The organism is Nocardioides lianchengensis, assembly GCF_900101465.1.
GTDB lineage: Bacteria > Actinomycetota > Actinomycetes > Propionibacteriales > Nocardioidaceae > Nocardioides > Nocardioides lianchengensis.
The window spans coordinates 264655-321343 of record NZ_FMZM01000006.1 but is presented as its reverse complement, the minus strand read 5'-3'; the positions used below and the strand labels follow the sequence as shown (position 1 = coordinate 321343).

General features: G+C 71.3%; 55 protein-coding genes and 1 tRNA gene (2 of these 56 running past the window's edge). 24 read left to right on the top strand and 32 right to left on the bottom strand.

All coding sequences use genetic code 11. The features are described from left to right. The 6 genes from BLT76_RS13220 to BLT76_RS13195 all read left to right on the top strand — a co-directional run. On the top strand, window positions 1-746 hold the 3' portion of the coding sequence (locus BLT76_RS13220) for an enoyl-CoA hydratase/isomerase family protein (protein ID WP_090856527.1). 1 nt of this gene lie to the left of the window's left edge; 746 of the gene's 747 nt are visible here — the last part of the coding sequence; the start codon is cut by the window's left edge — 2 of its three bases fall inside, at window positions 1-2; its stop codon occupies window positions 744-746. Beyond that, window positions 739-2157, top strand: coding sequence for an AMP-binding protein (locus tag BLT76_RS13215; RefSeq protein WP_090856524.1), 1419 nt, complete (start codon window positions 739-741; stop codon window positions 2155-2157). Before BLT76_RS13220 ends, BLT76_RS13215 begins: the two co-directional genes overlap by 8 nt. Then, entirely contained in the window at window positions 2154-3767 is a 1614-nt protein-coding gene (locus BLT76_RS13210; protein WP_090856521.1) for an amidohydrolase, read from the top strand. The genes BLT76_RS13215 and BLT76_RS13210 overlap by 4 nt, the downstream gene beginning before the upstream one ends. After that, window positions 3764-4369 carry a GNAT family N-acetyltransferase gene (locus BLT76_RS13205; RefSeq protein ID WP_090856518.1) on the top strand — a complete coding sequence of 202 codons (606 nt, stop codon included), beginning with the start codon at window positions 3764-3766 and terminating at the stop codon, window positions 4367-4369. The genes BLT76_RS13210 and BLT76_RS13205 overlap by 4 nt, the downstream gene beginning before the upstream one ends. A 59-nt stretch (window positions 4370-4428) precedes the next feature. Further along, a complete protein-coding gene (locus BLT76_RS13200; protein WP_090856515.1) occupies window positions 4429-5895 on the top strand; it encodes a KamA family radical SAM protein in 1467 nt (488 codons plus the stop codon). An 83-nt stretch (window positions 5896-5978) separates the two neighbouring features. Beyond that, on the top strand, window positions 5979-6635 hold the full coding sequence (locus tag BLT76_RS13195; RefSeq protein WP_090856512.1) for a hypothetical protein: 657 nt from the start codon (window positions 5979-5981) through the stop codon (window positions 6633-6635). Here BLT76_RS13195 and BLT76_RS13190 read toward each other — a convergent pair. After that, a complete protein-coding gene (locus BLT76_RS13190; protein WP_280139642.1) occupies window positions 6625-7080 on the bottom strand; it encodes an Lrp/AsnC family transcriptional regulator in 456 nt (151 codons plus the stop codon). The genes BLT76_RS13195 and BLT76_RS13190 overlap by 11 nt on opposite strands. A 40-nt stretch (window positions 7081-7120) precedes the next feature. On the opposite strand from BLT76_RS13190, the gene BLT76_RS13185 reads away from it, so the two are divergent. Together BLT76_RS13185 and BLT76_RS13180 are read left to right on the top strand one after the other, a co-directional pair. Beyond that, window positions 7121-8050: a 5'-3' exonuclease gene (locus tag BLT76_RS13185; protein ID WP_308632300.1), complete on the top strand. Its 930-nt coding sequence runs from the start codon at window positions 7121-7123 to the stop codon at window positions 8048-8050. Between the two features lie 28 nt (window positions 8051-8078). After that, window positions 8079-8738, top strand: a complete 660-nt coding sequence (locus tag BLT76_RS13180) for an NAD(P)H-binding protein (RefSeq protein WP_090856507.1) — start codon at window positions 8079-8081, stop codon at window positions 8736-8738. A gap of 82 nt (window positions 8739-8820) precedes the next feature. On the opposite strand, the gene BLT76_RS13175 is transcribed toward BLT76_RS13180, so the two are convergent. From BLT76_RS13175 to dop, 14 genes are all read right to left on the bottom strand, one after another. Next, entirely contained in the window at window positions 8821-11619 is a 2799-nt protein-coding gene (locus BLT76_RS13175; protein WP_090856504.1) for a DEAD/DEAH box helicase, read from the bottom strand. 10 nt (window positions 11620-11629) lie between these two features. Continuing rightward, window positions 11630-12502 carry a diacylglycerol kinase gene (locus tag BLT76_RS13170; protein ID WP_090856501.1) on the bottom strand — a complete coding sequence of 291 codons (873 nt, stop codon included), beginning with the start codon at window positions 12500-12502 and terminating at the stop codon, window positions 11630-11632. Window positions 12503-12532: 30 nt separating this feature from the next. Continuing rightward, window positions 12533-12934, bottom strand: coding sequence for a hypothetical protein (locus BLT76_RS13165; protein ID WP_090856498.1), 402 nt, complete (start codon window positions 12932-12934; stop codon window positions 12533-12535). Then, window positions 12934-13707, bottom strand: coding sequence for a twin-arginine translocase subunit TatC (tatC, locus tag BLT76_RS13160; RefSeq protein WP_090856495.1), 774 nt, complete (start codon window positions 13705-13707; stop codon window positions 12934-12936). Before tatC ends, BLT76_RS13165 begins: the two co-directional genes overlap by 1 nt. Before the next feature lie 89 nt (window positions 13708-13796). Next, window positions 13797-14075 (bottom strand): Sec-independent protein translocase subunit TatA, encoded by a 279-nt coding sequence (tatA, locus tag BLT76_RS13155; protein ID WP_090856492.1) that lies wholly within the window; start codon window positions 14073-14075, stop codon window positions 13797-13799. 45 nt (window positions 14076-14120) lie between these two features. Next, a complete protein-coding gene (locus BLT76_RS13150) occupies window positions 14121-15101 on the bottom strand; it encodes a helix-turn-helix transcriptional regulator (RefSeq protein ID WP_090856489.1) in 981 nt (326 codons plus the stop codon). Further along, a complete protein-coding gene (locus BLT76_RS13145; RefSeq protein ID WP_090856487.1) occupies window positions 15098-16072 on the bottom strand; it encodes a helix-turn-helix transcriptional regulator in 975 nt (324 codons plus the stop codon). Before BLT76_RS13145 ends, BLT76_RS13150 begins: the two co-directional genes overlap by 4 nt. Window positions 16073-16082: 10 nt before the next feature. Then, window positions 16083-17030 carry an FKBP-type peptidyl-prolyl cis-trans isomerase gene (locus tag BLT76_RS13140; RefSeq protein ID WP_211752919.1) on the bottom strand — a complete coding sequence of 316 codons (948 nt, stop codon included), beginning with the start codon at window positions 17028-17030 and terminating at the stop codon, window positions 16083-16085. Window positions 17031-17200: 170 nt separating this feature from the next. Continuing rightward, window positions 17201-18562, bottom strand: coding sequence for a Pup--protein ligase (gene pafA / locus BLT76_RS13135; protein ID WP_090856484.1), 1362 nt, complete (start codon window positions 18560-18562; stop codon window positions 17201-17203). 123 nt (window positions 18563-18685) lie between these two features. Beyond that, window positions 18686-19666, bottom strand: a complete 981-nt coding sequence (locus BLT76_RS13130; RefSeq protein WP_139175519.1) for a hypothetical protein — start codon at window positions 19664-19666, stop codon at window positions 18686-18688. Window positions 19667-19864: 198 nt separating this feature from the next. Next, window positions 19865-20755, bottom strand: coding sequence for a proteasome subunit alpha (gene prcA / locus BLT76_RS13125; protein WP_090856477.1), 891 nt, complete (start codon window positions 20753-20755; stop codon window positions 19865-19867). A gap of 5 nt (window positions 20756-20760) precedes the next feature. Beyond that, window positions 20761-21624: a proteasome subunit beta gene (gene prcB, locus BLT76_RS13120; protein ID WP_090856474.1), complete on the bottom strand. Its 864-nt coding sequence runs from the start codon at window positions 21622-21624 to the stop codon at window positions 20761-20763. Beyond that, complete coding sequence (locus BLT76_RS13115) at window positions 21621-21818, bottom strand: ubiquitin-like protein Pup (protein ID WP_090856471.1); 198 nt, start codon at window positions 21816-21818, stop codon at window positions 21621-21623. The genes prcB and BLT76_RS13115 overlap by 4 nt, the downstream gene beginning before the upstream one ends. Window positions 21819-21835: 17 nt before the next feature. Then, entirely contained in the window at window positions 21836-23344 is a 1509-nt protein-coding gene (dop, locus tag BLT76_RS13110) for a depupylase/deamidase Dop (protein WP_090856468.1), read from the bottom strand. Between the two features lie 62 nt (window positions 23345-23406). Here dop and BLT76_RS13105 point away from each other — a divergent pair, with 62 nt between their 5' ends. Beyond that, the gene (locus tag BLT76_RS13105) at window positions 23407-23892 is read left to right on the top strand and encodes a hypothetical protein (protein WP_090856464.1); all 486 of its coding nucleotides are present in this window, start codon (window positions 23407-23409) and stop codon (window positions 23890-23892) included. A 37-nt stretch (window positions 23893-23929) separates the two neighbouring features. Further along, on the top strand, window positions 23930-24409 hold the full coding sequence (locus BLT76_RS13100; RefSeq protein ID WP_090856461.1) for an aminoacyl-tRNA deacylase: 480 nt from the start codon (window positions 23930-23932) through the stop codon (window positions 24407-24409). A gap of 43 nt (window positions 24410-24452) precedes the next feature. Here BLT76_RS13100 and arc read toward each other — a convergent pair whose 3' ends face one another. The 3 genes from arc to BLT76_RS13085 form a co-directional block, all read right to left on the bottom strand. Then, the gene (arc, locus tag BLT76_RS13095) at window positions 24453-26216 is read right to left on the bottom strand and encodes a proteasome ATPase (protein ID WP_090856459.1); all 1764 of its coding nucleotides are present in this window, start codon (window positions 26214-26216) and stop codon (window positions 24453-24455) included. A 191-nt stretch (window positions 26217-26407) separates the two neighbouring features. After that, on the bottom strand, window positions 26408-27358 hold the full coding sequence (locus tag BLT76_RS13090; RefSeq protein WP_090856456.1) for a tRNA (adenine-N1)-methyltransferase: 951 nt from the start codon (window positions 27356-27358) through the stop codon (window positions 26408-26410). 11 nt (window positions 27359-27369) lie between these two features. Beyond that, window positions 27370-28500, bottom strand: coding sequence for a site-2 protease family protein (locus BLT76_RS13085; protein WP_244509389.1), 1131 nt, complete (start codon window positions 28498-28500; stop codon window positions 27370-27372). A 61-nt stretch (window positions 28501-28561) separates the two neighbouring features. Between BLT76_RS13085 and BLT76_RS13080 the strand changes: the two genes are divergently transcribed. Then, the gene (locus BLT76_RS13080; protein ID WP_090856453.1) at window positions 28562-29428 is read left to right on the top strand and encodes a RecB family exonuclease; all 867 of its coding nucleotides are present in this window, start codon (window positions 28562-28564) and stop codon (window positions 29426-29428) included. Here BLT76_RS13080 and BLT76_RS13075 read toward each other — a convergent pair. Continuing rightward, window positions 29419-29673 (bottom strand): hypothetical protein, encoded by a 255-nt coding sequence (locus BLT76_RS13075; RefSeq protein WP_090856448.1) that lies wholly within the window; start codon window positions 29671-29673, stop codon window positions 29419-29421. The genes BLT76_RS13080 and BLT76_RS13075 overlap by 10 nt on opposite strands. A gap of 67 nt (window positions 29674-29740) precedes the next feature. Here BLT76_RS13075 and BLT76_RS13070 point away from each other — a divergent pair, with 67 nt between their 5' ends. Genes BLT76_RS13070 through BLT76_RS13060 form a run of 3 tightly spaced genes read left to right on the top strand, consistent with a single transcriptional unit; the run spans window position 29741 to window position 31629 of the window. Then, window positions 29741-30169, top strand: a complete 429-nt coding sequence (locus tag BLT76_RS13070; RefSeq protein ID WP_090856443.1) for a MerR family transcriptional regulator — start codon at window positions 29741-29743, stop codon at window positions 30167-30169. After that, entirely contained in the window at window positions 30166-31077 is a 912-nt protein-coding gene (locus BLT76_RS13065) for an NAD-dependent epimerase/dehydratase family protein (RefSeq protein WP_211752918.1), read from the top strand. Before BLT76_RS13070 ends, BLT76_RS13065 begins: the two co-directional genes overlap by 4 nt. A gap of 12 nt (window positions 31078-31089) precedes the next feature. After that, window positions 31090-31629 (top strand): hypothetical protein, encoded by a 540-nt coding sequence (locus tag BLT76_RS13060; protein WP_090856440.1) that lies wholly within the window; start codon window positions 31090-31092, stop codon window positions 31627-31629. Here BLT76_RS13060 and BLT76_RS13055 read toward each other — a convergent pair. Both BLT76_RS13055 and metH read right to left on the bottom strand, forming a co-directional pair. Then, window positions 31591-32307: an HAD family hydrolase gene (locus tag BLT76_RS13055; protein WP_257024364.1), complete on the bottom strand. Its 717-nt coding sequence runs from the start codon at window positions 32305-32307 to the stop codon at window positions 31591-31593. The genes BLT76_RS13060 and BLT76_RS13055 overlap by 39 nt on opposite strands. 37 nt (window positions 32308-32344) lie before the next feature. Continuing rightward, on the bottom strand, window positions 32345-36079 hold the full coding sequence (gene metH / locus BLT76_RS13050; protein ID WP_090856435.1) for a methionine synthase: 3735 nt from the start codon (window positions 36077-36079) through the stop codon (window positions 32345-32347). Window positions 36080-36219: 140 nt separating this feature from the next. Between metH and BLT76_RS13045 the strand changes: the two genes are divergently transcribed. Further along, window positions 36220-37068: a PAC2 family protein gene (locus BLT76_RS13045; RefSeq protein ID WP_090856432.1), complete on the top strand. Its 849-nt coding sequence runs from the start codon at window positions 36220-36222 to the stop codon at window positions 37066-37068. Between the two features lie 26 nt (window positions 37069-37094). Here the strand turns inward: BLT76_RS13045 and BLT76_RS13040 are convergent, their stop codons facing one another. Genes BLT76_RS13040 through BLT76_RS13020 form a run of 5 tightly spaced genes read right to left on the bottom strand, consistent with a single transcriptional unit; the run spans window position 37095 to window position 40963 of the window. Next, window positions 37095-37613, bottom strand: coding sequence for a hypothetical protein (locus tag BLT76_RS13040; protein WP_090856428.1), 519 nt, complete (start codon window positions 37611-37613; stop codon window positions 37095-37097). A 2-nt stretch (window positions 37614-37615) separates the two neighbouring features. Next, window positions 37616-38854, bottom strand: a complete 1239-nt coding sequence (gene mshC, locus BLT76_RS13035; RefSeq protein WP_090856425.1) for a cysteine--1-D-myo-inosityl 2-amino-2-deoxy-alpha-D-glucopyranoside ligase — start codon at window positions 38852-38854, stop codon at window positions 37616-37618. 24 nt (window positions 38855-38878) lie between these two features. After that, window positions 38879-39649, bottom strand: a complete 771-nt coding sequence (locus BLT76_RS13030; RefSeq protein ID WP_090856422.1) for an SCO1664 family protein — start codon at window positions 39647-39649, stop codon at window positions 38879-38881. After that, window positions 39646-40221: a DUF3090 domain-containing protein gene (locus tag BLT76_RS13025; protein WP_090856419.1), complete on the bottom strand. Its 576-nt coding sequence runs from the start codon at window positions 40219-40221 to the stop codon at window positions 39646-39648. The genes BLT76_RS13030 and BLT76_RS13025 overlap by 4 nt, the downstream gene beginning before the upstream one ends. A gap of 10 nt (window positions 40222-40231) precedes the next feature. Further along, window positions 40232-40963: a histidine phosphatase family protein gene (locus tag BLT76_RS13020; RefSeq protein WP_090856416.1), complete on the bottom strand. Its 732-nt coding sequence runs from the start codon at window positions 40961-40963 to the stop codon at window positions 40232-40234. A 43-nt stretch (window positions 40964-41006) separates the two neighbouring features. Between BLT76_RS13020 and corA the strand changes: the two genes are divergently transcribed. Next, window positions 41007-41987: a magnesium/cobalt transporter CorA gene (gene corA, locus BLT76_RS13015; protein WP_090856413.1), complete on the top strand. Its 981-nt coding sequence runs from the start codon at window positions 41007-41009 to the stop codon at window positions 41985-41987. A 1-nt stretch (window position 41988) separates the two neighbouring features. Here corA and BLT76_RS13010 read toward each other — a convergent pair whose 3' ends face one another. Together BLT76_RS13010 and BLT76_RS13005 are read right to left on the bottom strand one after the other, a co-directional pair. Further along, the gene (locus tag BLT76_RS13010; protein ID WP_090856410.1) at window positions 41989-43629 is read right to left on the bottom strand and encodes a methyl-accepting chemotaxis protein; all 1641 of its coding nucleotides are present in this window, start codon (window positions 43627-43629) and stop codon (window positions 41989-41991) included. A 40-nt stretch (window positions 43630-43669) separates the two neighbouring features. Beyond that, on the bottom strand, window positions 43670-44494 hold the full coding sequence (locus BLT76_RS13005) for an undecaprenyl-diphosphate phosphatase (protein ID WP_090856407.1): 825 nt from the start codon (window positions 44492-44494) through the stop codon (window positions 43670-43672). 84 nt (window positions 44495-44578) lie between these two features. Between BLT76_RS13005 and BLT76_RS13000 the strand changes: the two genes are divergently transcribed. Continuing rightward, window positions 44579-45538, top strand: a complete 960-nt coding sequence (locus BLT76_RS13000) for an aldo/keto reductase (RefSeq protein ID WP_090856404.1) — start codon at window positions 44579-44581, stop codon at window positions 45536-45538. Between the two features lie 24 nt (window positions 45539-45562). Then, entirely contained in the window at window positions 45563-45781 is a 219-nt protein-coding gene (locus BLT76_RS12995; protein ID WP_090856401.1) for a DUF5703 family protein, read from the top strand. Window positions 45782-45875: 94 nt separating this feature from the next. Here BLT76_RS12995 and BLT76_RS12990 read toward each other — a convergent pair whose 3' ends face one another. Beyond that, window positions 45876-47204, bottom strand: a complete 1329-nt coding sequence (locus tag BLT76_RS12990; protein ID WP_090856398.1) for a M20/M25/M40 family metallo-hydrolase — start codon at window positions 47202-47204, stop codon at window positions 45876-45878. Window positions 47205-47283: 79 nt separating this feature from the next. Between BLT76_RS12990 and BLT76_RS12985 the strand changes: the two genes are divergently transcribed. Beyond that, a tRNA-Leu gene (locus BLT76_RS12985) sits at window positions 47284-47369 on the top strand. Window positions 47370-47497: 128 nt separating this feature from the next. Here the strand turns inward: BLT76_RS12985 and BLT76_RS12980 are convergent. After that, entirely contained in the window at window positions 47498-48895 is a 1398-nt protein-coding gene (locus BLT76_RS12980) for a phospholipase D-like domain-containing protein (RefSeq protein WP_170867045.1), read from the bottom strand. A gap of 36 nt (window positions 48896-48931) precedes the next feature. On the opposite strand from BLT76_RS12980, the gene BLT76_RS12975 reads away from it, so the two are divergent. From BLT76_RS12975 to BLT76_RS12960, 4 genes are all read left to right on the top strand, one after another. Then, the gene (locus BLT76_RS12975) at window positions 48932-51256 is read left to right on the top strand and encodes a glycoside hydrolase family 3 C-terminal domain-containing protein (protein ID WP_090856653.1); all 2325 of its coding nucleotides are present in this window, start codon (window positions 48932-48934) and stop codon (window positions 51254-51256) included. Between the two features lie 222 nt (window positions 51257-51478). After that, on the top strand, window positions 51479-52063 hold the full coding sequence (locus BLT76_RS12970; RefSeq protein WP_090856391.1) for a LysR family substrate-binding domain-containing protein: 585 nt from the start codon (window positions 51479-51481) through the stop codon (window positions 52061-52063). 83 nt (window positions 52064-52146) lie between these two features. Further along, on the top strand, window positions 52147-53016 hold the full coding sequence (locus BLT76_RS12965) for a DICT sensory domain-containing protein (protein WP_170867044.1): 870 nt from the start codon (window positions 52147-52149) through the stop codon (window positions 53014-53016). Window positions 53017-53085: 69 nt separating this feature from the next. Further along, window positions 53086-54843 carry a BCCT family transporter gene (locus tag BLT76_RS12960; RefSeq protein ID WP_090856386.1) on the top strand — a complete coding sequence of 586 codons (1758 nt, stop codon included), beginning with the start codon at window positions 53086-53088 and terminating at the stop codon, window positions 54841-54843. On the opposite strand, the gene BLT76_RS12955 is transcribed toward BLT76_RS12960, so the two are convergent. Both BLT76_RS12955 and BLT76_RS12950 read right to left on the bottom strand, forming a co-directional pair. Then, complete coding sequence (locus BLT76_RS12955; RefSeq protein WP_090856383.1) at window positions 54809-56245, bottom strand: GuaB1 family IMP dehydrogenase-related protein; 1437 nt, start codon at window positions 56243-56245, stop codon at window positions 54809-54811. The genes BLT76_RS12960 and BLT76_RS12955 overlap by 35 nt on opposite strands. A 19-nt stretch (window positions 56246-56264) precedes the next feature. Beyond that, window positions 56265-56645, bottom strand: a complete 381-nt coding sequence (locus BLT76_RS12950) for an ankyrin repeat domain-containing protein (protein WP_090856380.1) — start codon at window positions 56643-56645, stop codon at window positions 56265-56267. A 27-nt stretch (window positions 56646-56672) separates the two neighbouring features. Between BLT76_RS12950 and galK the strand changes: the two genes are divergently transcribed. Next, window positions 56673-56689 carry the 5' portion of a galactokinase gene (gene galK / locus BLT76_RS12945; RefSeq protein ID WP_090856377.1) on the top strand. It continues 1129 nt past the right edge of the window, so 17 of the gene's 1146 nt are visible here — the first part of the coding sequence; the start codon lies at window positions 56673-56675; the stop codon falls past the right edge of the window.

Sequence of the window (56689 nt, the reverse complement as noted above, 5' to 3'; positions counted from 1 at the left end):
TGGCGGTCGACTACACCCGCGACGGCGAGGTGGCCCTGATCCACCTGGACCGGCCCGAGCGGCTGAACGCGGTGGTGCCCGCCCTGACCGACGGCCTGGCCGCGGGGCTGCGCCGGGCCGCCGCGGAGGGGGCCCGCGCCGTGGTGCTCGCCGGCCGCGGCCGGTCGTTCTGCGCCGGACACGACCTGAAGGAGCCCGAGCCGGTCGAGTCTCCGCTGGAGACGCGGGCCCGCCTCGAGGCCATCCAGGACGTCACGCGGCTGATCCGCTCGTTCCCCGGCCCGGTCGTCGCGGCCGTGCACGGTCACGCGCTCGGGGCCGGCTGCGAGTTCGCGCTGGCCTGCGACGTGGTCGTCGCGACCGCGGACGCCCAGTTCGGGTTCCCCGAGGTCGAGGTCGGGCTCAGCGTCACCGGGGGGATCTCCCGACTGCTGCCGGCCCTGGTCGGGTGGGCCCGCGCGAAGGAGCTGATGCTGCTCGGCGAGCGGATCACCGGCGCGCGGGCGGGCGAGATCGGGATGGTCGCGCGCGTCGTACCGCCCGGAGAGCACGAGACGGCCGCCCTCGAGATCGCGCACCGGGTGGCCGCACGCCCGGCGCTCTCGGTCTCCCTGGCGAAGCGGGTGCTCGACGAGGGGCTCGACGCGAGCTTCGAGGAGGCACTCGGCCGGGAGGTCGACCACGCGCTGCTGACGTCGCTCTCCGGGGAGGGCGACGCGCCCCGGGAGGCCTTCGGTCGTGGCTGAGAAGGACCTCGTCTCCGTCCTGGAAGCGGCGGCGCGCTACCGCGCCGACCGGGTCGCCTGGACCTTCGACCTCGGCGACGGGCCGGCCGAGCGACTCACGTACGCCGACGTCGGGGCGCGCTCCGCGTCGTACGCCGAGGCGCTGCGGGAGCGCGGGATCGGCCCGGGCGACCGGGTGGCGGTGCTGCTCGGCAACCGAGCGGAGATGCCGCTGGTCTGGTTCGCGCTGATGCGGCTCGGGGCCGCGATGGTGCCGCTGAACGTGCGCTACGGCCCGGTCGACACCGAGCACGTGCTGCGTGACTCCGGTGCCCGGCTGGTGGTGACGACGGCGGAGCACGCCCGGGTGCTCGAGGCGGTCGGCGACCTGCCGGACGTCGTACGGGTCGAGGAGCTGGTCGCCGACGGCACCTGGGAGCAGGGGCCGGTCGACCCCGACGCGGTCGTCAACGTGCAGTACACGTCGGGCACGACCGGGCGTCCGAAGGGCTGCCTGCTCACCCATCGCTACTGGACGACCCTCGCCGGGTCGATGGTCGCGGAGTTCCCGCACGTGTCCGCCGAGGACGTGATGCTGACCGCCCAGCCGTTCCACTACGTCGACCCGCAGTGGAACGTCGTCACGGCGCTCGTCGCCGGCGCCCAGCTGGTCGCGCTCGACGGGTTCCACCCGTCGACGTTCTGGGCCAAGGTGCGCGAGCACGAGGTCACCTACTTCTACTGCCTGGCCGCGATGCCGACCCTGCTGCTGCGGATGCCGCCGGACCCGCTGGACCGGGTGCACCGCGTGCGCGCCGTCCAGTGCTCGGCGATCCCCACGGCGCTGCACGCCGAGCTCGAGGACCGGTGGGGCGTGCCGTGGTTCGAGGCCTTCGGGATGACCGAGACCGGCGCCGACATCCGGGTCGGGTCCGACGACCACGACGTGCTGGTCGGGTCCGGCTGCCTGGGCCGGCCGGCAGCGCACCGTGAGGTGCGGCTGGTCGACGGCGAGCTGTGGCTGCGTGGACCGGGCATGATGCTGGGCTACCTCGGTCACGAGTCGCCCTTCCGCGAGGACGGCTGGTTCCCGACCGGTGACCTGGCCCGGCTCGACGACGCGGGTCGCGTCTACCTCACCGGGCGGCTCAAGGACATGATCCGGCGCAGCGGCGAGAACATCGCCGCCCGCGAGGTCGAGGACGTGCTGCTGACCCACCCGTCGGTGCGGCTGGCCGCGGTCGTCGGCGTACCCGACGAGATCCGTGGCGAGGAGGTCAAGGCGTACGTCGTGGCGCCCGGCTCGTCGTCCGACGAGCTCGACGCGTGGTGCCGCGACCGGCTCGCCGGCTTCAAGGTGCCCCGGTTCTGGGAGTTCCGCGACGACCTCCCGCTGACCGCGTCGCACCGCGTGGAGAAGGCCAAGCTGTGAGCCTCCAGGCCGACCTGCTGCTCACGAACGCGCGGGTGCGCACGCTCGAGGGCGCGGGGCGGGCCGACGTGGCCGGCGCCGTGGCCGTCCTGAACGGCCGCGTCGTGGCGCTCGAGGACGTGCCCGCCCGACGGGTGATCGACCTGGACGGCGCGGTGGTCGCGCCGGGCTTCCACGACGCCCACAACCACATGGCGTGGTACGGCCTGTCCCTGGCCGAGGTCGACCTGCGCGTCCCCTCCCTCGAGGCCCTGTACGACGCCGTCGCGGCCCGGGCGGCCACCACCGCGCCGGGCGCGTGGGTGGTCGGGGCCGGCTACGACGAGAACAAGCTCGGAGCGCATCCGAGCCGGGAGGCCCTCGACCGGGCCGCCGGGGGCCTCCCGGTCTGGCTCAAGCACACCTCCGGGCACATGTGCACCGTCAACAGCGCGGTGCTGACCGAGCTTGGCCTGGCCGACGCCCCCGTCGACGTGCCCGGCGGGCTGGTCGTCGTGGACGGCGAGGGGCGCCCCACGGGGTTGCTCCAGGAGCAGGCCCAGGGCCTGCTGTCGCGGCTGGTCCTCCCCTACCCCGTGGCCACCCTCGTGGACGCCATCGAGTGCGCGGGACGGGCCTACCTCGCCCAGGGGATCACCAGCGTGGTCGAGGCCGGGATCGGGGGCGGCTGGATCGGCAAGAGCCCGGTCGAGGTGGCGGCCTACCAGCAGGCCCGCGACACCGGCCGACTCCCGGTGCGTGTCGAGCTCATGGTGGCCGCTGACGCGCTGCGCACGTTGAGCGCCCACGAGGACGACGGGATCGTGCGCGGCCTCGACCTCGGGATCCGCACCGGCCTCGGCGACGACCGGCTGCGGATCGGGCCGGTGAAGGTCTTCTCCGACGGCTCGCTGATCGGTCACACGTGTGCGCTGACCGAGGACTTCGCCGACACCCCCGGGTCCCGCGGCTACCTCCAGGACGACGCGGCCGCGCTGACCCGGACCATTCTCGACGCGCACCGCTCCGGCTGGCGGGTCGCCGCCCACGCGATCGGCGACGCCGCGATCGACCTCGTCCTCGACGCGTACGACGAGGCGCAGCGCCGTTGGCCGCGACCCGACGTCCGGCACCGGGTGGAGCACTTCGGCGTCTCGCGACCCGACCAGGTGCTCCGCGCGGCGGCGCTGGGCGTCGTCCCGGTCCCCCAGGGCCGCTTCGTGGGCGAGATCGGCGACGGGATGCTCCGGGCGCTCGGTCCTGACCGCGCCGGCTGGGCCTACCGCTACCGGTCGCTGCTCGACGCCGGCATCACCCCACCCGGCAGCTCGGACCGGCCGGTGGTCGACGGGGCGCCGCTGCTCGGCCTCCACGACATGGTGAACCGGCGGACCGACTCAGGGGCCGCCTGCGGGCCCCAGGAGGCGATCACCGGGCTCGAGGCGCTGACGGCGTACACCCGGGGCTCGGCGTACGCCTCGCACCAGGAGCATGACCGGGGCACCGTGGCGCTCGGCAAGCGCGCCGACCTGGTGGTCCTCTCCGACGACCCGGCGACGGTCGACCCCACGACCATCCGCGAGATCGAGGTGCTCGGCACGGTGCTGGGCGGAGAGGTGGTGCACGGATGAGCGCTCTCCCCGGCCTGGTCTCCGCCGCGACCCTGCCCGACGCCGAGCTCGAGGCCGTCCGCGCGATCTACGAGTCGGCGTTCCCCGAGGAGCTGACCGTCCCGTTCGCCGACCTGCTGGCCGACCGGCTGCTGGTGCGGGTCGAGCACGACGGGCCCAGCGGCTTCGCGCTGGTCCGCGACCTCGGCCCGACCGGGTGGACGTTCCTGCGCTACTACGCCGTCGGCCGGCGCGGCCGCGGCATCGGCTCGTCGATGTGGGCCGACCTGACCGGGCTGCTCGCCGCGGAGGGCCGCACCCGGCTGGTCTGGGACGTCGAGGACCCCGACGAGCCCGGCCTCCCCGACCACGCGGTCGACGAGCACCGCAGACGGATCGCCTTCTACGAGCGGCTCGGCGGCCGGCTGCTGCCCGTGCGCGAGTACCTCCCGCCGCACGACGACGGCCACGCACCCGCTCTGCGGCTGATGGACCAGCCGCTGCGGCCCGACCTCCCCGAGGTCGAGCTTCGGGCGCTGGTGGAGGGCGTCTACGAGCGGCGGTACGGCCTGCCCGCAGACTCCCCCGCCGTACGGCGGACGCTGCGCGCGAGCGGTCTCTGACAGGAGATCCTGCGGCGTTGCGTTCGTCTCGGCGCAAGATTTGTGTCACCCTGGGCGGCATGAGCATCGAGACGTCGATCGCGTCCCTCGTGGAGGACGAGACCGGGCAGCCCTACCCGTACCGCCGGGTGGAGCTCGTCGAGCCGGACTGGACCCGCTTCCCGGGCTGGCGGGACGTCACCGCGGCCGAGTGGGACTCGGTGCAGTGGCAGCGGGCGCACTGCGTGAAGAACGTCAAGCAGCTGCGCGAGCTGACCGGCGACCTGCTCGACGAGCGGTTCTTCGCCGACCTCGAGCGCGACCAGACCGAGCGCGCCACGATGTCGATGCTGGTGCCGCCGCAGATGCTCAACACGATGGTGCCGTCGTTCGAGCCCGCCGGGCCCGGCTCGATGACCGAGGCGTTCTACGCGGACCCGGTCCGGCACTACATGATCCCGGTGTTCAGCGACCGCCGCACCGACTGGCCCTCGCACCCGCACGCCACCCGCGACTCGCTGCACGAGCACGACATGTGGGCGACCGAGGGTCTCACCCACCGCTACCCCACCAAGGTGCTCGCCGAGCTGCTGCCGACCTGCCCGCAGTACTGCGGCCACTGCACCCGGATGGACCTGGTCGGCAACTCGACGCCGGTGATCGACAAGCTGAAGTTCGCCGGCAAGCCGAACGACCGGATCGGCGACATGCTCGACTACCTGCGCCGTACGCCGTCGGTGCGCGACGTCGTGGTCTCCGGCGGCGACGTGGCCAACATGCCGTGGCCCCGCCTCGAGGCGTTCCTGACCTCCCTGCTGGAGATCGAGAACATCCGCGACATCCGGCTCGCGACCAAGGCGCTGATCGGCCTCCCCCAGCACTGGCTGCAGCCGGACGTCGTCGAGGGCGTGTCCCGGGTCGCCGGCCTGGCCAACTCCCGGGGCGTCTCGCTGGCCATGCACACCCACGCCAACCACGCCCAGTCGATCACGCCGATCGTGGCGAAGGCATCGGCCGCGATGCTCGACGCCGGACTGCGTGACGTGCGCAACCAGGGGGTGCTGCTCAACGGGGTGAACGCCGACCCGCACGCGCTGCTCGACCTGTGCTTCCGGCTCCTCGACGGCGCCCGGATCATGCCCTACTACTTCTACATGTGCGACCTGATCCCCTACTCGGAGCACTGGCGGGTCTCGGTCGCCGACGCGCAGCGGCTGCAGCACCACATCATGGGCTACCTGCCGGGCTTCGCGACGCCGCGCATCGTCTGCGACGTGCCCTTCGTCGGCAAGAGGTGGGTGCACCAGCTCGCGTCGTACGACACCGAGCGCGGCATCTCGTACTGGACCAAGAACTACCGCACGTCGATCGAGGCCGCCGACCCCGAGGCACTGTCGCGTACCTACGAGTACTACGACCCGATCCACACCCTCCCGGCCGCCGGCCGCGCGTGGTGGGAGGAGCACGGACGGCTCGACGAGTCCGCGCTCAAGGCCGCCGAGGCCGCCGAGGCGTCCCGTCGTACGGCGGCGCTGCAGGCCTGGTGACCTGACGACATGGCCCGTTCGGGTCATGTCGCGCCCGGGGGCGGTGATCCAGTCTGGCGAGACCACCGACCCTGGGAGTCTCCGTGCGCCGCTATCTCGCCCCCGCCGCCCTCACCCTCGCCCTCTCGTTCCTGCTGGTGACCAACCCCGTGGTCGCCGACGCGGCGCGCAGCATCACCGGCGCCGACATCAAGAACGGTTCCCTCACCGGCAAGGACGTGAAGGACCACTCGCTGAAGCGCAAGGACTTCGCCCGCGGCCAGGTGCCGGCCGGGCCGCGCGGAGCGACCGGGGACGACGGCGTCCTCGCCGTGGCATGGTCGAACTACCGCTACGGCCGCGACACTGCCTACAGCCCGGTCTCGCTGCCCGCTGACGGCAGCCTGGGTGACGTCACCACCCTGAGCTCCGGACCGGGTCAGCGCTCGGGTCGGCTCCGCCTCACCGAGCCCGCTCGCCTCATCGTCGCCGCGGACGCCTATCTGCACAATGGCAACGTGTCCGGCCGGTCGTTCAACTGTCAGGTCGACCTGCGACCGGTGGGCGGCACGGCCCGCAGCATCACCTTCCCCTCCCACGACAGCTTCGGTCAGTACGAGAACAAGACGTGGGCGCAGACGGCGAGCGAGGCGGCCACGCCCGGGACGTACGACGTCGCGCTGCGCTGCTCGACCGGTCTGGCCAACAATGGTGGACGGGTCTACTACGCCGACCTGACGGTGACGGCCGTCAGGACGTGACCGGCCGGTTCTCGTAGAAGGTCGACAACACGATGGTGGTGCGGGTCGACACGTTGGCGGCGGCCCGGATCCGGGCGAGCAGCTCCTCGAGGTGGCGCGGCGTGGCGACCCGGACCTTCAGGACGTACGACTCCTCCCCCGCGACCGACCAGCACGACTCGAGCTCGGGGATGTCGCGCAACCGCTCGGGTGAGTCGTCGGGCTGGGAGGGGTCGATCGGGCGGATCGAGATGAAGGCGGTCAGCGGCATGCCGACCTCCTCGTGGTTGATCGTGGCGCCGTAGCCCAGGATCAGCCCACGCTGCTCCAGCCGCTTGACGCGCTGGTGCACCGCCGAGGTCGACAGGCCGGTGGCCTTGCCGAGGTCGGTGAAGGACATCCGGCCGTCGGCGGCGAGGAGGTCGAGGATCTTGCGGTCGGTGGCTTCCACCTCGGACAAGTTCACGGCCGACAGGCTAATCCACGACTCGTGGCAGGATTCCCGGGTGACCAGCCCGCAGACAGGCCGCCTGATGCTCCTCGACACCGCCTCGATGTACTTCCGGGCCTACTTCGGGGTCCCCTCGATCAGCGGGCCCGACGGCACGCCGGTCAACGCCGTCCGGGGGCTGATGGACTTCATCACCCGGCTGGTCGACCAGTACGAGCCGACCGACCTGGTCTGCTGCTGGGACAACGACTGGCGTCCGCAGTGGCGCGTCGACCTGGTCCCGTCGTACAAGGGGCACCGGGTGGTCGAGGAGGTCGAGACGGCCCCCGACGTCGAGGTGGTCGAGGACGACCTCCAGGTCCAGGTCCCGATCATCCGCGAGGTGCTGGCGGCGTACGGCATCACCGTGATCGGCCACGACGGCTACGAGGCCGACGACGTGATCGGCACCCTGGCCACCGGGGCCGGGCAGCCCGTCGACATCGTGACCGGCGACCGTGACCTGTTCCAGCTCGTCGACGACGACGCCGACGTCCGCGTCCTCTACATCGCCCGCGGCGTGGGCAACCACGAGCGGGTCACCAACCAGTGGGTGGTCGACAAGTACGGCATCGACGCCCGCCAGTACGCCGACTTCGCCACCCTCCGGGGGGACGCCTCGGACGGCCTGCCCGGGGTCAAGGGGGTCGGCGAGAAGACGGCCGCCACCCTGCTGCAGCGCTTCGGCGACATGGCCGGCATCGTCGCCGCCGCCGAGGACCCGGCGTCCGACCTCGCCCCCGGGCCGCGGAGCAAGATCAAAGCCGCCGCCGACTACCTCGCGGTCGCCCCGCAGGTCGTGGCGGTGGCCCGCGAGCTCCCGCTCGACCGCTCCGAGCTAGCCCTGCCGTCGGTGCCCCGCGACCCCGCCCTCGTGCGCGAGCTCGCCGAGCGGTGGGGGCTGGAGTCGCCCGCCGAGCGCCTGACCGCGGTGCTCTCGGGCTGATCACCGGTCCCGTCCTACGGTGGAGGACATGGACAAGATCGCGATCGTCGGAGGCCACGGACAGGTGGCCAAGCACCTCCTGGTGGAGTTGCGCCGTACCGAGCACACGCCGGTGGCGCTGGTGCGTAAGGAGGAGTACCGCGACGAGCTCGAGAAGCGGGGCGCCGAAGTCCGCCTGCTCGACATCGAGCGGGCCGACGCAGCGGCCTTCGCCGCCGCCTTCGAGGGGTGCGGCGCCGTCGTCTTCGCGGCGGGTGGTGGAGCCGACGGGAACGTCGAGCGCAAGCGCACCGTCGACCTCGAGGGATCGCTGAAATCGATCGAGGGCGCCCGGCTCGCCGGCATCGACCGGTTCGTCCAGGTCTCCGCCATCGGCGTCGACCGTCCCCTCCCCGACGACACCGGCGACGTCTGGCGCGCCTACGTCGAGGCCAAGCGCGACGCCGACGCCGCCCTCCGTGACAGCGGCCTCGCCTGGACCATCCTCCGCCCGGGCCGCCTCACCGACGACCCCGCCACCGGCCAGGTCGCCCTAGGCCCCGACCTCGAGCCCGGCGACGTCACCCGCGCCGACGTGGCCGCCGTGCTCGCCGCCGTCCTCGACGAGCCGGCCTCCGTCGGGCGGCAGTGGGACCTGGTCGGTGGGTCCGCCGGGGTGCGGGACGCGATCGCGGCCGCGGTCGATTGATCGTGCTGATTGGTCACAAACGGCGGAGCCGATTCGCCCGGTGATGCTGATTGGTCACAATCAGCATCGCTGAGGAGCCCTCTCAGTCCTCAGCGAGCCCGGAGTACGCGACCACACCCCGCCGCAGCCGCCGTACGACCTCCCGCGCGGTTGCGCGGACCGGCCCGTCACCAGCGGCGTCGGCGACCTGGCCGGCGAGGTCCAGCAGCTGCTTCATCCAGCGCACGAAGTCGCCGGCGGCCAGCTCGCTGGCGCCGAGCAGGTCGTCGAGCTCGTCGCCCTCGGCCCAGCGGTAGGCGAGCCAGGCGAAGCCCAGGTCGGGCTGGCGCAGGTAGTCGAGCTTGTGGTCCTTCTCGAGCCGGTCGAGGTCGCCCCAGAGGCGCACCATCTCGGCGATCGTGTCCTTGACCGGACCGCCCGGCACCCGGGGTGAGGAGGCGTCGTCGGGGCGACGGGCCTCGAAGACCAGGACCGAGAGGACCGCGGCCAGCTCCGAGGCGTCCAGGCCCTCCCACAGCCGGAGGCGCAGGCACTCGGCGGCGACCAGGTCGAGCTCGGAGTAGAGCCGCATCAGGTGCCGGCCGCGCGGGGTGATCTCGTCGCCGTCGAGGTAGTCCAGCGCCGTCAACACGTCGCACACCCGGTCGAACTGCCGGGCGACGGTGTTGGTGCGCGACTCGACGCGGCGCTTCAGGGTCTGGGTGTCGCGGTCGAGCTTGAACCAGCGCTCGGCCCAGCGGGCGTGGTCCTCCCGGTCCGGGCAGGCGTGGCACGGGTGCGCCTTCAGCTCCGCGCGCAGCCGGGCCACCTCCTCGTCGGCGCCCGAGCGGGCCAGCGTCGAGCGCGCGTCCGGGGTACGGCGGCCCGGCGGCGGCGGTGCCAGGTCGTGCGTGCGGGAGCGCAGGGCAGAGGCGAGGTCGCGACGCATCTGTGGATTGCGTCCGTTGAAGCTCTTCGGGATCTTCAGCCGGGTCAGCGCCACGACCGGGGTCGGGAAGTCGATCATCGCCAGCCGGCGGGCCTGCCGGTCAGCGGTCACGACGTACGGCCGCGGGCCCTCCTCGGACCAGCCGGGGTCGATCACGACGGCATACCCGGCGAACTTGCCGGTCGGCACCTGGATCACGTCGCCGGGTCGGAGGTTCTTCAGCGACGCGATGGCCTCGTCGCGGCGGTCGGACTTCCGGGCGCGGTTGGCGTCCTTCTCGACGTCGGAGATCCGGCGGCGGAGGCCGGCGTACTCCATGAAGTCGCCGAGGTGGCAGGACGCCGACTCGCGGTAGCCGTCGAGCGCTTCCTCGGCCTTGCGGACCTGGCGGGCCAGCCCGACGACGGCCTTATCGGCCTGGAACTGGGCGAAGGACTGCTCGAGCAGCTGTCGCGACGTGTCCCGGCCGAACTGGTTCACCAGGTTCACGGCCATGTTGTACGACGGCCGGAACGACGACCTCAGCGGGTAGGTGCGCGTGGAGGCGAGGCCCGCCACCTCGCGCGGGTTCATCCCCGGCTGCCAGAGGACGACGCCGTGGCCCTCGGTGTCGAGTCCGCGGCGACCGGCGCGACCGGTCAGCTGGGTGTACTCCCCCGGCGTGATGTCGGCGTGCGTCTCGCCGTTCCACTTGGACAGCTTCTCGATGACCACGGTGCGGGCCGGCATGTTGATGCCGAGCGCGAGCGTCTCGGTCGCGAAGACCACCTTGCAGAGCCCACGCAGGAACATCTCCTCGACGCACTGCTTGAACGCCGGCAGCATTCCGGCGTGGTGGGCGGCGACGCCTCGGGTCAGACCGTCGAGGAAGTCGTGGTACCCGAGGACGTGGAGATCCTCCTCGGGCAGGTGACGGCACGCGGCTTCGACGTAGGCGAAGATCGTGTCCCGTTCCTCGGCGCTGGTCAGCCGGATGCCGGCGTTCAGGGCCTGGGTCACCGCCGCGTCGCAGCCGACCCGGCTGAAGATGAACACGATCGCCGGGAGCAGCCCCTCACGGTCGAGCCGTTCGACGACGTCGGCGCGACTGGGGATCCAGACCCGCCGTCCGTTGCCGACCTGCCGTGGTCCGCCGCGGCCCTTCGCCCCACGTGGGGAGCGGCGGTCCTTGAGCTTGCTGGCGGCCCAGTCGTCGCGGGCCACCTTCATCAGCTCGTTGTTGACCGGAGCGCCCTCCTTGACGAAGCCCGCGGCGGCGTCGACGTCGGAGTCCGCGAAGAGGTCGAGGAGCCGCCTGCCGACCATGACGTGCTGGTAGAGCGGCACCGGACGCCGCTCCTCCAGGATCGTGGCGGTCTCGCCGCGCACGGTGGCCAGCCACTCGCCGAACTCCTCCGCGTTCGAGACCGTCGCCGAGAGCGAGACCAGGGTGACCGACTCGGGGAGGTGGATGATCACCTCCTCCCACACCGCCCCGCGCGAACGGTCGGCGAGGTAGTGGACCTCGTCCATGATCACGAAGCCGAGACCGACCAGGGTCCGCGACCCGGCGTACAGCATGTTGCGCAGCACCTCGGTCGTCATCACCACGATCGGCGCCTCGCCGTTCACGGTGTTGTCGCCGGTCAGCAGGCCGACCTGGTCGGCGCCGTAGCGGGCGACGAGGTCCTGGTACTTCTGGTTCGAGAGCGCCTTGATCGGGGTCGTGTAGAAGGCCTTGCGCCCGCCCTGCAGCGCGAGGTGGATGGCGAACTCGCCGACGATGGTCTTGCCGGACCCGGTCGGTGCGGCGACCAGCACGCCGCGACCGTCCTCGATCTCCCGGCAGGCGCGGAGCTGGAAGTCGTCGAGCGGGAACTCGTGCAGCGCCTGGAAGTCCTTCAGGACCGGGTGGCCGCGGTTCTCGCGGTACGAGGCGTACCGCTCCGACGGGGACAGCTCGTCGGTGCTCATGTCCTCCAACCTACGCGAGCACCGTGAGGGCTCCGGGCACGCACTCCACCGTGAGCGGCAGCGGACCGAACCGCTCGCCGTCGGCGTAGGTCACGATGCCGGGGGCGGCGATGGTGACGGTGCGCGCGAGGTGGTGCTCGTACGCTGGGTGGGTGGTGTGGGTGCCGTTGAAGAGCTTGGGGTAGGTCCGGATCAGCGCGGGCTTGCTCATCGGCTTGATGATGACCACATCGAGCAGCCCGTCGTCGAGCTTCGCGCCCTCGGTGATCCGGAGCCCGCCGCCGAACGACGGCCCGTTCCCGACGGCCACGAGCATCGCCTCGGTGCGGAGCGCGACGCCGTCCAGCTCGAGGGTGTACGGCAGTGGCTCGAAGGTGCGCAGCTCGGCGACCGTGGCCAGGTTGTAGCGCATCTGACCCCGGGGCCAGGTCATCCGGTTGGCCCGCTCGTTGACGACGGCGTCGAAGCCGGCGCACAGCACCGTCGCGTAGTACGACGACCCGCTGCGGGCCAGGTCGACCGTTCGGGTGCGACCCGCGACGACCCGGCCGGCGGCGGCGACCGGGTCCTTGCGCGGCAGGTCGAAGTAGCGCGCGACGTCGTTGCCGGTGCCGGCCGGGATCACCCCGAGCGCCGTACCCGTGGTGGCGACGGCCTGGACACCCAGGTGCGCCATGCCGTCCCCGCCGACGACCACCAGCGCCTCGACGCCGTCGGCGACGGTGGCCCGGGCCAGGTCGAGTGCCTCGTCCGCGTCCCGGCCCACCAGGTCGCGGACGACGACCCCGGCCTCACGCAGGCGGGTCAGTGCGGCGACGCGGGCCCTGGCCCCCTTGCCCTTGCCGGCGGTGGGGTTGGTCAGGAGGGCGATCTCGCGGGGCACACCCGGAGGGTAGTGGCCCGGGCGCGTCGCTCAGCGACGACGCTCGGTGCCGATGCGCAGCAGCGCGGTGTAGTGGTCGGGCGAGGCCCCGACCGCCTTGGCCAGCCGGCTCAGCGCGTCCAGCACCAGGTCGGCGCTGAACCCGGAGCCCGGGACGGCCAACGTGAGCCGGCCACCGTGGCTGACGAGGTGCACCTGGCCCCGGTGCCAGGCCTGGTGGGCCCGGACCCGGGTGCCGGCGTCCGCGACCGGCTCGGGCCACGCGTCATCGACCGCGAGCAGGTCGCACGGCAGCTCGGCGCCCCCGGTCGTCAGCACACCCCGTACGTCGTGCCCGCTGCGCACCCCCGACTCGGCCGACCAGGTCACGTCGCCCACGCCCAGCCACTCGGGCAGGTCGAACGGGTCGACGTCGGCCAGGTCGGGTGTCATCAGATCGGCGAGACCTCGTCGTCGTCCCACTGGTCCGTAGTCTCCCGGCCCCGACCGCGGGCCCGGTCGACCAGTCGGGCGACGATCTCGGCGATGACGAAGAGCACCAGCATCGGGATCGCGAGCATGAGCATCGAGAACGGGTCGGTCGAGGGCGTCGCGACGGCCGCGAAGACGAAGGTGCCGATGATGATCCAAGGCCGGTACCGCCCGATCGCCTTGCCGGAGACCACCCCGGCCAGGTTGAGCATGATGACGAAGAGCGGGATCTCCATCGCGATGCCGAAGACGAGGAGCATGCGCGTGATGAAGGAGAAGAACTCCCCGAAGTCGACCAGGTTCGTCACATCGACCGGGGTGAACCCGATCAGCACCTCGATGCCCTTGGGGAGCACGTAGTAGCCGAGCGCGACCCCGGTGAAGAACAGCGGGCCGGCCACCGCGGCGAACAGCCGGGTCCACCGCTTCTCGTGCTGGTGGAGACCGGGCACGATGAAGCCCCAGATCTGCATCAGCCAGTAGGGGCTCGACACCACGATCGCCGCGACGCCGCAAAGCTTCAGCTGCAGCAGCAGGGCCGACGTGACCCCGCTGAGCACGAGCTCGCTCGGCACCTTGCCTCCGAGCTGCTCGACGGCGTCGACGTACGGACGCTTGATGAGCTCCAGCAGCTCCTCGTAGAAGAAGAGCGCGACGACGAAGGTGACGACCAGGACCAGGGTGCACCGCAGCAGCCGCGCCCGCAGCTCTCGGAGATGGTCGGAGAGGGCCATCCGGCCGTCGTCACCGACAGGGTGCTGAGGCTTGGCGCTGAAGAGCCCGAGGATGCCAGCGAACGGGAGTGAGGACGCCACGGACCGTCTCAGGTCGTGGTGTCGCCGCGGCGCTGCCGCTCGACCTCGGTGTCGAGGTCGACCTGCTGGGCCTCGATCTGACGCTGCTCAGGCGTCTTCTTGGCCGGGGAGACGTCGTCATCGTCGTCGTCCATCAGGCCCTTGGTCTCGGCCTTGAAGATACGCAGCGCCCGCCCGCTGCCCCGAGCAAGCTCCGGGAGCTTGCTGGCGCCGAACAGGAGGACCAGGACGGCCAGGATGATCAACAGCTCGGTCGTGCCGAGACCTGCGACGAAGGGGGAGATCATGATGTCCTCACAGACGATTCGGAGTCATGACCAGCGTACTCCGGGTCATGAGTAGAGCCGCAGCGTGGCCTGTGCCGCGGATGTGAACGAGCCGGTCAGGTCGTCCGGTCGGACGATCGACGCGTGCGGGGCCAACCTGAGCAGCAGCCGATCGAGCCAACGTCGATCGGCCACGAGCAGGTCGACCTCGGTGGTCCCGTCGTCCCGCGGGCGGGCGTCCTCGACCGGGTAGTACTCGACCACCCAGCGGGCGGGCGGATCGAGCAGCAGGGTCACCCGGGTGGTCTCGTCGGACCTGGCGAACAGGCCGTCCGCCAGGTCCCGCGGAGCCTCCGGCTCGGTGCGGATCGGCTCCTCCAGCACCTCCGCCCGGTGGATCCGGTCGAGCCGGAACAGCCGAGGTGCCTCGGCGCTGTGGCACCAGGCGTCGAGGTAGGTGAATCCGCTGTTTGTGACCAAACCGCGCGGATCGACCCGGCGCTCGGACTCCTCGTCGCGAGACGGCACGTAGTAGGTGAGCAGCACCTGCCGCTGCCGATCGGCGGCGTCCTGCAGCCGCGTGGCGAGCAGGGCGAGGTCGGCGTCGACCTCCGCGCCGGGATCGATGCGGGGTGCCTCGCTGCCCTCGGCTGCAGCGGTCTCCAGCTTGGCCAGGGCCCGGTCCACGACCTCCCGGGTCTCGGGGCCCGAGCCGTTGCGGAGGGCCCGGAGCGCCACGATCACCGCAGTCGCCTCCGTCGGCGTGAGGCGCAACGGGCGGGCGAGGTAGTCGGCGTTCGACACCCGGATGACGCCGTCGCCGTCAGGGTCCTGGAGTGCGTCGAGGTCGACGTCGATCAGGTCATCGGGGTAGCCGCCCGGCAGCCCGCACATCAGCAGCACCTTCAGGTCCGACAGGAGCTGGCGGGGAGTGACACCGAGGTCGCGTGCCGCATCCTGCAGGGGTACGGCGCCCCGGGCGTTGAGGTAGGGCACCAGGGTCAGCAGCCGGCCGACCTGGTCCTTCGCTCCCTGGGACGCGCTCACGAGGCGACCCGCTCGAGCGCGCTCCGCAGCCGGGACACCACGGTCTCGCGCAGCTCGGGAGGGCCCTCGACGTAGACGTCGGCGCCGTACCCCAGAACCTCGTCGGCGAGGCCCAGCCGGCTGCGGGTCACCACGACCCGGTCCCAGCCGGTGCGCTCGTCCGGCCCCGGGACCCCCGCCTCGACGCTGTCCGCGCCGCGCCGCAGGGTCAGCCCCGCCCCGGTGCGCACCAGAAGGGTCGCTCGCTCGATCGTGGGCGCGGGCGCCAGCCGTCGGGCGACCTCACGGACGTCGGTGCCGGGCGGAACGTCGTACGAGCCGGGCTCGCCTGCGCGGCGAGCATCCCCCTGGACCCGCGAGAGACGGAAGACCCGCTCGGCGCCGCGGTCGGTGTCGAAGCCGACGACGTACCAGCGGCCGGCGTACCGGGCGACGCCCCACGGTTGGAGGTGGCGGGTGGTACCGGTCTCCTGGCCGGGGCGGGCGTACTCGAAGTCGACGGGTACGCGCTCCTGGGTCGCCTCCCAGAACACGTCGAAGGACGGCTCGTCGGCGCTCAGCCGCGGTTCGACGATGTCGAGCGCGCTGGTGTCGACATCGACCCCGAGAGCAGTGAGCTTGCGGACCGCCTCGGTCGTGGCCTCCGCAAGCTTCGCGTGCTGCCAGACCCGTGTGGCCAGCCCGATCACGGCCGCCTCGTCGGCCAGGAGGTCGATCGCCGGGAGGGCGAACTGGTCCGCGCTGATCCGGTAGCCCGGCTCGTCGTCGAAGTAGGCGTCCATGTGGCCCACCTCGATCGGGACGCCCAGGCTGCGCAGCTCCTCCTTGTCGCGCTCGAACATCTTCTCGAAGGCCTCGTCCGAGGAGCCCGGGTAGAGGATCGAGCGGATGCGGTCCTTGGCCACGAAGTGCCGCTGGACGAGCAACATGATCAGCAGGTTGAGCAGGCGCTCGCTCTTGCGGACCGTCACGGGAAGGAGGTCACTCGGCCGAGATGATGTCGACGACGAAGTAGAGGGTGCTGTTCGCCGGGATGTTCTCCTGCTCCTGCGCGCCGTACCCGAGGTCCGGCGGGATCTGCAGCAGCACCCGGGTCCCGACCTTCAGACCCGACAGGCCGTAGGTCCACCCCTTGACGACCTGCTGCAGGGAGAACGGCACCGGCTCCTTCGAGTAGCTCTCATCGAAGGGCTTCTTGGCGCCGTAGACCTGGCCGAGGTAGTTGGCCGTGACCGTCATGTCCTCGGTGACGACCGCGCCGTCACCCTGCTTGACGATCGCACGGAGCAGCTCGCCGTCGGCGGCCGGCTTCTTCAGGTCACCGAACCGCAGGCGGGTGACCTTGCCATCCTTCTCCACGACCGACGGCAGCTCCGACTGCTTGACCCGCTTCGGCTTCACCGGCTCCGGGTCGGGCATCAGGTCGGCGATCAGCAGGACCGTGTCACCGTCTCCAATGCCGAGCGCGACCTGGCCCTCCGGCCCGAACGCCTTCTCGGCCGAACCGACCACCGCGACCCGCGAGCCCTTGGTCTGGCCCTCGAGCGCCTTCAGGAAGATCGGCGCCACCTGGTCCTTCGCGACCGTGATCTCCTGCGCGCCGCCGCCCTCGTCGCCGTACGTCGTGTAGACCTCAGCCTTGCTGAAGCCGTTGCCGACCCACAGGTTCGTCGACACCGAGTCGCCCTCGGCAACCGGCTCACCCTCCCCCTTGACGAGGGTCTCGACCTCCAGCTTGTCGGCCTCCATCTGACCCTTCCAGGTCACCTCGGGCACCACACCCTGCTCTCCCGAGATCTCGACCGCGTCGAAGCCCGAGGGGCCCTCGATGTCGGTGGGGCGCACTCCGTCGTCGCTGCCGCAAGCGGCAAGACCGAGGAAGAGCACGGGGAGCAGGGCGGCCAGTGGCCGATGCAGGCGAGAGAGCACGAGTCCAACCTTCGGGCGTGAGCGTGACGTTGCGCGCCAAACCTTAACGGGCCTGCCTGAGAAGTTGCTCAGTGCATCCCCAGGTGGTCACCGGTCGGTGCTGATTGGTCACAAACGGCAAAGTCGACGACCTTTGCGACGCTGATTGGTCACAAACGGCGCGGACTGACTCACATCCCATCGATGAGCCGCTGGACCCGCTCGTCATGGGCTCGGAACGGGTCCTTGCAGAGCACGGTGCGCTGAGCCTGGTCGTTAAGCTTCAGGTGGACCCAGTCGACGGTGAAGTCACGGCGGCGTTCCTGGGCCTTGCGGATGAACTCACCGCGAAGGCGCGCGCGGGTGGTCTGGGGGGGCACCGACTTGGCCTCGAAGATCTTGAGGTCGGTGGTCACGCGGGCGACCCGGCCGCGCTTCTCGAGCAGGTAGTAGAGGCCCCGGCCTCGGTGGATGTCGTGGTAGGCGAGGTCGAGCTGCGCGATCCGGGCATGTCCGAGAGGCAATCCATGCTTCGCCCGGTACGCCTCGATCAGCTTCCACTTGATGACCCAGTCGATCTCGGTGTCCACCAGCCCGAGATCATCGGACTCGACGGCCTTCAGCCCGCGCTCCCAGAGATCCAGTGCCGCCTCGATGGTGGGAGTGCTGATTCCGCGGCGGTCGACGAAGTCGCGTGCCTTCGAGAGGTACTCCTGCTGGATGTCGAGCGTGCTCGCCTCGCGACCGTTGGCGAGGCGCACCTTGCGGCGACCCGTCACGTCGTGCGAGATCTCGCGGATCGCCCGGATCGGGTTCTCCATCGTGAGGTCGCGCATGACCACGCCCTCCTCGATCATCCGCAGGACCAGGTCGCAGCTCGCGACCTTCAGCATCGTCGTCGTCTCACTCATGTTCGAGTCGCCGACGATGACGTGCAGACGGCGGTACTTCTCTGCGTCCGCATGCGGCTCGTCGCGGGTGTTGATGATCGGCCGGCTGCGCGTGGTCGCGCTGCTGACGCCCTCCCAGATGTGCTCGGCGCGCTGAGAGACCGAGTACGACGCACCACGCGGGGTCTGCGTGATCTTGCCGGCGCCCACGATGATCTGACGGGTCACGAGGAACGGGATCAGGATGTCAGCGAGGCGGCTGAACTCGCCGGCCCGTCCAACCAGATAGTTCTCGTGGCACCCGTACGAGTTGCCGGCCGAGTCGGTGTTGTTCTTGAACAGGTAGATCTCACCCGCGATGCCCTCGTCGTGCAGACGTTGCTCGGCGTCAAGCAGGAGCCCCTCCAGAACCCGCTCACCCGCCTTGTCGTGGGTGACGAGCTCAGTGATGTCGTCGCACTCAGGCGTCGCGTACTCGGGGTGGCTGCCGACGTCGAGGTAGAGCCGCGCGCCGTTGCGTAGGAACACGTTGCTGCTGCGCCCCCAGCTGACCACCTTGCGGAAGAGATACCGGGCGACCTCGTCAGGACTCAGGCGGCGCTGGCCCTTGAACGTGCACGTGACGCCGTACTCGTTCTCGATCCCGAAGATCCGACGGTCCATAAGTGCACACTACGGCGCAGGTGGTCGGTTCGGGCGGCGAAACCGTCTCGGGTTGCCGAGTGCGCTTGATCGGTGCTGATTGGTCACAATCAGCACCGCGGGCAGACTCGCTTGATCTTCAGGTCAGACCCACTGGACAACGCCCATCGCGCGACGCCATCGATTGACGATCCGTCTGCGGCCCACCTCGTCGTACAGCGACTCTCGCACGAGGGTGCGCCAGCGCCTGATACGGGACTCGACGTGGTGCCGGCCGAGAGCACGGTCCATCTCGTGCATCACGACTACGGGGTGGTTGAGCAGGTCATCCAGGCTGAATCCCTTGCGTCGGTACGGCGTGTCGCTCCACCCGCGCTCTCGGCGCAGATCCTTGCGGTGCTCCTTCTTATCGCGGTGCACTCCCCCGTCGTACTCATGGACGTAATTGGTCCCCGTGACGAGGAAGTCACCGCGTCCTATCAAGTTCCCGCTGTCGTCGAAGAGTTCGACTTGTGGTTCGACCGGGATGTCCATGGCCGCGTGGAAGACCCCGAGAACACTCTCCATTGCGGATTCGCGCTTGGCGTGCGACAGCTCGTAGGCGGCTGCGAGGACCCGCACCCCGGGACGCCCGGACTTCAGGATGACCGCGAGTCGCCTGAGATCGACGTCGTCCTTCCGGAGGGCCGAGTCGATCAGGATGACCAGATCGAGCACGCCCAGGTCGCGTGCGACCCGGAGTAGGACCTCCTCCGGGTCCTCCACTGGGAAGCCTTGCCGCACGTTTTTGCCAGGTTCGCGGGTGAGTCGCGAGCAGATCAGGCCCTCGCGTCGTGGCCGTCGATCATGGACGTTGACCGCAACCCAGACAGGAATCTGCTCCGGCAGCTTTGGTTGATCCCATCCGTACAGCCTGACCGCCGTCAGGTGTGTGAAGACGGCAGACTCCGGCAGGACCTGCAGCCAGGCATGCAGCTCCCGGTGCCAACGGTGGACCGGGTCGTCGTCCTCCGAGTCAGGCAGGAACAGGCCGTGCGAGACCCGGTCGTGGCCGCGGGCACGCACGTTCCCGCGGATCGGCGTCTCGCCGTCGCGGGGTTCGAACGCCTTGGTGGCCTCTGACATGTGAGCCAGCGTCCGCAACGACTCCGACATCGTGGCAGCGCACTCGAGCTCGCCTGTGGAGATGTGTGCCGGACGCTTGCTTGTGGAACCTTTGTGGCCAGCCGCGCTGCTGGCCGATGCGCTGATTGGTCACAATCATCACCTCGTGCTCACAAGGTGTTGACGATTGTGACCAATCAGCATCGGCGGCTCACCCGCTCAGAGCGGGCGCCCACCGTCCGAGCCGGCGTCCGGCGGAGCGACAGGCGGCTCACCCGTGACGGGGTCCTCCAGCGGTGCGATGTGACCGCTGGTCTGGTCGGTGGGGTCGGCGGGGTTGTCGACGCGGACGCCCGAGGAGGCGGCGCCGGGGTCGGTGTCGCCCGGAGCGGGGGGCGAGGCGACCTCGGGTCCCCGACCGCCGAGGAGGGTCTCCAGGCGGCTGGGCATCAGGCGCAGGAACTTGCGAGGCCGGGTGCGGGTCCGGTCGAGCACGGCGACCTCGAGGTCGCGGACAGGGATCACCCGGTCCTCGGCGTCGGTGTGGCCGAGCGCGCCGACGGCGAGCCGCAGGGCACCCTCCAAGGAGGCGCCGGCGGCGTACCGCTCCTTCAGGTAGGCCGACACGGAGTCCGCGGCGCCGCCCATCACGGCGTACTGGTGCACGTCGGCGACCTGGCCGTCGTACGTCAGGCGGAAGATCTGGTCCTCCTCCGGGGCGTCACCGATTTCGCCGACGAAGATCTCGACCTCGTAGGGCTTCTCACCGCCGCTGGAGAAGATCGTGCCGAGCGTCTGGGCGTAGGCGTTGGCGAGCCCGCGGCCGGTGACGTCGCGGCGGTCGTAGGCGTAGCCGCGCATGTCGGCGAGGCGTACGCCGGCGATCCGCAGGTTCTCGAACTCGTTGTAGCGGCCGACCGCGGCGAAGGCGATCCGGTCGTAGATCTCGGAGACCTTGTGCAGCGCCTGCGACGGGTTCTCGGAGGCGAACAGGATGCCGTCGGCGTACTGGACGGCAACGACCGAACGACCGCGCGCGATGCCCTTGCGGGCGAAGTCGGCCCGGTCCTTCATCAGCTGCTCGGGCGAGACGTAGAACGGCATGCTCATCCGGACTAGGGCCTTTCGGTTGTCGAGCTTGTCGAGACACCGGGGAGCTCGGCCCGCGGGCCGTTGGGTGCGGACATCCGCGCCGCGATCATCCGGTCGGCGACGTCCGCGACCTCGGCGTCGGGAAGTCGGTGGCCACCCTCGGCGGTGATGACCTGCACCACCGGGAAGATCCGTCGGGCCACGTCGGGCCCTCCGGTGGCGGAGTCGTCGTCGGCGGCGTCGTACAGGGCCTGGACGACCGTCATCACACAGTCAGCCTCGGAGAGGTCCTCGCGGTAGAGCTTCTTCAGCGCACCGCGTGCGAACAGCGAACCGGAGCCGACGGAGTGGAAGCCGTATTCCTCGTAGCGCCCGCCGGTCACGTCGTAGCTGAAGATCCGCCCGTGACCAGCCTTCAGGTCGTAACCGACGAACAGGGGGACGACGGCCAGCCCCTGCATGGCCATCCCGAGATTGCCGCGGATCAGCGCGGCGAGCCGGTTGGCCTTGCCGTCGAAGGAGAGCGTGGTGCCCTCGATCTTCTCGTAGTGTTCGAGCTCGGTCTGGAACAGGCGGACCATCTCGATCGCCAGACCGGCGGTGCCGGCGATGCCGACGGCGGAGAACTCGTCGGCCGGGAACACCTTCTCGATGTCGCGCTGGGCGATGATGTTGCCCATCGTGGCCCGCCGGTCCCCGGCGAGTACGACGCCGCCCGCGAAGGTCGCCGCGACGATGGTCGTGCCGTGCGGGGCGAGGTCGCCGGCGTTGCCCTGCGGCACCGCGCGCCGGCCCGGGAGCAGGTCGGGGGCCTGGTCGGAGACGAAGTCGGCGAAGGACGAGACGCCCGGCCGCAGGTAGGCGGCGGGCAGGCGCGGATCCGTCACTGGCCGCCCTTCTGGATGAACGACTTCACGAAGTCCTCGGCGTTGGTCTCGAGGACGTCGTCGATCTCGTCGAGCAGGTCGTCGACGTCGTTGTCGAGCGCCTCCTTGCGCTCGGCCACGTCGGTCTCGGGGGCCGTCTCCACGACCTCCTCGGTCTCGGAGTTCTTGCGCGGTTGCTTCTGCTCCTGTGCCATGACTCGACCCTATCCACTCAGCGGGTGAGAGCGGTGAACAACTCCTCGGCCGTCTCACTGCGGTCGAGGAGCTCGCCGACGTGCGCCTTGCTGCCGCGCAGCGGGTCGATGGTGGGCACCCGCTGCAGGGACTCGCGACCGGGCAGGTCGAAGATCACCGAGTCCCACGAAGCGGCGGCGACGTGCTCGGCGTACTTCTCCAGGCACCGGCCGCGGAAGTACGCCCGGGTGTCGGTGGGCGGGTCGTGCATCGCCGCGGTGACGGAGGCATCGTCGAGAAGTCGCTCGATCCGGCCGCTGGCCACGAGCTTGTTGTAGAGGCCCTTCTCGGGGCGGATGTCGGAGTACTGAACGTCGATCATCTGCAGCTTCGCGTCGTCCCAGTCGAGCCCGTCGCGGTCGCGGTACTGCTGGAGCAGGTTCAGCTTCGCGACCCAGTCCAGCTCGCGGGCCAGCGACATCGGGTCGCGCTCCAACCTGTCCAGGACCGACTCCCAGCGGGTCAGGACGTCGACGGTCTGCGCGTCGGCGTCGGCGCCGTACCGGTCCTCGACGTACTTCTTGGCCAGGTCGAGGTATTCGAGCTGCAGCTGGACGGCGGTCAGCTTCCGACCGTCCTGGAGCGTCACGGTCTCGCGCAGGGTCGGGTCGTGCGAGACCGCCCGCAGCGCCGAGACCGGACCGTCGACGGACAGGTCGACCGAGATGAACCGGTCCTCGATCATTGCGAGCACGAGGGAGGTGGTGCCGACCTTCAGGTACGTCGACACCTCGGCGAGGTTGGCGTCGCCGATGATGACGTGCAGCCGGCGGTACTTCTCGGGGTCCGCGTGCGGCTCGTCGCGAGTGTTGATGATCGGGCGCTTGAGCGTCGTCTCCAGACCGACCTCGACCTCGAAGTAGTCGGCCCGCTGACTGAGCTGGAACCCGTGCGCACGGCCGTCCTGACCGATGCCGACCCGGCCCGACCCCGTCACGACCTGGCGGGAGACGAAGAAGGGCGTCAGGTGCCTGACGATCTCGGCGAACGGCGTCGAGCGGCGCATCAGGTAGTTCTCGTGGGAGCCGTAGGACGCGCCCTTGTTGTCGGTGTTGTTCTTGTACATCAGGATCGGCGCGCCCCCGGGCAGCTGGGCGGCCCGGCGCTGGGCGTCGAGCATGACCTGCTCCCCCGCCTTGTCCCATCGGACGATGTCGAGGGGCGTGGTCACCTCGGGCGTGGAGTACTCCGGGTGCGCGTGGTCGACGTACAGGCGGGCGCCGTTGGTGAGGATGACGTTGGCCAGGCCGAGGTCCTCGTCGGTGAGCTGGCTCGGATCGGCGACCTGCCGGGCCATGTCGAAACCGCGGGCGTCGCGCAGCGGCGACTCCTCCTCGAAGTCCCACCGGGCGCGGCGGGCCCGGACGGTCGCGGACGCGTAGGCGTTCACGACCTGCGACGAGGCCACCATCGGGTTCGCCAGCGGCTGGCCCTGCACGGTGATGCCGTACTCGACCTCCGTCCCCATGACGCGGCGCACACTCATGATGGTGAGACTACGTGCCCGCGACAGGTTGGCCGAGGGGTCCCGCGGGTAGGACCGCCGCCATGTGGCTGAAGCTGATGGTCCTGGGCGCGCTGCTGCTGGGAGCATCGGAGCTCACGGCGTCGATCGGGTACGACGAGCAAGCCGCCGAGGTGCGCGCTCTGCGGGACTCTGGCGGCGTCGAGACCACCGGAGCGCTGGTCGACACCTTCGAGCGGGAGCGGACCCGCGGGGGCCGACGGAACCGGTCGACGTACACCGTGGTGTGCGGTGTCTACGCCTACCGGGTCGCCGGCGAGGACTACACGCACCGCGAGTACGACCAGTGCGACGAGGACGCCGTCCCTGACACCCTTGCCCTCCTCTACGACGCCTCGCGGCCCGGCGACGTCCACAACAACACCGACGAGTGGCTCGCCAGCCAGGATCGGCAGTCGGCGTCCGTGTGGTGGTTCCGGATCGGCGGTGGGGTGCTGGTCGGGCTCGGCCTGGTCGTGCTCGGATTCCGGATCCGGCGGCGGTTCGCCTCGCCTAGGCTGACTACGTGAATGCTGATTGGTCACAAACGTCACGGTCGGCCGCCCCGTGAATGCCGATTGGTCACAATCAGCACCGGCCACCACCGCGGCGGACGCGCTCGGATTGACCTACGAGGTCACCGCACACGGCGCGGTCCGGTCCCTGGAGGAGGCAGCCGCGGCTCGCGGGATCTCTCCGCACCAGCTCCTGAAGACCATGGTCGTGCGGGTGGCCGACGGCGACCACCGGTTCGTCCTGGTCCCCGGGGACCGCGAGATCGCCTGGCCCAAGCTGCGGGCCCTGCTGGGCGTCAACCGCCTGTCGATGCCCAGCGCGGAGGCGGCGCACGAGGTGACCGGCTACGTGCGCGGGACGATCACGCCGCTGGGAAGCCGGGCGGCGCTGCCGGTCATCGCCGACGCCTCGATCGCCGGCCCGGTCTCGATCGGCGCCGGCGCGCACGGGGTCGGGCTCAACGTCGATGCCGCTGAGCTGCTCGCGGTGCTGGACGCCACGGTCGCGGACGTGACGGAGCCCGCCACCTGATCGGTGGTGGGCTCCGTCGTACGACGTCGGGTCGGTCGTCGGGCTAGAGGTACTGACCCGTGTTGGCGACCGTGTCGATCGACCGGCCCGGCTCGGTGCCCTGCTTGCCGGTGATGAGCGTGCGGATGAACACGATCCGCTCGCCCTTCTTGCCGGAGATGCGGGCCCAGTCGTCCGGGTTGGTGGTGTTCGGGAGGTCCTCGTTCTCCTTGAACTCGTCGACGCACGCCTGCAGCAGGTGGGCGACCCTCAGGCCGCGCTGGTCGTGGTCGAGGAAGTCCTTGATGGCCATCTTCTTGGCCCGGTCGACGATGTTCTGGATCATCGCGCCGGAGTTGAAGTCCTTGAAGTAGAGGACCTCCTTGTCACCGTTGGCGTAGGTGACCTCGAGGAAGCGGTTCTCCTCGGTCTCGGTGTACATCCGCTCGACCGTGGCGCGGATCATCCCCGCGACTGTGGCGTCTCGGTCGTGACCGAACTCGGCGAGGTCGTCGGTGTGAAGCGGCAGCGAGGTCGTGAGGTACTTGCTGAAGATGTCGCGTGCCGACTCCGCGTCGGGGCGCTCGATTTTGATCTTCACGTCGAGGCGGCCGGGCCGCAGGATCGCGGGATCGATCATGTCCTCACGGTTGGAAGCGCCGATGACCAGCACGTTCTCCAGCAGCTCGACGCCGTCGATCTCGCTGAGCAGCTGGGGGACGATGGTGTTCTCGACGTCCGAGGAGACCCCGGAGCCGCGCGTGCGGAACAGGGAGTCCATCTCGTCGAAGAACACGATCACGGGGGTGCCGCTGCTCGCCTTCTCACGCGCCCGCTGGAAGACCAGACGGATGTGCCGCTCGGTCTCGCCGACGTACTTGTTGAGCAGCTCGGGGCCCTTGATATTGAGGAAGTACGACTTCCCCTCCTGGCCGGTCTTGGCCGCGACCTTCTTGGCCAGGCTGTTCGCGACGGCCTTGGCGATCAGGGTCTTGCCGCAGCCGGGAGGACCGTAGAGCAGAACGCCCTTCGGCGGCTTCAGCTCGTGCTCCTTGAACAGCTCGGGGTGCAGGTAGGGAAGCTCGACCGCGTCCTGGATCTGCTCGATCTGGCCGCGCAGACCGCCGATCGACTCGTAGGCGATGTCGGGAACCTCCTCGAGGACCAGCTCCTCGACCTCCGACTTCGGCACCTTCTCGTAGACGTAGCCGGCCCGCGAGTCGAGCAGCAGCGAGTCGCCCGCCCGGATGGTATCGGTGCGCAGCGGCTCCGCGAGGCGTACGACGCGCTCCTCGTCGGCGTTCGCGATGACCAGGGCACGCTCGCCGTCGGCGAGCAGCTCCTTGAACATCACCACCTCGCCGACCTCCTCGTAGTCGAGGGCGGCGACGACGTTGAGCGCCTCGTTGAGCATCACCTCCTGCCCCCGGCGCAGGGTGTCGAGCTCGACGCTGGGGCTGACGTTGACCCGGAGCTTGCGCCCCCCGGTGAACACGTCGACCGAGTCGTCCTCGTTGCGCTGCAGGAAGGTGCCGAAGCCCGCCGGCGGCTGCGCCAGGCGGTCGACCTCCTCCTTCAGCTTCATGATCTGGTCGCGGGCCTCGCGCAGTGTCTGGGCGAGGCGTTCGTTCTGGCTCGTCACCGCCGCGAGGGACCGTTGCGCGTCCGCCAGGCGGAGCTCGAGGCCGCGTGATCCGCCGGGGCCGTCGGAGAGCCGACGGCGAAGATCGCCTACCTCGGCCTCCAGGAACCGCACCTGGTTGAGGAGCTCCTCAGCGCTCGCGCCACCGGAGTTGGACTCTGTCCCGAACGGGCCGTCTGCAGTCATGTCAGCGCACCTCCTGTGTCCTGCGACCCTACCTGCGGGCGGGGACAACGGAAGGGGACTGTCCGCGGTGTAGGTCACGATTTGGCACCGGCTCGGATCGGCCGGTCGTGCTGATTGGTCACAATCGGCACGACCGACGGACCCGGGAATGCTGATTGGTCACAAACAGCAGGACCGGACCAGAGGCGGCCTCAGCCCTCGGCGGTCGGCTCGTCCTCGGGCACACCGGGCGGCTTCGGGCCGGTGTAGTCGGGACCGTAGGCACCAGGGGCCGGCCGCCGCTTCTTCAGCGGCGGTCGCTGGCCGGGCGCCATCCGGCGGGCGGTGACGAGGAAGGCGGTGTGGCCGATCATCTTGTGCCCGGGCCGGACTGCGAGCCCCTCGACGTGCCAGTCGCGCACGAGCGACTCCCACGGCTGGGGTTCGGTGAATCCTCCGTGCAGGCGCACGGTCTCGACGAAGCGCGAGAGCTGGGTCGTGGTGGCGACGTAGGCGCACACGATGCCCCCGGGGCGCAGCGCGTCGGCGGCGGCGTCGAGGCATTCCCAGGGGGCGAGCATGTCGAGGATGATCCGGTCGACCCGCTCCCCCGAGGCGGGCAGCGCCTCGGCCAGGTCGCCGAGGGTGAGGTCCCAGGCCGGGTGGTCGCCGCCGAAGAACTGGGTGACGTTCTTGCGGGCGACGTCGGCGAACTCCTCGCGACGCTCGTACGACGACACGCGACCGAACGGGCCGACCGCGCGCAGCAGCGAGCAGGTCAGCGCACCGGACCCGACGCCGGCCTCGACCACGTGGGCGCCGGGGAAGATGTCGGCCATCGCCACGATCTGGGCCGCGTCCTTGGGGTAGACCACGGCCGCGCCACGAGGCATCGAGACCACGAACTCGGACAGTAGCGGCCGGAAGATGAGGTACTCGCCGCCGGCCGACGAGACCAGGGTGAAGCCCTCCTCGCGGCCGATGATGTCGTCGTGCTCGAGGTGGCCGCGGTTCGAGAAGAACCGCTTGCCCGGGACGAGCTCGAAGTTGTGGCGCCGTCCCTTCTGGTCGACCAGGCGCACCCACTCACCGACCCGGAGGGGGCCGCGGTGGACGCCCGACCAGGCGTCGGGGGAAACGTCGGGATCAGCAGGCTCGGACACGACGGAGAAGACTAGTGCGCCGCCTCGCGGAACGCCCGATCGACGTCGGAGGTCGCGAGGACGCCGTACACGCTGCCGTCGTCCTCGACCAGGAGGTACTCGGCGGCGGGGGTCCGGTTGATGGCCGTCACCAGTGCCTCGCCGCCGATCCCGACGGGCAGGCGCAGGCCGGGGTCCAGGGTCCTGGCGACCGACGACACGGGGATCCACGGCCGCCGGTCCTCGGGCGTGGCGAGCAGGGCGGCCTCGTTGACCAGGCCGACGGCCTCCCCGGTGGCGGTGACCGTCACGATCCCGCCGGCCTGGGCATCCTGCGCGCGCCGTACGGCCTCGGCGAGCGGGAGGTCGGCCGGTACGGCGAGAGTACGGCGGGCGAGGTCGCGGGCCACCAGCGCCGGAAGGCGGCGGCGGACCTTGGCGCTGGTGATCGCCGCGGTGGCGCCGGACCACAGGAACATGGCGACGATCAGGGCGAGAGCGAAGTCGAGGAGGTCGGGAGCGACGCCGAACAGCGGCTCCTGCAGCAGGGGGTAGGCCAGGGCCGCGACGGCAGTGACCCGGCCGCCCCAACCCGCGACGAGCGTGCCGCGGTGCTGGTCGCCGGTGGCGCCCCAGACGACCGCCTTGAGGACCCGACCGCCGTCGAGGGGCAGGCCGGGCACCAGGTTGAGCACGCCCACCAGGAGGTTGGCACCGGCGAGGCCCTGCAGGCCGAGGAGGATGAGGCCCTCCGGCTCGGTGAAGAGGGCGAGGAAAGCGGCGCCGCCGACGGCGAGCGAGGTCAGCGGGCCCACCACCGCGATCCAGAACTCCTGGCGCGGGGCCCGCGACTCCCCCTCGACGGCGGTCATGCCGCCGAGGAAGTGCAGCGTGATGGAGGTGACCGGGAAGCCCAGCCGGCGGGCGACCACGGCGTGCGAGGCCTCGTGCAGCAGGACCGAGAGGTAGAGGATCACCGCGAAGGCGAAGCCGGCGACGTACTTGCCGGCGCCCAGGCCCGGGGAGACCTGCTCGACCCGCGGCGCCATGATGAAGGCGATCAGCCCGGCGACCAGGAACCAGGACGAGGTGACCAGGACGTCGCTGCCGGCGATGGTCCCGATCTTGAACGTCCCGGGCGGGCGCGGCTGCTGGTCCGACACCTGATGAGGCTATCCGACCGGCGGCCCGGGACTGTCCATGGTGTCGCCTAGGGTTCCGCAGATGAGCGTGGAGCAGGAGTCCCCGGCCGAGCGGGTCTCGACGCCAGTGGACGGCGTCGACGTCCTGGGCGCGCTCTCGCCCAGCCGGGCCGGGGACTTCCTCACCTGCCCGCTGCTCTACCGCTTCCGCACGGTCGACCGGCTGCCCGAGCCGTACTCGGTCGACGCCGTCCGCGGCACCCTCGTCCACCAGGTCCTCGAGGACCTCTTCGACCTGCCTGCGGAGCGCCGTACGCCGGAGGCGGCCGGCGAGATGCTGGTGCCGACCTGGGAGCGGATCGTCGAGGCCGAGCCAGACATCGCCTCGATGTTCGGCGACGAGGGCGCCGACGTGACGAGTTGGCTGACGTCGTGCCGGACCGTCCTGGAGCGCTACTTCACCCTGGAGGACCCCCAGCGGCTCGAGCCGGCGGAGCGCGAGGTCTACGTCGAGAGCGTGCTCGACTCGAAGCTGTTGCTGCGCGGGTTCGTCGACCGGATCGACGTCGCGCCCGACGGCGCCGTCCGCCTGGTCGACTACAAGACGGGTCGGGCCCCGGGGCCGGGCTTCGAGGCCAAGGCGCTGTTCCAGATGCGGTTCTACGCGCTCGTCGTGTGGCGCACCCGCGGGGTGGTGCCCGCGATGCTGCAGCTGCTCTACCTCGGTGACGGCGAGATCATCCGCTACGTCCCCGACGAGCAGGACCTCCTCGCGACCGAGCGCAAGGTCGAGGCGATCTGGCGGGCCATCCGCACCGCCCAGGAGACCGGCGAGTGGCTGCCGCACCGCAGCCGGCTGTGCGGGTGGTGCGCCCACCAGGCGATCTGCCCCGAGTTCGGGGGCACGCCCCCGCCGCTCCCACGCCCGGAGGAGCAGGCTCAGACCTGAGTGCGGGCGAAGAGCATCAGGTAGCCGCACCGCTCGCAGCGGTCCGCCTCGATCATGAACCGCTGCTTGCCCATCACTCGTGCGCCACCGAAGATGCCGCGCTCCAGCGGACCCGGGATCCAGCGGGCGTAGCCCTGCGACGCCTGACCGGCGTCCTCGACGAACCCGGGGTGGAACGTCTCGGCCCCGCAGGCCGGGCAGGCGGGCTGCGGCGGGGTGCTCGGGACCGACTCGTAGGTGCTCATGGGCCCACCCTTCCCCGGATCCCGGCGCCTTGACCTCAGGCGCTGGAGGTTCCGCAGACTGGTCGCCATGAGCGAGATCCTCACGATCCAGCAGACGGCCCGTCGTACCGGGCTCTCGGTGCCGACGTTGCGCTACTACGAGGAGGTCGGCCTGCTCGACGCGGTCCCGCGCGGCTCCACCAGCGGCCACCGGCAGTACGACGACGCCACCGTCCAGGCCGCGGAGGCGCTGGCCTGCCTGCGGGCGACCGGCATGGGGATCGAGGACATGCGCCGCTACCGGGAGCATATGGCCCGTGGCGACGCGGCGGCCGCCGACCAGCGGGCGCTCTTCGCGCAGCACGTCGACCGGGTGACCGAGGAGATCGCCGCACTGGAGGTACGCCGGTCCTACCTGCAGCAGAAGGTGGCGCTCTGGTCGGCACGGGAGACCGGAGACGCCGCCGCCGAGGCCCGCGCCGTGGAGCAGCTGGTCGACCTGGCGGACCGGCTGTGAGCGCCCTGATCCTGGTCACCGGCGGGAACGGCTACCTCGGACGCCACGTGACAGCGGCCCTCCTGCAGGAGGGGTACGACGTCCGCGTGACCGTCCGCAGCGCCGCCCGGGCCACCGGCCTCGACCCTCGCGTCGAGGTGGTCGAGGCCGATCTGACCCGCGACGAGGGCTGGACCGCAGCGGTGGCGGGATGCCGGTTCGTCCAGCACGTGGCCTCGCCCTTCCCCGCCGTACAGCCGCACGATCCCGACGAGGTCATCGGGCCGGCCCGCGACGGTGTGCTGCGCGTCCTGCGGGCGGCCCGCTCGGCCGCCGTCGAGCGGGTGGTGCTGACGTCGTCCTTCGCGGCGATCGGCTACCCGGTACGGGCCGGACACCGCTACTCCGAGGCCGACTGGACCGACCCGACCCCGGACCTGGAGCCCTACGTCCGGTCCAAGGCCATCGCCGAGCGCGCCGCGTGGGACCTGGTCGACGAGGGCGGCCCGGCGCTCGTCGTGCTGAACCCCACCGGGATCTTCGGCCCCGTCCTCGGCGCGGACATCGGGACGTCGGCCGGGATCGTGCAGGCGATGCTGGCCGGGCGGCTTCGCGAGGCACCGAGGGTCGGGTTCGGCATCGTCGACGTCCGCGACGTCGCCGCCGCCCACGTGCAGGCCCTGACGGCACCCGATGCCGTCGGACAGCGGTTCCTGCTGACGGCGGGGCCGATCACGATGCTGGGGATCGCCCACGTGCTGCGGGCACGGCTCGGGGACGCGGCGAGCGCCGTACCGACACGGGAGGCCGAAGGCCCCGACCCCGTGCTCCCGGACATGGACACCACGCGGGCCCGCGCCGTGCTGGGCTTCGACCCGCGACCGGTCGCCGACACGATCGAGGACACCGCGCGCAGCCTGGCTCTCTGAGACGATCCGTGGGTGCGTCGGCTCCGCAGGTACTCGTTCGGCACGCTCGTGCTGTCCCTCGTCGCAGCGGTCCTCGCTGCGCTGCTCGTCGTCCTGACCACCATCGGCGGGTACGACGACTGGGCCGACGGCTCGACCGTCGCCTTCGACGGTCGGGAGCACGAGGTCGAACTCCCCCGCGGCGCGACCGTCCTGGTCTGGGAGTGGGCCGGGAACGCCAGCCCGGACTGCGGCGTACGGGATGCGGCATCGGGAGCCGACCTCGCTCTGCGGCCCGTGGACGGGTGGGAGCGCCCCGGTGGATCCATGCCGTACGTCGCCGAGACGGCCTTCACCAGTCCCGGGCGGGTGAGCGTCCGGTGCGAGCGGACGTCGTACGAAGGTGCCCTGCACGTGGAGCAGCGGCCGCTGCTCCCGGGACCGGTCCACCTGTTCGTCGTACCCCTGGCCCTCGGAGTCGTGGCGCTCCTGGCCGGTCTCGTCGCGGTGGGCGCGACGCTGGTCGGGCGGCGCTCAGGGCAGCCGGAGCCGGCCCAGGTCGGCAGCCGCTAGCCCCACCAGCGAGTCGCGGAAGACCCGCCGCGGCCCGTCGAGCACCGGAACGTGGTTCTCGACAACCAGGACGGTGCAGCCGGCCGCCTCGGCCGACTTGGCGCCGGTGTTGGAGTCCTCGATCGCGACGCAGTCCTCGGGACGTACGCCGAGGGCCGCCGCGGCCGTGAGGTAGGGCTCGGGGTGCGGCTTGCCGAACTCGACCTGGTCGCCGGTGACGATCACGCGGAACGTCTCGGGCGGCAGCTGGGCCAGGATCGGCGCCACGAATCGCTCGTAGGACATCGTCACGAGCGCGCAGCGCACGCCCGCCTCGCCCAGGGTCAGCAGCAGTTCGCGCGCGCCCGGGCGCCACGGCACCTCGTCGCTCACCCGCGCCACCACGCCGTCGAGCAGTCGCTCGACGATCTCCTCCGGCTCCAGGGGCAGCGGCATGTGCTCGCGGATGTAGCGGCCGGACTCCAGCAGGTCGCTGCCCACCAGGTTCATCGCGTGTGCCTCGGACCAGGTACCGCCGTACTCCGCCGCCAGGGCGTACTCGGTCTCGATCCAGTACGGCTCGGTGTCGACGAGGGTGCCGTCCATGTCCCAGAGGACCGCGGCCGGAAGGTTCTCCGGTTCTGCTGTTTGTGACCAATCAGCAGAACCGGGCCGGTCGGGATTGCCGTTTGTGACCAAACGGCGTTCCCCGGCCCCGGCGGCGTCGGGCGTCGGCTCAGTCATCGGGGTCGTAGCCCAGGTTCGGCGAGAGCCACTTCTCGGCCTCGGCGAGCGACCAGCCCTTGCGCTCGGCGTACGACGCGACCTGGTCGCGGGCGAGCCGGCCGACGACGAAGTACTGGGAGTCGGGGTGGCCGAAGTACCAGCCACTGACCGAGGCGCCGGGCCACATGGCCATCGACTCGGTGAGCTCGATGCCGGTCGTGGTCGACACGTCGAGCAGCTCCCACAGGGTCTGCTTCTCGGTGTGGTCCGGGCAGGCGGGGTAGCCGGGGGCGGGGCGGATGCCGGAGTACCTCTCAGCGATCAGGTCCGCGTTGGACAGCTGCTCGTCGGAGACGTGACCCCAGAACTCGGTGCGGACCCGCTGGTGCAGGCGCTCGGCGAACGCTTCGGCGAGCCGGTCCGCGAGGGACTCGATCAGGATCGCGTTGTAGTCGTCGAGGTCGTCCTTGAACGCCTGGACCCGCTCGGGCAGACCGATGCCGGCCGTGACCGCGAACGCGCCGACGTGGTCGGCCAGCCCGGTCGAGGCGGGCGCGACGTAGTCGCCGAGCGAGCGGTTGGGGATGCCCTCGCGGTGCTTGCCCTGCTGGCGCAGGTGGTGCAGCCGGGTGAGCTCGTCAGTGCGGTCGTCGCTGGTGTAGACGATCGTGTCGTCGCCGTCGGCAGCGGCCGGGAAGAAGCCGAACACCCCGCGAGCCGTCAGCCACTTCTCGTCGACGATCCGGTCCAGCATGGCCTGGGCGTCGTCGTACAGCTTGCGGGCGGTCTCACCCGACGTCGGGCTGTTGAGGATGTCGGGGAACTTCCCCTTCATCTCCCACGCGTTGAAGAACGGCTGCCAGTCGATGTACTCGCGCAGCTCGGCGATGTCGTAGTCCGCGAGGACGTGGACGCCGGGCTCGCGGGGCGCGACCGGGGTGTACGACGACCAGTCGATCGGCGTCGCGTTGGCGACGGCGTCGGCGTACGACAGCTGCGGTCGGTCGCTCTTGGCGGCGTGCCGGGTGCGCAGCGAGTCGTAGTCGTCCTTGAGGTCGGCGAGCAGCTTGACCCGCCGGGTCTCGTGGAGCAGCGCTGCGGCGGTCGGCACGGAGCGCGAGGCGTCCTTGACCCAGACCACGGGGCCGTCGTACTTGGGGTCGACCTTGACGGCCGTGTGGGCGCGCGAGGTCGTCGCGCCGCCGATCAGCAGCGGGATCTCGAGCCCGAGACGCTGCATCTCGGTCGCCATCGTGACCATCTCGTCGAGCGACGGGGTGATCAGGCCGGACAGGCCGATGATGTCGGCGCCGACCTCCTGGGCGGTGTCGAGGATCTTCTGGGCCGGCACCATCACGCCGAGGTCGATGACCTCGTAGTTGTTGCACTGCAGGACCACGCCGACGATGTTCTTGCCGATGTCGTGGACGTCGCCCTTCACGGTCGCCATCACGATGGTCCCGTTGGTCTCCTTGGCCGTGGCCAGGGCGGGGTTGTCGAGCTTCTCCTGCTCGATGTACGGGATCAGGTAGGCGACGGCCTTCTTCATGACCCGGGCCGACTTCACGACCTGGGGCAGGAACATCTTGCCGGCCCCGAAGAGGTCGCCGACGACGTCCATCCCGGACATCAGGGGGCCCTCGATCACCTCGATCGGGCGACCGCCGCGCTCGGCGATCTCCTGGCGCAGCTCCTCGGTGTCGGCCTCGACGTGTGCGTCGATGCCCTTCACCAGGGCGTGCGTGATCCGCTCGCCCACCGGCAGGGAGCGCCACTCCTCGGCCGCGGCCTCGACGACCTCGCCCTGCTTGTTGTGGGCCTCGGCGATCTCCAGCAGCCGCTCGGCCGCGTCGGGACGCCGGTTGAGGATCACGTCCTCGATCCGGTCCCGGAGCTCCGGCTCGACCTCGGTGTAGGGCACCAGCGCACCGGCGTTGACGATGCCCATGTCGAGGCCGGCCTCGATCGCGTGGAACAGGAACACGGCGTGGATCGCCTCGCGCACCGGGTTGTTGCCCCGGAACGAGAAGCTGACGTTCGAGATGCCGCCGCTGACCTTGGCGCCGGGCAGGTTCTGCTTGATCCAGCGGGTCGCCTCGATGAAGTCCAGGCCGTACGACGCGTGCTCCTCGATGCCGGTCGCGACGGCGAAGACGTTCGGGTCGAAGATGATGTCCTCGGCAGGGAAGCCGACCTCGTCGACCAGGATCCGGTAGGCGCGCTCGCAGATCGTCTTGCGACGCTCCAGGTTGTCGGCCTGGCCGTCCTCGTCGAAGGCCATCACGACCGCGGCGGCGCCGTACTTGCGCACCAGGGCCGCCTGCTCGCGGAACTTGTCCTCACCCTCCTTCATAGAGATCGAGTTCACGATGGCCTTGCCCTGGACGTTCTTCAGCCCGGCCTCGATGACCTCCCACTTGGAGGAGTCGATCATCAGCGGAACCCGGCTGATGTCCGGCTCACTGGCGATGAGCTTGGTGAAGCGGTCCATGGCCGCGACGCCGTCGATCATGCCCTCGTCCATGTTGACGTCGATGACCTGCGCGCCGTTCTCGACCTGCTGGGCGGCGATCGAGAGGCCGGTGTCGTAGTCGCCGGCCTTGATCAGGTTGCGGAACTTCGCGGAGCCCGTGATGTTGGTCCGCTCGCCGACGTTCACGAACAGGCTGCCGTCGTCGATCGTGAACGGCTCGAGGCCGGAGAGCCGCATGGCGGGCGCCACCTCGGCCGGCGTACGGCGGGTCTTGCCCTCGACGGACCGGGCGATCGCCGCGATGTGGTCGGGGGTGGTGCCGCAGCACCCGCCGACGATGTTCACGAACCCGGCGTCCGCGAACTCGCTCACGACCGCGGCGGTCTCGTCCGGGGACTCGTCGTACTCGCCGAAGGCGTTGGGGAGGCCGGCGTTCGGGTAGCAGGACACGAACGAGTCGGCGATCCGCGCCATCTCGGCGATGTAGGGGCGCATCTCCTTAGCGCCGAGCGCGCAGTTCAGGCCGACCGCGAGCGGGGCGACGTGACGCACGGAGCTCCAGAACGCCTCCGTGACCTGGCCGGACAGGGTGCGTCCGGAGGCGTCGGTGATGGTGCCGGAGATGATCACCGGCCAGCGGCGGCCGTACTCCTCGAACAGCGTCTCGACGGCGAAGATGGCCGCCTTCGCGTTGAGGGTGTCGAAGATCGTCTCGATCATGATCAGGTCGGCGCCGCCGTCGACGAGGCCCCGCGAGGCCTCGAGGTACGCCGCGACGAGCTGGTCGTAGGAGACGTTGCGCGCGCCCGGGTCGTTGACGTCGGGCGAGATCGACGCGGTCCGCGTGGTCGGGCCCAGGGCGCCCGCGACGTACCGGGGCCGGTCGGGAGTGGCGACCGCGTCGGCGGTCTCGCGGGCCAGGCGGGCGGCAGCGTGGTTGAGCTCGTAGGCGAGCTCGGCCATGCCGTAGTCGGCGAGGGAGACCGCGTTCGCGTTGAACGTGTTGGTCTCGATGATGTCGGCGCCGGCCTCGAGGTACTCGCGGTGGATGCCGCCGATGATGTCGGGCTGGGTCAGGGTCAACAGGTCGTTGTTGCCCTGGAGGTCGCTGGGCCAGTCGGCGAACCGCTCGCCCCGGTAGCCGGCCTCGTCGGGCCGGTCGCGCTGGATCGCCGTCCCCATCGCGCCGTCGAGGATCATGATCCGCTCGCGCAGGGCTGAGCCCAGCGCCTCGGTGCAGTCGGGACGCAGCTGCGGCTCGAACTCGCTCAACGGTGCTCCTCTCGGGGCCGGGCGGGGCGCCGGCCGTCGTCCAGCCTAGGAATCAGCGTCCGCAGGCTGGACAGCATTCCCAGATCGTGACACTTGGCGGACGACCCGTGGAAATCCCCGCGGCTGACTAGGCTGGTGCGGTGATCGAGATCGAAGATGCCCCGGACCTGATCGATCCCGTGGTGATCGCCGCCTTCGAGGGCTGGAACGACGCGGCCGACGTCGCGTCCTCCGTGGTGGACCACCTGATGGAGGTCTGGAACGCCCGCGTCGTCGGTGCCATCGATCCCGAGGATTTCTACGACTTCCAGGTGAACCGACCGGTCGTCGGCACCGACGAGAACGGCCACCGCCGCCTCACCTGGCCGAGCACCCAGATTGCGATCGCCTCTCCCCCGGACCTGGACCGCGACGTCATCCTGCTGCGCGGCATCGAACCCAACATGCGCTGGCGGCAGTTCTGCGCCGAGCTGCTGGCCGCGTGCGACGAGCTCGGCGGCGAGCTGGTCATCACCCTCGGGGCGCTGCTCGCCGACACCCCGCACACCCGCCCGATCCCGGTGACCGGCACCGCCACCGAGGTGGAGCTGGTCGACCGGCTGAAGCTCGAGCAGTCGACGTACGAGGGGCCGACCGGCATCGTCGGGGTCTTCCAGGACGCTTGTGTCCGCCTCGACATCCCCGCGGTGTCGTACTGGGCCGCGGTGCCCCACTACGTGGCCCAGCCGCCGTGCCCCAAGGCGACGCTGGCGCTGATCGGCCAGCTCGAGGACCTTCTCGAGGTGAGCATCCCGCTCGGTGACCTGCCGGAGGACGCCCGCGCCTGGGAGCGCGGCGTCGACGAGCTCGCCGAGGACGACGCCGACGTCGCCGACTACGTCCGCTCGCTCGAGGAGACCCGCGACACCACGGACCTGCCCGAGGCGTCCGGCGAGGCGATCGCGCGGGAGTTCGAGCGCTACCTGAAGCGGCGGCAGGACGAGGGCTGAGTCGGTCGGGTCCGCTGACTGCCGCCTCAGTGCGTCAGCCACACCTTCAGCACCACCACGACCCCGCTGAGCACCGCCAGCACGAGCCCCATCCAGAGGTCGGAGAGCCGACTGCGGCGTCCGGAGAACCGGCTGGTGACCATGCCGAGGCCGGCGAGGCGGACGACGACGACGCCGGCGGAGACGAGGACCGCGCCGGTCGGGGGCAGGTGACCGAGCCAGGCCACGAGCAGGATCAGGGCCGGCACCGAGCCGGACGAGGCGATCGGCAGGGCGTCGCGCAGCGAGCTCCGGTCCGGGGCGGCACCGCCCGCGGAGTGGTCCGCGCCGATCTGGTGGGCGACCAGGTGCGCGAGCACGTGGGCGAGGAAGGTGGTCGCCGTCGTGGCGATGACCACGAGCGCGGCGTGGCCGTCCTCGACGCTGTGCGGGGTGGTCGTGGCCAACGCGGCCAGGACCAGGATGTTGCCGTAGACGTACGCCGAGATGCGCTCCCGGACCCGTTCGAGCGCCAGCTCGCCGAGCTCCGGAGGAGGTGTGGGCACGGTCAGAGCGCGAGGCCGAGCGCCGCGTCGAGCACGGCGTGCACGGCGAGCGCCGCGTCGGGGTCGGTGGTGTCGGCGAGTCCGTCGGTGCCGAGGGTGGCGCGGACCCAGCCCTCGATCGCGGCGACGGCGCGCGGGGCGTCGAGGTCGTCGGCGACGGCGGCGAGCACCTCGGCGACCACGGGCGCTGCCGGGGCACCGGCGCCGAGGGCCAGCGCGCGGCGCCAGTCGGCGAGCGCGTCGACGGCGTCCCAGAGCTCGGCGTCGGTCCACTCCCAGTCGGAGCGGTAGTGGTGGCGCAGCAGCGCGAGGCGGATGGCCATCGGGTCGACGTCGCTGTTGCGCAGCGCCGAGACGAAGACCAGGTTGCCGCGCGACTTGGACATCTTCTCGCCGTCGTACGCGACCATGCCGGCGTGCGCGTAGACCTGCGCGAACGGCGTCCCGGGTACGGCGACCTGCGCGTGGCCGGCGCACATCTCGTGGTGCGGGAAGACCAGGTCGCTGCCGCCGCCCTGGACGTCGAACGCGCCGCCGAGGTGGTGCATCGCGATGGCCGCGCACTCGATGTGCCAGCCGGGTCGTCCGGGTCCGAACGGGCTGGGCCACGACGGCTCGCCCTCGCGCTCGCCGCGCCACAGCACGCAGTCGAGCGGGTCCTTCTTTCCGGGGGTGTCCGGGTCGCCGCCGCGCTCGGGGAAGATCCGGAGCATCTCCTCGCGGTCCAGGCCGGACTCGGCGCCGAACGCGGGGTCGGCGGTCACCGACATGTAGAGGTCGTTCTCGACGCGGTAGACGGCTCCGGCGGCCTGCAGCCGCTCGATCAGCTCCACCGCGAGCGGGATCGACTCGACTGCGCCGACGTAGTGCGCCGGCGGCAGCACGCGCAGCGCCGTCATGTCCTGGCGGAAGAGCTCGGTCTCGCGCTCGGCCAGCTCGACCCAGTCGACCTTGACCTTGGTGGCCCGCTCCAGCAGCGGGTCGTCGACGTCGGTGACGTTCTGGACGTAGGTGACGTCGTGGCCGGCGTGGCGCCAGGCCCGGTTGAGCAGGTCGAAGGCGAGGTACGTCGCGGCGTGGCCCAGGTGGGTGGCGTCGTACGGCGTGATGCCGCAGACGTAGAGCCGCGCGACCCCGTCGGGGCGGGTCGTGACCCGCCCTCCCGAGGCCGTGTCGTGGAGAGACACGGGCGGACCCGCCACCGGCAGGGTCGGGATCTCCGGGGAGGGCCAGGCACGCATGACGTGAACTCTAGAGGAGGCCGGTCAGAACGGCGGCCACGGGACCGCGGGGTACTCGCCCCGGGGGACGGGCATCACGCCGTGGTCGGCGAGCCGGCGGCAGCGCCGCCCGAACGCGTCGATCTCGCGGTCGGTCAGCAGCGGGGCGAGCGCGTCGCCGAGCGGCCCGCGGGCCGCGACCCCGAGGGCCCGCACCGCCTCGACCTCGTCGTCGCTCAGCGGCTCCCCCAGCCAGCCCCACAGCACCGTCCGCAGCTTGTGCTCGGCGTGGAACGCGATGCCGTGGTCGACGCCGTAGCGGTGTCCCCCGGCCATCTCCAGCACGTGCCCGCCCTTGCGGTCGGCGTTGTTGACCACGACGTCGAAGACGGCCATCCGGCGCAACGGGGCCGAGTCCTCGTGCACGAGCGAGACGGGCAGGTCGCGCCCGTCGATGCCGTCGAAGACGTGCCGCCACCCGTCCGGCACCTGCCCCTCGGGCACGAGCGTCACGGCCTCCTGGGCGGCGTCGACCTCCTGCCAGCACTGGACCATCCCCGGTCCGTGCGGGCCGTCGCGCAGCCAGGTCTGCGGGACGACGTCCCAGCCGAGCTCCTCGGAGACGAGGTACGCCGCCCGCTCGCGACCGGCCAGGTCGCCGTCGGGGAAGTCCCACAGGGGCCGCTCCCCCGCCACCGGCTTGTAGACGACCTGCGTCTCGCCGATGGACCCGAGGAAGGTGGCGTTCGAGGCGGGCATGATCCGCCCGCCGAGGACCAGCTCCCCCTCGAGCAGGTCCGGGCTCGCGTCCCTCACGGGTCCCGTCTGCGGAAGCCGTTGGCGCGCACGCAGAGGTGCCCGTCAGGATCGATCGGGTTGCCGCAGAACGGGCAGCTGGGGCGACCCGCCTCGAGCACCTGCTCGCTGCGCTTGACGAAGGCCCGCGCCGCCCCCGGCGGGAGCCGGACGACGAGGACCTCCTCCGGGTCCGGCTCGATGATGTCCTCGTCGAGCTGGTCGGGGCTGACCACGGCCGCCTCGCTGAACGGGAACACCTCGATCACGACGCGCTCGTCGGCGGGGTCCCAGGACAGCGTCATGGTGCCGGCGCGGAACTCCTCCTCGATCGGCTGCTCGAGGGGCGCGGTGTCGTCGAGGCCGAGCGGCGCGACGGCCGGGATCACCGACTCGTGGTCCTCGCTCGACAGCACGTCGTCGAGGAGCTCGTCGACGCGCTCGGCCAGGGCGGCGACCTGCTGCTTCTCCAGCGACACGCTGACGAGCCGGGCGCCGCTGCGGGCCTGCAGGAAGAAGGTGCGGGACCCGGGCGGGCCGACCGTGCCGGTGACGAAGCGCTCCGGCGGGTCGAAGCCGTGGACGAGGGGCATGCCACTCACCCTAGGACGTCGCCCCAGAGGCGGGAACAGGACCGGCCCCGCCGCCCACGGCGGCGTCGGTGGTACGACGGCCGCGGCCCTTGCGGGTCGGCTTGGGCGGCACCAGCCAGCCCAGGTCACCCGCGTGGGTGTTGGTGGCCAGCACGTAGGGCCGCGACTCGGTGTAGCGGACGATCGAGACCGACGCGGGGTCAACGTTGATCCGCTGGAACAGATCGAGGTGCATCCCGAGCGCGTCGGCCAGCACCGACTTGATGATGTCGCCGTGGCTGACCGCCACCCACACCGCGCCCGGCCCGTGCTCGGCCTCGAACGCGGCGTCGAGGCGTCGTACGGCGGCGACCGACCGGGCCTGCATGGTGGTCATCGACTCGCCGCCGGGGAACGTCGCGGCCGACGGCTGGGCCTGCACGACGCTCCAGAGCTTCTCCTTGGCCAGCTCGCGCAGCGGGCGGCCCTGCCACTCGCCGTAGTCGCACTCGGTGATCCCGCGCTCGACCAGGGTCGCCGGCTCGCCCGTCTGCTGCTCCAGCAGCGCGCGTGCGGTCTGACGGCAGCGCTCCAGCGGGCTGGTGACCACGGCGGTGAGGGGGACGACGGCGAGCCGCTCCCCCGTCCGCGCCGCCTGCCCCCGCCCGGTCTCGTCGAGCTTCACACCGGCGGTGCGCCCGGCGAGCACTCCCGAGGCGTTCGCGGTGGTCCGACCGTGCCGGACCAGGATGACCGTTGCCATGTCGCGGACTGTAGCCGGACCGTCCCGGCGCTAGCGTGGCCCCGTGATCGTCGACAGCGCCCTCTACCGGGGCGGCACCCGTGTCGACCTCGACTGCGCTCCCCACGAGTTCGACAAGCTCCGCGCCGGTGTCGAGAGCCCCGGCGACTTCGTCTGGCTGGGCCTCTACCGGCCCAGCGAGCACGAGCTCAGCGAGGTCGCGGAGGCCTTCGGGCTGCACCCGCTCGCCGTCGAGGACGCCGTCCAGGCCCACCAGCGCCCCAAGCTCGAGAAGTACGCCGACAGTCTGTTCCTGGTCCTCAAGACGCTTTGGTACGTCGACGAGGACGACGCCGTCGAGACCGGCGAGATCAACATCTTCCTCGGCCGCGACTTCGTCGTGACCGTCCGGCACGGCCGCGGCTCCCAGCTCCGCAGCGCCCGTAGCCAGCTCGAGGCCCAGCCCGAGCTGCTCACGCACGGCCCCGGCTCGGTCATGTACGCCGTCTGCGACACCGTGGTGGACGGCTACCTCGACGTCGTCCGCGAGCTCGAGATCGACGTCGACGAGGTCGAGACCTCCGTCTTCTCGCCCGAGCGCACCAAGGACTCCGCCCGGATCTACACCCTCAAGCGCGAGCTCGCCGAGGTACGACGGGCCGTGCAGCCGCTGCGCGAGCCGATGCGCCGGCTCTCCAGCGGCGAGGTGCCCGCCGTACCCGCGGAGGCCCGGCCCTTCTTCCGCGACGTCCTCGACCACCTCACCCAGGCCAACGAGGTCGGCGACAGCCTGGAGACCCTGCTCTCGTCGGCCTTCGAGGCGCACCTGGCCCAGATCTCGGTCCAGCAGAACGACGACATGCGCAAGATCTCGGCCGGCGCCGCGCTGGTCGTCGTCCCCACCCTGATCGCCGGGATCTACGGCATGAACTTCGAGCACATGCCCGAGCTCGGTTGGACCCTCGGCTACCCCTTCGCCCTGCTGCTCATGGGCGCGGTGGCGGGCGGGCTGTGGGTGCTGTTCAAGCGGTCCGGCTGGCTCTAGGTCAGGCGTCCAGCGTGAAGCTGGCGACGTCGGCGCGCAGCTCGGCGGCCATCGAGGCCAGCTCGGCGATCGCGGTCAGCGTCTGGTTGACCGCCTGCGTCGTGCCCTCGGCCGCGGTCGCGACACCCGAGATGTTGGTCGCGATCTCCCCGGAGCCGGTGGAGGCCTCGGCGACGTTGCGGGACATCTCGTTGGTCGTGGCGGTCTGCTCCTCGACCGCCGCGGCGATGGTGTTCTGGTAGTCGTTGATGCTGGTGATGATCTCGGCGATCTCACCGATCGCCACGACGGCACCGGAGGTGTCGGCCTGGATCGCCTCCACCCGCTTGGCGATGTCCTCGGTCGCCCGGGCGGTCTCCTGGGCCAGCTCCTTGACCTCGTTGGCCACGACCGCGAAGCCCTTGCCGGCCTCACCGGCGCGAGCGGCCTCGATGGTCGCGTTCAGGGCCAGCAGGTTGGTCTGCTCCGCGATCGAGGTGATCGTCTTGACGACCGCGCCGATCTCCTGGCTGGACGTGCCGAGCTTGGCGACGGTCTCGTTGGTGACCTCCACGGTGGTGACGGCCTCGGCCGCGACCCGGGCGGCCTCGTTGGCGGAGTGGGCGATCTCGCGGATCGAGGCGCCCATCTCCTCCGCACCGGCGGCGACGGTCCCGACGTTGCGCGACACCTCGTCCGCGGCACCGGACACCACACCGGCCTGGACGGACGTCTCCTCCGCACCCGCGGCGATCTGGTGCGACGAGGCCGACAGCTCCTCCGACGCGCCGGCGACGGCGTCCGCGGAGCCCGCGACCTTGCCGACGATCGCCGCGACGGCGACCCGCGCCTCCTCGTACGACGCGGCCATCTCGCCCACCTCGTCCCGGGTCCGCACCTCGGCCCGGGCGGTCAGGTCCCCGGCCGCGAAGGCGTGCAGAGCCCGTCGTACGACGTCGAGACCGCGGACGATCCGGCCCGCGGAGAAGAGGGCGAACGCCGCGACGATCAGCGCGCCGAGCGCCAGCACGAGGAAGACCAGCCGCTGGGCGGCGCCGGCGGCGTCCACCGACTCCTCGGTGAGGGCGTCGGTCCGCTCGAGGACGCTGGTCACCATGGTCCCGGTGAGCTCCACGATCTCGCCGTAGATGGCGTAGACCTGGTCGAGGATCAGCTGGTCGCCGCGGTCCACGGCGGCGGCGGTGCCGACACGGTAGGCCTCGACGACCTGGTCGTCGGCCGCGAAGAACTGGTCCCAGAGCGCGCTGATCCGGTCGAACTGCTCCCGCTCCCCCGCGCTCATCACCTCGGTCGGCATCGCGTCCAGCTGCTCCCGGAGGCCGGCCACGCTGGTGAGGAAGCCGGCCCGGTTCGCCGACTTCGGGTCGATCGCCACCGACGGCGAGAGCCGGCGGACGTCCCACGCGTAGCCGAGCTGCCAGCCGGTGACGTCGGCGTTGTAGAAGTTGACCTCCTTGACCGCGGCCACCAGGCCCTGCAGCTCCTGGACGTCGCGGGCGTGGCTCTCCGAGGAGCGGGCGTTCTGGATGCCGATGACGCCGACCAGCAGCGCCGCGACGACACCGACGGCGCCGACGCAGAGGATCTTGCCGCGCACGCCGAGGCGCGCGGCGCCGGTCAGGGCAGGCCGAGAGGAGGTCATGCCCGGGGCATCGGCCGGCGCCACCCGGACCTGAGTGCGATCAGGCGTTCAGGACTCCGGTCGCGACCAGCACCAGGACCAGCGCGCCGAGGGCGACGCGGTAGAGCACGAACGGCGTGTACGACTTCGTGGAGACGTAGCGCAGCAGCCAGGCGATCGCGGCGTACCCGACGACGAACGAGATGACCGTGGCGACGATGGTCGGGCCCCAGCCGTAGGTGTTGTCGCCGTGCGGGATCTCCTTGAGCTCGAAGAGGCCGGCGCCGACGACGGCCGGGATGGCCAGCAGGAACGCGTAGCGGGTGGCGGCCTCCCGCTCGTAGCCGAGGAACCGGCCCATCGAGATCGTGGCGCCCGAGCGCGAGACCCCGGGGACGAGCGCGCAGGCCTGCGCCACGCCCATGAGGACGGCGTCGCGGAGCGTGATCTGCTTGATCTGCTTGTTGCTCCGGCTGACCCGGTCGGCGATGCCGAGGATCACCCCGAGCACGATCAGCGTCGTCCCGATGATCCACAGGCTGCGGAAGTCCTGCTCGATCACGTCCTTCAGCGCGACGCCGAGCAGCACGATCGGCAGCGAGCCGATGATGATGAACCAGCCCATCCGGGCGTCGAGGTGCCCGCGGTACTCCGGCCTCACCAGGCTCTTGAGCCAGGTCGACCCGATCCGCCAGATGTCCTCGCGGAAGTAGATGAGCACCGCCAGCTCGGTCCCGATCTGGATGACGGCGGTGAACGCCGCGCCCGGGTCACCCCAGCCGAACATCTCCGGGAAGATCCGGAGGTGCGCGCTGCTGGAGATCGGCAGGAACTCGGTCAGGCCCTGGATGGTGCCGAGCACGACGGCCTCGAAGAAGTCCCACACGGGAGGCGATCCTACGGACGCCGACCGGCGTTCGGTGGGCGAGCCGTCGACTGAGGGTGTGGTGTTGCCTACTACCTTGTCGCCATGCAGCACAGGTCGTTGGGCGCCACAGGGCTCCGGGTGTCCCGTCTCGGTCTCGGGACGATGACGTGGGGACGTGACACGGACGAGCACGAGGCCCGCGACCAGCTGGTCGCCTTCACCGAGGCGGGCGGCACCCTCCTGGACACCGCGGCCGGTTACGGCAACGGCGCGTCCGAGGAGCTGATCGGCAGCCTCCTCGGCGACGTGGTCGGCCGCGACGACGTCGTCCTGGCCACCAAGGCCGGCATCAGCGGCACCCGCGGCGGCGGCCGGGCGTACGACGTCTCGCGCGGCCACCTGCTGCGGACCCTCGATGCCTCGCTGCGCCGGCTCGGCGTCGAGCACGTCGACCTGTGGCAGGTGCACATCTGGTCCGACGACGTACCGCTCGAGGAGACGCTGACCGCTCTCGACCTCGCGGTCACGTCCGGGCGGGCGTCGTACGTCGGGATCTCCAACTACTCCGGGTGGCAGACGGCCCAGGCCGCCACCTGGCAGCGCGCCGTCCCGGGCCGGGCGGTGCTGGCCTCGACGCAGGTGGAGTACTCGCTGCTCAGCCGGCACGTCGAGCACGAGGTGCTGCCCGCCTGCGCCGCGCTCGGCCTCGGCGTGCTGCCGTGGTCCCCGCTGGGCCGGGGTGTGCTGACCGGCAAGTACCGCTCCGGCACCCCGTCGGACTCGCGCGCCGCCTCGCGCCACTTCGCCTCGTTCGTCGGCACCTACCTCACCGACCGGTCCGCAGGCATCGTGGAGGCCGTCGCACGCGCGGCCGAGGGCCTGGGCTGGACCCCCCTGGAGGTCGCCCTGGTCTGGGTGCGCGACCGGCCCGGCGTCACCGCACCGATCGTGGGCGCGCGCACCGCCGCCCAGTTGCAGGGAGCCCTCAGCGTCGAGGACCTGACCCTGCCGGCCGAGATCGTCGACGCGCTCGACGACGTCAGTGGTCCGGATCTCGCCTAGCGGGATCTTGTGGAGGGGGTAGGCATGTCACGTGCACACCGTCAGGCGCCCGGTCGGGGCGTGGAGTGGGAGTTCGACAAGGTCACGTTCTCGCGGGAGTTCCCCCGCGGCGTGGTCACGAAGCTGCTGGTCGAGCGCGCCGAGCACGGCGGGTGGGAGCTCGACCGGGTCCGGATCGGCGCCGACGGCGTACGACGGGTGATCCTGCGGCGGAAGATCATCCGCGCCGTCCGCACCGCCTGAGTTCGCTGTTTGTGACCAAACGGCGCCATGTGAGCGCTCACATGGTGCCGTTTGGTCACAAACGGCGAACCCCACCAGCCCGCGTCCGTGCCCCTCAGACGTCGTCGAGGAACCGGTCGAACACGCGCGCACCGAACTCGAGCGCATCGACGGGCACCCGCTCGTCGACGCCGTGGAAGAGCGCGGTGAAGTCGAGCTCGGCCGGGAGCTTCAGCGGCGCGAAGCCGTAGGAGCGCATGCCCAGCCTGCGGAAGTGCTTGGCGTCGGTGCCGCCGCTCATGAGGTACGGCGCGATGATCGCCTCGGGGTCCTCGGCCAGGATCGAGCGGTGCATGGCGCCGACCAGGTCGCCGTCGTACGGCGTCTCCCAGGGCTGCTGGTGGGACAGGTGCTCGATCTCGATCCCCTCGCCGACCAGCTCGGCCAGGGTCGCGAAGAACTCGTCCTCGAAGCCCGGCAGGAACCGGCCGTCCACGTGGGCGGTGGCCTCGGTCGGGATGACGTTGACCTTGTAGCCGGCGCTGAGCATCGTCGGGTTGGTGGTGTTGCTGATGACGGCGCCGAGCATCCGTGCCGCGCCCCCGAACTCCTCGATGAGGGCGGGGGCGTTCTCGGGGGTGGCCTCCACCCCGGCCAGCTCGCCGACCGACGCGAGGAGCACCTCCATCGTGGGCGTCAGCCGGACCGGCCACTGGTAGGCGCCGATCCGGGCGACCGCAGCGGTCAGCCGGGAGACGGCGTTGTCGGTGTTGAGCATCGATCCATGGCCGGCTCGGCCCCGGGCGGTGAGCCGCATCCAGGCCATGCCCTTCTCGGCGGCCTCGACGAGGTACATCCGGCGGCCGCGGACGGTGGTGCTGAACCCGCCGACCTCGCCGACCGCCTCGGTCACCCCCTCGAACTCGTCGGGGTGCTCGTCGACCAGCACCTGGGCGCCCTTGTGGCCGCCCGCCTCCTCGTCTGCGGTGAAGCAGAGCACGACCGGCCGCTCGGGCACCCGCCCGGCCCGCTGCCGGGCCCGTACGACGGACAGCAGCATCGCGTCGAAGTCCTTCATGTCGACGGCGCCGCGACCCCAGACGTACCCGTCCTGGATCTCGCCGCTGAACGGGTCGACCTGCCAGTCCTCGGCCGCGGCCGGGACGACGTCGAGGTGTCCGTGCAGCAGGAGCCCGTCCCCGCTCGTCCCGCCCCAGCGCGCGACGACCGACGTACGACCGGGCTCGGGCTCGTAGAGCCGCGACTCGATGCCGACCTCGTCGAGCAGCGTGGCGACGTACTCGGCGGCCTTGCGCTCCCCCGGACCGTCCTGGTCGCCGTAGTTGGAGGTGTCGATGCGGATCAGCTCGCGGCAGAGCTCGACCACCTCACCGGCGGGGTCCGGCGCGGCCTCGGGAACGTCGTTCGCGGGGGTGTTCGACATGGCCCCAGCATGTCACCCCGCCGGTGCCACCCCGATGCGGCGTTTCGGCCCACCCTTTGCTAGGTTTTCACCCGCACTCGTCCGGGTGGCGGAATTGGCAGACGCGCTAGCTTGAGGTGCTAGTGCCCTTTATCGGGCGTGGGGGTTCAAGTCCCCCCTCGGACACTGGAAGGCCCCGGCTCCACGGGGCCTTTCTTCATTTCCGGGCTCTCTCGACGGGCTCCGGGTACGACGAAGGGGCGCCACCGCTCACGCGGTGGCGCCCCTTCGTGGCGTCGGGAGCCGGGTCCCGGTCAGCTGCGGGCGCAGGGCCGCCGGGTGGGCTCGATCCCGGCCGTGTGGGTCGCGTTGGGGTCCTTCCACATCGAGTCGAAGCGCGCGGTGTAGCGCGAGTAGACCGGCTTGCCGTTGAGGCGCAGCGTGAGCTCGTCGTTGCCGAACGAGATGCGCGACCAGTTCTCGGACCCGGTCCACACCGCGCGCAGCGCCTTGCCGTCGTAGGCACCGCTGACGGTGAAGAACTTGTAGTGGGAGTAGCAGCGCGGGCCGTAGACGATCTCGTCCTCGTTGCCCGTGGAGGGCTTGTCGCCGAAGTCCCAGTCAGCGGCCCTGACCGGGATGCCCGCGCGCTGCAGGATGCCCTGGCTCGAGGCACCCAGCACGCTCCCGATCACGCGTACGTCGCAACCCTGCCGCTTCAGGTCGGCCACCTTGCGGGCGATGGTGTCGCCGCGCTCGCCGTACCAGGCGTAGACGATGATCTTGACGACGGTGCGGCCGTTGATGCCGTAGCCGCGAGGGGCTGCGCAGCCGATCTTGGAGAGCCGCTGGATGACCGGGTCGCCGCTGGTCGTCTTGGCCTTCCTCACCTCCACCGTGCCGCCCTGGGAACGCGCCAGCTCCCGCTGGAAGGAGACGGAGGTGGTCGGGGAGCTGTAGCCGATGTAGCGCGGGGTCGTCTTCCGGTCGCGGATCAGCTGGCGGAAGACCCGCACCCAGGTGCGGAACAGGCGGCGGTCGTTGCGGATCGTGTAGCCGTCGTTCCACTGAGCGAAGGCAGCGCCGTAGGTCAGGTTGGCCGAGGACGTGATGATCACGTGCTTGGAGGCGCCGCTGCGGCTGAACGAGTAGACCTTCGTGTGCAGATTGCCGCCGGGCCCGTTGCGGCACGAGCCCTTGCAGTAGATGAGGAAGCTGGGCTTCTTGCGGTTCTTGCCCAGTGCCTTCTGCAGGCGGGCCTGCGTCTTGCTCGTGGTGTTGTCGTTGAAGACCATCTGGACGTTGACGCCGCGCTTGTGCGCCCTGATGAGCAGGTCGGCGACGTCGGCCCGGTCCATCGAGTAGCTCGCGAAGCGGATCGTCTCGCCGCGCCGGGTGTGCTTGATGGCGTCGCGGATGCGGGCCACGATCGCGACCCGGGCCTTCGGCGAGCCCTTGGGGTTGTTGAAGACCGCGCCGCGCGGCGGCTTCCAGCGACGCTTGGGCTTCTTCTTCGCCTTCGCCTTCGCCTTCGCCACCGCCGGGGCGGCGGCGGGAGCAGCCGCAGGCGCCGCGGCCGGCGCGGCGGCCGAGGCCGCCACGGCCGCGACCGGGGCCACAGCGGTCGCGGTGCTCGCGGCGGGGACGACGGACAGCACCGTCACACCCAGCACGGTCACCAGCATCGTCGAGGACCGAGATCTCCAGCTCATCACAGCGGGAGTGTAAAGGGATCTAGGGTGCGGCTCATGATCCCGAGCGTGCGCGCGTCCGATCTTTCGCTGCGTGAGCAGGTGCGCCTGCTGTCCGGTCACGACGAGTGGCGCACCGAGAAGGTCGACGGAGCAGGGCCCGCGATGCTCAGTGACGGTCCCCACGGTCTGCGGGTGCAGCCCGAGGGCGGCGACCACCTCGGCTTCGGCGACAGCGTCCCGGCCACCTGCTTCCCGCCCGCCGCCACCCTGGCGTGCACGTGGGACGACGCCCGCGCTCGCGAGGTCGGCGCCGCGATCGGGCTGGAGGCGCGTGCCCTCGGCGTCGACGTGGTCCTGGGTCCCGGGCTCAACATCAAGCGGCACCCCCTGGGCGGCCGGAACTTCGAGTACTTCTCGGAGGACCCGCTGCTCACTGGCCACCTGGCGACCGCCATGGTCGAGGGGATCCAGTCCCGAGGCGTCGGGGCGTGCCTGAAGCACTTCGCGGTCAACAACCAGGAGTCGCACCGGTTCGTGGTCGACGCCATCGTCGACGAGCGCACACTGCGCGAGCTGTACCTGGCCGGCTTCGAGCACGCGGTGCGCGTGAGTCGCCCCTGGACCGTGATGGCGTCGTACAACTCGGTGAACGGGGAGCACGCGACCGAGCACCACCAGCTGCTCACCACGATCCTGCGCGAGGAGTGGGGCTTCGACGGGCTCGTGATGAGCGACTGGGGCGCGGTGAGCGACCGGACCCGCGGCATCGCGGCCGGCATGGACCTGGAGATGCCGACCAGCCGTGGCCTGTTCGACCGAGACGTGTGCGAGGCGGTCGAGTCGGGTGTCCTCCCGGCCGCGGCCGTCGAGACCTCGGCGCAGCGGGTCCTGGACCTCCTCGCCCGCTGCCCGACCGGGGAGCGGCCGGAGCTGCCGATCGCCGCCCACGACGCCCTGGCCCGGCGGGTGGCGGCCGAGGCGACGGTCGTCCTGGAGAACGACGGGCTGCTGCCGTTGGCGCCCGGACTGAGCGTGGCGCTGCTCGGCGACTTCGCCGCCCGTCCGCGCTACCAGGGCAGCGGCAGCTCCCTGGTGACCCCCACCCGGCTGACCACCGCCCGCGAGGCGCTGACCGCGCGCGGGGTCACCCTCGTGGACGACCCCGCGACGGCCGACGTCGCCGTCGTGCTGGTCGGCCTGCCGCCGACCCACGAGAGCGAGGGCTTCGACCGGCCGGGCCTCGACCTGCCGCCCGAGCACGACGCCCTCGTCGAGCAGGTCAGCGCCGCCAACCCGCGGACCGTGGTGGTCCTGTCGGCCGGCGGACCGGTCCGGCTGCCCTGGCACGACCGGGTGGCCGCCGTGCTCACCGGGCACCTGGGCGGACAGGCGACCGGCGCCGCCCTGGCCGACGTCCTGTACGGCGACGTCGAGCCCGCGGGGCGGCTGGCGGAGTCGTGGCCCGCGGCCCTCGCCGACGTCGCGTCGGATCCCTGGTTCCCCGGCCATCCCCACCAGGTCGAGCACCGCGAGGGCCTCTTCGTTGGCTACCGGCACCACACGACGGCGGACGTCGCGCCGGCGTACCCCTTCGGTCACGGCCTCGGGTACGTCCGGCCCGACTGGTCCGCGGCCACCGTCGACCGCGACGTGCTCACGGCCGGCGAGACCTTGTCGGTGACCGTCACCGTCACCAACCGAACGGACCGTGCGGCGTCCGACGTCGTGCAGGTCTACCTTCACGACCGGACCGGCGTGGTGCTGCGCCCCCGGCGCGAGCTCACGGCGTACGCCCGGGTCCGTCTCGTGCCGGGCGAGAGCCGACGGGTCGAGCTCGAGGTGCCCGCGCGGGCGTTCGCGTTCTACGACGTCGAGCGCGGGGACTGGGCCACCCCGTCCGGCCGGTACGACGTCGAGGTGGCCCGCTCGAGCGCCGAGGTGGTCGCGACACTCACCGTCCAGGTCACGGGTGGCGTCGACTCCGCGCCAGAGCTCGCCGACACCCCGCCCGTCGCGACGACCGACGCCGCCTTCGCGCGCCGGCTGGGTCGACCGGTGCCGGTGCCGCGAGCGCTCCGGCCGTTCACCCGGGAGTCGACCGTCGGCGAGCTCGCCACGACCCGGGTGGGGCGACTGCTGCGCCGGGCCCTGATCGCCGCCGCGCCCCTGAACCAGGCGGCCGGCGACGACGAGACCCTGCGGCTGATGCTGGAGCGCTCCCTGGAGGAGCTGCCCCTCAGGTCGGTCGCCATCTTCTCCGGCGGCAAGCTGCGCTGGCCCGCGGTGGACGCGTTGCTGGCGCTGGTCAACGGCCGACCGTGGGCCGTGCCGTCGGCCCTGCGAGGGCGCCGCCGAGACGTCAAGACGCCCTTGGCTTGATGCCGCAGAGAATTTTCTCGGCGAGGGGCGAATACCCGGGAGCGGATCGGGCACCATCGCACCAGTGGTCTCGGGAACACACCCCCCCAGTGCGCCTGGGACTGCCGGCCGGGCCGCGGTCCCCTCGGGACCGCGGCCCTTGGTCTGTCCCGACCGCCAGTGGACGCGCCGATCGGTGCCCGCGGCCCGTGCGGTCGCAACGCCAGGCACTACGCTCCAGGAGTGTCTGCACCCCCCTTCCGCGTCGGCTTCGTCACCGGGGCGACCCCGGACAAGTGGGCGCGCACCTGGCGCGACCGCTCCCGGATCCCGCTGGAGCTGGTGCCCGTGGAGCAGGCCGAGCAGGAGGCGGGGCTGCGTGATCGCACGCTCGACATGTGCCTGGTCCGGCTGCCCGTCGACCGCGAGGGTCTCCACCTGATCCCGTTGTACGACGAGATCGCCGTCGCCGTGGTCGGTCGCGAGCACCTCGTGTCGGTGGTGGACGAGGTCACGCTCGCCGACCTGGCCGACGAGCAGCTGGTGCTCCCCCACGACTCGGGCTGGGTGCCCGCGGCGGAGCAGCTCGACTGGCCGCCGATGTCGGTGCGTGACGCGATCGAGGTCGTGGCGTCCGGCACCGGCGTGGTCCTGCTGCCGATGGCCGTCGCCCGCCTCCACCACCGCAAGGACGTCGTGCATCGGCCGGTCACCGATCTGCCGACCACCAAGGTCGGACTGGCCTGGCGGGTCGACGACGAGGACCCGCGGGTCCAGACCTTCATCGGGATCGTCCGCGGCCGGTCCGAGCGCAGCTCGCGAACCTGAGGCCCTATAGCCGAACCCCCGCGGGTATGAATCATCCGTTCGGTCATGATGTGATTCGTTTCATGGGGGATTCTCGGGAAGAGGTGCGCGCTGACGCGCCCACCATCGGCGGCGGTGCACCACCCAACGGTGGACTCAGCATCGGCGAGATCAGCAGGATGACCGGCGTCTCGGTCGCGACCCTGCGCACCTGGGAGCAGCGGCACGGGTTCCCCGTCCCGCACCGGCTCCCGAGCGGGCACCGCCGCTACGACGCATCCGTCGTCGAGGCCGTGCTCACCGTGCTGCGCCAGCGGGAGGCGGGCACCCGGCTCGAGACCGCGATCGCCGAGGCCCAGCAGCCCGACGGGCGCAGCGCTCCGTCGGTCTTCGCCGAGGTGCGGCGCCGCAGCCCGCACCTCGAGGTGCACCGGCTGCGCAAGGCGACCGTCTCCGCCCTCTCCCGAGCCATCGAGGACGAGTTCTGCGCCCGCGCCGACCAGCCGGTGCTCTTCGGCGGGTTCCAGAAGCGGCGCTTCTACGAGCCGGTGCGCGACCGCTGGGAGGACCTGGCGACCACGGCCCGGGCGACCCTGGTGATGGCCGACTTCGACGGACCGCTGCCGGGCGAGCGCGCCGTACGCGTGCGGCTCACGGCGGAGTCGCCGCTGCGGCGCGAGTGGTTCGTGGTCTGCGACGCCCACGGCCTTCCGGCGCTGCTCACCGCCTGGGAGCTGCCCGGTCAGGCCGGCATCGGTGACCAGGACCGGGAGTTCGAGGCGATCTGGACCGTCGACCCGCGGGCCGTGCGGAACGCCAGCCGGGTGTGCGCGGCGACCAGCCTCGCGGTCGGCGCGCCCGGCGCCGAGCTGCTCGTGCGCCAGCTGGCCGAGCCGTCGTCGCGGCCGCTCGACCCGTCGGCCAGCGCGCGGCTCTTCAACCGGGTGGTCACCTACCTCGACCGGCAGGGCTGACGTCGTCCTCGCCGGTGAGGAGCCTCACCCGGAGGTGTGAGGCCGTCGCAGCGTGGACACCATCATCCGGTGACCACGTTCCAACGCCCTGCCTCTGACCAACACACCACGGGCTCCGTCGGCAGCCCGGTGCCCCAGCACGACCAGCACCCGGTGCTCGACGTCGAGCAGTCGTCGTACGGCCCCGACGGAGGTCGGCCCGGGCTGGACCGCCTGGTCTTCGGCGTCACCGCCGGCGTCTCGCTGGCCTTCCTGCTCTGGGGCTTCCTCGGGACGGACTCGCTCGGGAAGGTCTCCGACCAGTCGCTGACCTGGACCATGCGCAACACCGGCTGGCTGTTCGTCCTCACCGCGAGCGCGCTCGTGGTCTTCGTGATCTGGATCGCGCTCAGCAGGTACGGCGCCATCACGCTCGGCCGCGACGGCGAGGAGCCGGAGTTCCGCACCGTCTCGTGGATCGCGATGATGTTCAGCGCCGGCATGGGCATCGGGCTGATGTTCTACGGCGTCAGCGAGCCGATCAGCCACTTCACCGCGCCCCCGCCCGGCACCGGCGGCGCGGACAACGCCGAAGCCGTCCAGCACGCGATGGCCACCACGCTCTTCCACTGGACCCTGCACCCGTGGGCCATCTACGCCGTCGTCGGCCTGGCCATCGCGTACGGCGTCTACCGCAAGGGCCGGCTGCAGCTGATCTCGGCCGCCTTCGAGCCGCTGCTCGGCAAGCACGCGCACGGCCCCGGCGGCAAGGTCATCGACATGCTCGCCATCTTCGCGACGCTCTTCGGCTCGGCCGCGTCGCTGGGCCTCGGCGCGCTGCAGATCCGCAGCGGCCTGCAGATCACCACGAGCCTCGGCGACGTCGGCAACGGCTTCCTGGTCGGCATCATCGCGATCCTGACGGTCGCGTTCGTCGCCTCGGCCGTCTCCGGGGTGGCCAAGGGCATCCAGTGGCTGTCGAACATCAACATGGTGCTCGCCGTCGCGCTCGCTCTCTTCGTCTTCATCGTCGGCCCGACCGTCTTCATCCTCAACCTCATCCCGACCTCGGTCGGCAGCTTCATCGGCGACCTGCCGATGATGGCCGCCCGCACCGGCGCCGAGGGCCAGGACACCAACGAGTGGCTCCAGGGCTGGACCGTCTTCTACTGGGCCTGGTGGATGTCGTGGACGCCGTTCGTCGGCATGTTCATCGCACGCATCTCGCGCGGCCGGACCATCCGCCAGTTCGTCACGGGCGTGCTGCTCGTCCCGAGTCTGGTGAGCCTGGTCTGGTTCTGCATCTTCGGCGGCGCCGCGATCAAGCTGCAGCAGCTCGGCACCGACATCGCCGGGGCGGGCGGCGAGGAGTCTCAGCTGTTCACGACCCTCGAGGCCTACCCCGTCGCGACCCTGGCCAGCATCGTCGTCATGGTGCTCGTCGGCATCTTCTTCGTCTCGGGCGCCGACGCGGCGTCGATCGTGATGGGCACCCTGTCCGAGCACGGTTCGACCGAGCCCCGTCGGGCCACGGTCATCTTCTGGGGCGTGGCCACCGGCGCCGTCGCCGCCGTGATGCTGCTCGCGGGCGGCGAGGACGCGCTCTCCGGGCTGCAGAGCATGACCATCGTGGCAGCCGTGCCGTTCGTGCTCGTCGTGATCGGGCTGTGCGTCTCGCTGGTCATGGACCTGCGGACCGACCCGGTCGTCGTGCGGCGTCAGTACGCCGTCGACGCCGTCGAGCAGGCCGTGATCGCCGGCGTGACCGAGCACGGTGACGACTTCGTGATCTCCACCGAGCAGGACCCGGCGGCTACCACGACGTCGAGAGCGGACGCCCCTCGCTGAATCCGGCGGCCGACTGGAGGCCGACCAGCGCCCGCTCGTGGAAGTCCTCGAGCGTCGCTGCTCCGGCGTACGTGCAGGCACTGCGTACGCCGGAGCAGATCGCGTCGATGAGGTCCTCGACCCCGGGCCGCTGCGGGTCGAGGTACATCCGCGACGAGGAGATGCCCTCCTCGTAGAGCGCCTTGCGCGCCCGGTCGTACGACGACTCCGCCGACGTCCGGTTCGCGACCGCGCGGGCCGAGGCCATGCCGAAGGAGACCTTGTAGGCCCGGCCGTCGGAGTCCTCGAGCAGGTCGCCCGGCGACTCGTGGGTGCCGGCGAACCAGGAGCCGACCATGACACTGGACGCGCCCGCGGCCAGGGCCAGCGCCACGTCGCGCGGGTGCCGGACTCCCCCATCGGCCCACACGTGCCTGCCGAGCGAGCGGGCCTCGGCGGCGCACTCGCGGACGGCCGAGAACTGCGGGCGACCGACGCCCGTCATCATCCGGGTGGTGCACATGGCGCCCGGGCCGACACCGACCTTCACGATGTCGGCACCCGCCTCGATTAGGGCACGGGTGCCCTCGGCGGACACGACGTTGCCGGCGACGACCGGGACCGCCGGAGCCACGGACCGGATCGCGCGCAGCGCGTCGATCATCCGGTCCTGGTGTCCGTGCGCGGTGTCGGCGACCAGCACGTCCACGCCCGCCTCGAGCAGCCGGGCGGCCTTGTCGGCGACGTCGCCGTTCACCCCGACCGCGGCCGCGATCCGGAGACCGCCGGAGGCGTCGACCGCGGGTGTGTAGAGGGTGGCTCGCAGCGCACCGGTGCGGGTCAGGACGCCGACCAGGCGCCCGTCGGCATCGACTCCGACCGCGAGCCCGGCCCGGGCGGTGTCGATGGCGTCGAAGACGGTGCGCGCGTCCGTGTCAGCCGGTACGACGACGCGGGGTGGCGTCATCACCTGCTGGACCTGGGCGAACCGGTCCACCTCCGCGCAGTCGGCGGCGGTCACGATGCCGACCGGCCGGCCGTCCTCGACCACGACCGCGGCCCGGTGCGACCGCTTCGGGATCAGCGCGAGCGCCTCCCCCACGGTCGCCTCGGGCGCCAGCTCGATCGTGGTGTCGAAGACCAGGTGCCGCTGCTTGACCCAGCGCACCACGTCGGCGACCACCGGGATCGGGATGTCCTGCGGGATCACCACCAGGCCGCCGCGGCGGGCGACCGTCTCGGCCATCCGCTTGCCGGCGATGGCGGTCATGTTGGCCACCACGATCGGCAGGGTCGCGCCCGTGCCGTCGCTGGTGGCGAGGTCGACGTCGTACCGGCTGGCCACCGCGGAGTGGCGGGGCACCATGTAGACGTCGTCGTAGGTCAGGTCGTACGGGGGAACCGCACCGTCGAGGAAACGCACGTGCGGGAAATCTACGCCCTCACAGTGCCCGACCGAACATCTCCGCGGCGGCTCGGGCGCTGGGCGTCCCGTGGTCCGGGTCGGCGCCCGCGGCCACCAGCACCGCGACCACGTCGTCCTCGCCCTTGAACACCGCGCCGGCCAACGGCGACTGGCCGCGGTCGTTGAGGCGGTCGACGTCCGCGCCGCGCTCGACCAGACCCGCCACCACGGCAGCGTGCCCGTGGTAGGCGCCGAGCATCAGCAGCGTGTTGCCGGCCGCGTCGGTCAGGTCGACCGGGACGCCCGCGTCGACGTACGCCGCCAGCCGCTCGGCGTGGCCGTGCCGCGCGAGGTCGAGCACCTGGTGCGCCAGCTCGACCAGGTCCTCCCCCGGTGCGTCCCCCGGTGACGTGCTCATGGCGTCGAGTCTGGCAGGTTGGGCCGCATGTCCTACGTCGAGCC

Excerpts from the sequence above, each read along its gene's own strand:
- BLT76_RS13205 (WP_090856518.1), top strand. The coding sequence starts at position 3,764 with ATGAGCGCTCTCCCCGGCCTGGTCTCCGCCGCGACCCTGCCCGACGCC.
- BLT76_RS13200 (WP_090856515.1), top strand. The coding sequence starts at position 4,429 with ATGAGCATCGAGACGTCGATCGCGTCCCTCGTGGAGGACGAGACCGGG.
- BLT76_RS13180 (WP_090856507.1), top strand. The coding sequence starts at position 8,079 with ATGGACAAGATCGCGATCGTCGGAGGCCACGGACAGGTGGCCAAGCAC.
- BLT76_RS13175 (WP_090856504.1), bottom strand. The coding sequence starts at position 11,619 with ATGAGCACCGACGAGCTGTCCCCGTCGGAGCGGTACGCCTCGTACCGC.
- BLT76_RS13165 (WP_090856498.1), bottom strand. The coding sequence starts at position 12,934 with ATGACACCCGACCTGGCCGACGTCGACCCGTTCGACCTGCCCGAGTGG.
- tatC (WP_090856495.1), bottom strand. The coding sequence starts at position 13,707 with ATGGCCCTCTCCGACCATCTCCGAGAGCTGCGGGCGCGGCTGCTGCGG.
- tatA (WP_090856492.1), bottom strand. The coding sequence starts at position 14,075 with ATGATCTCCCCCTTCGTCGCAGGTCTCGGCACGACCGAGCTGTTGATC.
- pafA (WP_090856484.1), bottom strand. The coding sequence starts at position 18,562 with ATGGACCGTCGGATCTTCGGGATCGAGAACGAGTACGGCGTCACGTGC.
- BLT76_RS13130 (WP_139175519.1), bottom strand. The coding sequence starts at position 19,666 with ATGTCAGAGGCCACCAAGGCGTTCGAACCCCGCGACGGCGAGACGCCG.
- prcA (WP_090856477.1), bottom strand. The coding sequence starts at position 20,755 with ATGAGCATGCCGTTCTACGTCTCGCCCGAGCAGCTGATGAAGGACCGG.
- BLT76_RS13115 (WP_090856471.1), bottom strand. The coding sequence starts at position 21,818 with ATGGCACAGGAGCAGAAGCAACCGCGCAAGAACTCCGAGACCGAGGAG.
- dop (WP_090856468.1), bottom strand. The coding sequence starts at position 23,344 with ATGAGTGTGCGCCGCGTCATGGGGACGGAGGTCGAGTACGGCATCACC.
- BLT76_RS13105 (WP_090856464.1), top strand. The coding sequence starts at position 23,407 with ATGTGGCTGAAGCTGATGGTCCTGGGCGCGCTGCTGCTGGGAGCATCG.
- arc (WP_090856459.1), bottom strand. The coding sequence starts at position 26,216 with ATGACTGCAGACGGCCCGTTCGGGACAGAGTCCAACTCCGGTGGCGCG.
- BLT76_RS13080 (WP_090856453.1), top strand. The coding sequence starts at position 28,562 with ATGAGCGTGGAGCAGGAGTCCCCGGCCGAGCGGGTCTCGACGCCAGTG.
- BLT76_RS13075 (WP_090856448.1), bottom strand. The coding sequence starts at position 29,673 with ATGAGCACCTACGAGTCGGTCCCGAGCACCCCGCCGCAGCCCGCCTGC.
- BLT76_RS13070 (WP_090856443.1), top strand. The coding sequence starts at position 29,741 with ATGAGCGAGATCCTCACGATCCAGCAGACGGCCCGTCGTACCGGGCTC.
- mshC (WP_090856425.1), bottom strand. The coding sequence starts at position 38,854 with ATGCGTGCCTGGCCCTCCCCGGAGATCCCGACCCTGCCGGTGGCGGGT.
- BLT76_RS13025 (WP_090856419.1), bottom strand. The coding sequence starts at position 40,221 with ATGCCCCTCGTCCACGGCTTCGACCCGCCGGAGCGCTTCGTCACCGGC.
- BLT76_RS13020 (WP_090856416.1), bottom strand. The coding sequence starts at position 40,963 with ATGGCAACGGTCATCCTGGTCCGGCACGGTCGGACCACCGCGAACGCC.
- BLT76_RS13010 (WP_090856410.1), bottom strand. The coding sequence starts at position 43,629 with ATGACCTCCTCTCGGCCTGCCCTGACCGGCGCCGCGCGCCTCGGCGTG.
- BLT76_RS13000 (WP_090856404.1), top strand. The coding sequence starts at position 44,579 with ATGCAGCACAGGTCGTTGGGCGCCACAGGGCTCCGGGTGTCCCGTCTC.
- BLT76_RS12995 (WP_090856401.1), top strand. The coding sequence starts at position 45,563 with ATGTCACGTGCACACCGTCAGGCGCCCGGTCGGGGCGTGGAGTGGGAG.
- BLT76_RS12990 (WP_090856398.1), bottom strand. The coding sequence starts at position 47,204 with ATGTCGAACACCCCCGCGAACGACGTTCCCGAGGCCGCGCCGGACCCC.
- BLT76_RS12980 (WP_170867045.1), bottom strand. The coding sequence starts at position 48,895 with ATGAGCTGGAGATCTCGGTCCTCGACGATGCTGGTGACCGTGCTGGGT.
- BLT76_RS12975 (WP_090856653.1), top strand. The coding sequence starts at position 48,932 with ATGATCCCGAGCGTGCGCGCGTCCGATCTTTCGCTGCGTGAGCAGGTG.
- BLT76_RS12950 (WP_090856380.1), bottom strand. The coding sequence starts at position 56,645 with ATGAGCACGTCACCGGGGGACGCACCGGGGGAGGACCTGGTCGAGCTG.